Annotated in this window: 57 protein-coding genes (2 of these 57 only partly in view); 36 read left to right on the plus strand and 21 right to left on the minus strand. The window is 37.9% G+C overall.

Annotation, left to right across the window (positions count from 1 at the left end):
* Both RBH95_RS04815 and RBH95_RS04820 read left to right on the plus strand, forming a co-directional pair.
* Positions 1–2, plus strand: a 2-nt sliver of a protein-coding gene (locus RBH95_RS04815; protein WP_307901576.1) for a DUF664 domain-containing protein. The gene continues 553 nt to the left of window position 1, outside the view; just 2 of its 555 coding nucleotides fall inside the window; its start codon lies beyond the left edge, outside the window; the stop codon is cut by the window's left edge — 2 of its three bases fall inside, at positions 1–2.
* A gap of 1 nt (position 3) precedes the next feature.
* Positions 4–729 carry an SDR family oxidoreductase gene (locus RBH95_RS04820; RefSeq protein WP_307901577.1) on the plus strand — a complete coding sequence of 242 codons (726 nt, stop codon included), beginning with the start codon at positions 4–6 and terminating at the stop codon, positions 727–729.
* A gap of 33 nt (positions 730–762) precedes the next feature.
* Here the strand turns inward: RBH95_RS04820 and RBH95_RS16675 are convergent, their stop codons facing one another.
* Positions 763–942 (minus strand): T9SS type A sorting domain-containing protein, encoded by a 180-nt coding sequence (locus tag RBH95_RS16675; RefSeq protein WP_374047824.1) that lies wholly within the window; start codon positions 940–942, stop codon positions 763–765.
* A gap of 79 nt (positions 943–1,021) precedes the next feature.
* Here RBH95_RS16675 and RBH95_RS04825 point away from each other — a divergent pair, with 79 nt between their 5' ends.
* Both RBH95_RS04825 and murC read left to right on the plus strand, forming a co-directional pair.
* Positions 1,022–1,753 (plus strand): lipopolysaccharide assembly protein LapB, encoded by a 732-nt coding sequence (locus RBH95_RS04825; protein WP_307901578.1) that lies wholly within the window; start codon positions 1,022–1,024, stop codon positions 1,751–1,753.
* Positions 1,754–1,840: 87 nt separating this feature from the next.
* Positions 1,841–3,196 (plus strand): UDP-N-acetylmuramate--L-alanine ligase, encoded by a 1,356-nt coding sequence (murC, locus tag RBH95_RS04830; protein WP_307901579.1) that lies wholly within the window; start codon positions 1,841–1,843, stop codon positions 3,194–3,196.
* Here murC and RBH95_RS04835 read toward each other — a convergent pair.
* The 5 genes from RBH95_RS04835 to RBH95_RS04855 all read right to left on the minus strand — a co-directional run bounded on the left by RBH95_RS04835 (position 3,189) and on the right by RBH95_RS04855 (position 8,281).
* Positions 3,189–3,896, minus strand: a complete 708-nt coding sequence (locus tag RBH95_RS04835) for a lycopene cyclase domain-containing protein (RefSeq protein WP_307901580.1) — start codon at positions 3,894–3,896, stop codon at positions 3,189–3,191. The genes murC and RBH95_RS04835 overlap by 8 nt on opposite strands.
* Positions 3,896–4,354 carry a sterol desaturase family protein gene (locus tag RBH95_RS04840; protein WP_053977359.1) on the minus strand — a complete coding sequence of 153 codons (459 nt, stop codon included), beginning with the start codon at positions 4,352–4,354 and terminating at the stop codon, positions 3,896–3,898. The genes RBH95_RS04835 and RBH95_RS04840 overlap by 1 nt, the downstream gene beginning before the upstream one ends.
* A gap of 11 nt (positions 4,355–4,365) precedes the next feature.
* Positions 4,366–5,202 (minus strand): squalene/phytoene synthase family protein, encoded by an 837-nt coding sequence (locus RBH95_RS04845; protein WP_307901581.1) that lies wholly within the window; start codon positions 5,200–5,202, stop codon positions 4,366–4,368.
* Positions 5,199–6,668 (minus strand): NAD(P)/FAD-dependent oxidoreductase, encoded by a 1,470-nt coding sequence (locus RBH95_RS04850; protein WP_307901582.1) that lies wholly within the window; start codon positions 6,666–6,668, stop codon positions 5,199–5,201. Before RBH95_RS04850 ends, RBH95_RS04845 begins: the two co-directional genes overlap by 4 nt.
* Positions 6,669–6,784: 116 nt before the next feature.
* The gene (locus tag RBH95_RS04855; RefSeq protein ID WP_307901583.1) at positions 6,785–8,281 is read right to left on the minus strand and encodes a fasciclin domain-containing protein; all 1,497 of its coding nucleotides are present in this window, start codon (positions 8,279–8,281) and stop codon (positions 6,785–6,787) included.
* Between the two features lie 177 nt (positions 8,282–8,458).
* On the opposite strand from RBH95_RS04855, the gene RBH95_RS04860 reads away from it, so the two are divergent.
* On the plus strand, positions 8,459–9,331 hold the full coding sequence (locus RBH95_RS04860; protein ID WP_307901584.1) for a MerR family transcriptional regulator: 873 nt from the start codon (positions 8,459–8,461) through the stop codon (positions 9,329–9,331).
* 19 nt (positions 9,332–9,350) lie between these two features.
* Here RBH95_RS04860 and RBH95_RS04865 read toward each other — a convergent pair whose 3' ends face one another.
* Positions 9,351–9,791, minus strand: a complete 441-nt coding sequence (locus RBH95_RS04865) for a hypothetical protein (protein ID WP_307901585.1) — start codon at positions 9,789–9,791, stop codon at positions 9,351–9,353.
* Positions 9,792–10,172: 381 nt separating this feature from the next.
* Between RBH95_RS04865 and RBH95_RS04870 the strand changes: the two genes are divergently transcribed.
* Complete coding sequence (locus RBH95_RS04870) at positions 10,173–11,390, plus strand: T9SS type A sorting domain-containing protein (protein ID WP_307901586.1); 1,218 nt, start codon at positions 10,173–10,175, stop codon at positions 11,388–11,390.
* Positions 11,391–11,394: 4 nt separating this feature from the next.
* Here RBH95_RS04870 and hutF read toward each other — a convergent pair whose 3' ends face one another.
* Positions 11,395–12,771 (minus strand): formimidoylglutamate deiminase, encoded by a 1,377-nt coding sequence (hutF, locus tag RBH95_RS04875; RefSeq protein WP_307901587.1) that lies wholly within the window; start codon positions 12,769–12,771, stop codon positions 11,395–11,397.
* On the minus strand, positions 12,771–13,679 hold the full coding sequence (locus RBH95_RS04880; RefSeq protein WP_307901588.1) for an N-formylglutamate amidohydrolase: 909 nt from the start codon (positions 13,677–13,679) through the stop codon (positions 12,771–12,773). The genes hutF and RBH95_RS04880 overlap by 1 nt, the downstream gene beginning before the upstream one ends.
* Here RBH95_RS04880 and era point away from each other — a divergent pair.
* From era to RBH95_RS04895, 3 genes are all read left to right on the plus strand, one after another.
* On the plus strand, positions 13,674–14,555 hold the full coding sequence (era, locus tag RBH95_RS04885; RefSeq protein ID WP_307901589.1) for a GTPase Era: 882 nt from the start codon (positions 13,674–13,676) through the stop codon (positions 14,553–14,555). The genes RBH95_RS04880 and era overlap by 6 nt on opposite strands.
* A 107-nt stretch (positions 14,556–14,662) precedes the next feature.
* Complete coding sequence (gene der, locus RBH95_RS04890; RefSeq protein ID WP_307901590.1) at positions 14,663–15,970, plus strand: ribosome biogenesis GTPase Der; 1,308 nt, start codon at positions 14,663–14,665, stop codon at positions 15,968–15,970.
* Between the two features lie 148 nt (positions 15,971–16,118).
* Positions 16,119–18,878, plus strand: a complete 2,760-nt coding sequence (locus RBH95_RS04895; RefSeq protein WP_307901591.1) for a TonB-dependent receptor — start codon at positions 16,119–16,121, stop codon at positions 18,876–18,878.
* An 86-nt stretch (positions 18,879–18,964) separates the two neighbouring features.
* Here RBH95_RS04895 and RBH95_RS04900 read toward each other — a convergent pair whose 3' ends face one another.
* The 5 genes from RBH95_RS04900 to RBH95_RS04920 are packed head-to-tail and all read right to left on the minus strand — an operon-like array spanning position 18,965 to position 22,192.
* Positions 18,965–19,825: a YgcG family protein gene (locus RBH95_RS04900; RefSeq protein WP_307901592.1), complete on the minus strand. Its 861-nt coding sequence runs from the start codon at positions 19,823–19,825 to the stop codon at positions 18,965–18,967.
* A gap of 9 nt (positions 19,826–19,834) precedes the next feature.
* Positions 19,835–20,284 (minus strand): TPM domain-containing protein, encoded by a 450-nt coding sequence (locus RBH95_RS04905; protein ID WP_307901593.1) that lies wholly within the window; start codon positions 20,282–20,284, stop codon positions 19,835–19,837.
* Position 20,285: 1 nt separating this feature from the next.
* Complete coding sequence (locus tag RBH95_RS04910; protein ID WP_307901594.1) at positions 20,286–20,873, minus strand: LemA family protein; 588 nt, start codon at positions 20,871–20,873, stop codon at positions 20,286–20,288.
* Between the two features lie 11 nt (positions 20,874–20,884).
* Positions 20,885–21,214, minus strand: coding sequence for a MerR family transcriptional regulator (locus RBH95_RS04915; RefSeq protein ID WP_053977374.1), 330 nt, complete (start codon positions 21,212–21,214; stop codon positions 20,885–20,887).
* A gap of 6 nt (positions 21,215–21,220) precedes the next feature.
* Positions 21,221–22,192, minus strand: coding sequence for a M23 family metallopeptidase (locus RBH95_RS04920; protein WP_307901595.1), 972 nt, complete (start codon positions 22,190–22,192; stop codon positions 21,221–21,223).
* Between the two features lie 231 nt (positions 22,193–22,423).
* Between RBH95_RS04920 and alaS the strand changes: the two genes are divergently transcribed.
* Complete coding sequence (alaS, locus tag RBH95_RS04925; RefSeq protein WP_307901596.1) at positions 22,424–25,036, plus strand: alanine--tRNA ligase; 2,613 nt, start codon at positions 22,424–22,426, stop codon at positions 25,034–25,036.
* A gap of 4 nt (positions 25,037–25,040) precedes the next feature.
* The gene (locus tag RBH95_RS04930) at positions 25,041–25,991 is read left to right on the plus strand and encodes a GSCFA domain-containing protein (protein WP_307901597.1); all 951 of its coding nucleotides are present in this window, start codon (positions 25,041–25,043) and stop codon (positions 25,989–25,991) included.
* A gap of 108 nt (positions 25,992–26,099) precedes the next feature.
* Here RBH95_RS04930 and RBH95_RS04935 read toward each other — a convergent pair whose 3' ends face one another.
* The 3 genes from RBH95_RS04935 to RBH95_RS04945 all read right to left on the minus strand — a co-directional run bounded on the left by RBH95_RS04935 (position 26,100) and on the right by RBH95_RS04945 (position 28,302).
* The gene (locus RBH95_RS04935; protein ID WP_307901598.1) at positions 26,100–26,414 is read right to left on the minus strand and encodes a rhodanese-like domain-containing protein; all 315 of its coding nucleotides are present in this window, start codon (positions 26,412–26,414) and stop codon (positions 26,100–26,102) included.
* A 403-nt stretch (positions 26,415–26,817) separates the two neighbouring features.
* Complete coding sequence (coaD, locus tag RBH95_RS04940) at positions 26,818–27,273, minus strand: pantetheine-phosphate adenylyltransferase (protein ID WP_307901599.1); 456 nt, start codon at positions 27,271–27,273, stop codon at positions 26,818–26,820.
* 42 nt (positions 27,274–27,315) lie between these two features.
* On the minus strand, positions 27,316–28,302 hold the full coding sequence (locus RBH95_RS04945; RefSeq protein ID WP_307901600.1) for a D-alanine--D-alanine ligase: 987 nt from the start codon (positions 28,300–28,302) through the stop codon (positions 27,316–27,318).
* 149 nt (positions 28,303–28,451) lie between these two features.
* Here RBH95_RS04945 and RBH95_RS04950 point away from each other — a divergent pair, with 149 nt between their 5' ends.
* The 4 genes from RBH95_RS04950 to yaaA all read left to right on the plus strand — a co-directional run bounded on the left by RBH95_RS04950 (position 28,452) and on the right by yaaA (position 31,358).
* Positions 28,452–29,009, plus strand: coding sequence for a PASTA domain-containing protein (locus RBH95_RS04950; protein WP_307901601.1), 558 nt, complete (start codon positions 28,452–28,454; stop codon positions 29,007–29,009).
* 6 nt (positions 29,010–29,015) lie between these two features.
* Complete coding sequence (locus RBH95_RS04955) at positions 29,016–30,062, plus strand: RluA family pseudouridine synthase (protein WP_307901602.1); 1,047 nt, start codon at positions 29,016–29,018, stop codon at positions 30,060–30,062.
* 66 nt (positions 30,063–30,128) lie between these two features.
* On the plus strand, positions 30,129–30,497 hold the full coding sequence (locus tag RBH95_RS04960) for a VOC family protein (protein WP_253187436.1): 369 nt from the start codon (positions 30,129–30,131) through the stop codon (positions 30,495–30,497).
* Positions 30,498–30,599: 102 nt separating this feature from the next.
* Positions 30,600–31,358, plus strand: a complete 759-nt coding sequence (yaaA, locus tag RBH95_RS04965; protein ID WP_307901603.1) for a peroxide stress protein YaaA — start codon at positions 30,600–30,602, stop codon at positions 31,356–31,358.
* Between the two features lies 1 nt (position 31,359).
* Here yaaA and RBH95_RS04970 read toward each other — a convergent pair whose 3' ends face one another.
* The gene (locus RBH95_RS04970; protein ID WP_307901604.1) at positions 31,360–31,491 is read right to left on the minus strand and encodes a 30S ribosomal protein THX; all 132 of its coding nucleotides are present in this window, start codon (positions 31,489–31,491) and stop codon (positions 31,360–31,362) included.
* Positions 31,492–31,557: 66 nt separating this feature from the next.
* Between RBH95_RS04970 and RBH95_RS04975 the strand changes: the two genes are divergently transcribed.
* The 6 genes from RBH95_RS04975 to RBH95_RS05000 all read left to right on the plus strand — a co-directional run bounded on the left by RBH95_RS04975 (position 31,558) and on the right by RBH95_RS05000 (position 39,646).
* Positions 31,558–32,226 carry a uracil-DNA glycosylase family protein gene (locus RBH95_RS04975; RefSeq protein WP_307901605.1) on the plus strand — a complete coding sequence of 223 codons (669 nt, stop codon included), beginning with the start codon at positions 31,558–31,560 and terminating at the stop codon, positions 32,224–32,226.
* Between the two features lie 118 nt (positions 32,227–32,344).
* Entirely contained in the window at positions 32,345–33,649 is a 1,305-nt protein-coding gene (locus tag RBH95_RS04980) for a DEAD/DEAH box helicase (RefSeq protein WP_307901606.1), read from the plus strand.
* Positions 33,650–33,660: 11 nt separating this feature from the next.
* Entirely contained in the window at positions 33,661–33,882 is a 222-nt protein-coding gene (locus RBH95_RS04985) for a VF530 family protein (RefSeq protein WP_307901607.1), read from the plus strand.
* A gap of 156 nt (positions 33,883–34,038) precedes the next feature.
* Positions 34,039–36,285: a T9SS type A sorting domain-containing protein gene (locus tag RBH95_RS04990; RefSeq protein ID WP_307901608.1), complete on the plus strand. Its 2,247-nt coding sequence runs from the start codon at positions 34,039–34,041 to the stop codon at positions 36,283–36,285.
* Positions 36,286–36,298: 13 nt separating this feature from the next.
* Positions 36,299–38,494: a T9SS type A sorting domain-containing protein gene (locus tag RBH95_RS04995; protein WP_307901609.1), complete on the plus strand. Its 2,196-nt coding sequence runs from the start codon at positions 36,299–36,301 to the stop codon at positions 38,492–38,494.
* Between the two features lie 261 nt (positions 38,495–38,755).
* On the plus strand, positions 38,756–39,646 hold the full coding sequence (locus tag RBH95_RS05000; protein WP_307901610.1) for a DUF6252 family protein: 891 nt from the start codon (positions 38,756–38,758) through the stop codon (positions 39,644–39,646).
* A 59-nt stretch (positions 39,647–39,705) separates the two neighbouring features.
* On the opposite strand, the gene RBH95_RS05005 is transcribed toward RBH95_RS05000, so the two are convergent.
* On the minus strand, positions 39,706–40,404 hold the full coding sequence (locus RBH95_RS05005; RefSeq protein WP_307901611.1) for a bifunctional 2-polyprenyl-6-hydroxyphenol methylase/3-demethylubiquinol 3-O-methyltransferase UbiG: 699 nt from the start codon (positions 40,402–40,404) through the stop codon (positions 39,706–39,708).
* A gap of 63 nt (positions 40,405–40,467) precedes the next feature.
* Here RBH95_RS05005 and RBH95_RS05010 point away from each other — a divergent pair, with 63 nt between their 5' ends.
* The 3 genes from RBH95_RS05010 (at position 40,468) to RBH95_RS05020 (ending at position 42,739) form a co-directional block, all read left to right on the plus strand.
* Positions 40,468–40,962: a YkgJ family cysteine cluster protein gene (locus RBH95_RS05010; protein WP_307901612.1), complete on the plus strand. Its 495-nt coding sequence runs from the start codon at positions 40,468–40,470 to the stop codon at positions 40,960–40,962.
* A gap of 66 nt (positions 40,963–41,028) precedes the next feature.
* Entirely contained in the window at positions 41,029–41,874 is an 846-nt protein-coding gene (locus tag RBH95_RS05015; protein WP_307901613.1) for a sterol desaturase family protein, read from the plus strand.
* Positions 41,861–42,739, plus strand: a complete 879-nt coding sequence (locus tag RBH95_RS05020) for a glycerophosphodiester phosphodiesterase family protein (protein ID WP_307901614.1) — start codon at positions 41,861–41,863, stop codon at positions 42,737–42,739. Before RBH95_RS05015 ends, RBH95_RS05020 begins: the two co-directional genes overlap by 14 nt.
* Positions 42,740–42,742: 3 nt before the next feature.
* On the opposite strand, the gene RBH95_RS05025 is transcribed toward RBH95_RS05020, so the two are convergent.
* Entirely contained in the window at positions 42,743–43,990 is a 1,248-nt protein-coding gene (locus tag RBH95_RS05025) for a DUF1343 domain-containing protein (RefSeq protein ID WP_307901615.1), read from the minus strand.
* A gap of 9 nt (positions 43,991–43,999) precedes the next feature.
* Between RBH95_RS05025 and RBH95_RS05030 the strand changes: the two genes are divergently transcribed.
* Both RBH95_RS05030 and RBH95_RS05035 read left to right on the plus strand, forming a co-directional pair.
* Positions 44,000–45,238: an ABC transporter permease gene (locus tag RBH95_RS05030; protein WP_307901616.1), complete on the plus strand. Its 1,239-nt coding sequence runs from the start codon at positions 44,000–44,002 to the stop codon at positions 45,236–45,238.
* Positions 45,239–45,297: 59 nt separating this feature from the next.
* Positions 45,298–46,278: a PLP-dependent cysteine synthase family protein gene (locus RBH95_RS05035; RefSeq protein WP_307901617.1), complete on the plus strand. Its 981-nt coding sequence runs from the start codon at positions 45,298–45,300 to the stop codon at positions 46,276–46,278.
* Here RBH95_RS05035 and RBH95_RS16680 read toward each other — a convergent pair.
* Entirely contained in the window at positions 46,238–47,374 is a 1,137-nt protein-coding gene (locus tag RBH95_RS16680; RefSeq protein ID WP_374047813.1) for an acyltransferase family protein, read from the minus strand. The genes RBH95_RS05035 and RBH95_RS16680 overlap by 41 nt on opposite strands.
* A gap of 116 nt (positions 47,375–47,490) precedes the next feature.
* Between RBH95_RS16680 and RBH95_RS05040 the strand changes: the two genes are divergently transcribed.
* The 10 genes from RBH95_RS05040 to RBH95_RS05085 all read left to right on the plus strand — a co-directional run.
* Positions 47,491–48,762, plus strand: coding sequence for a DUF2851 family protein (locus tag RBH95_RS05040; RefSeq protein ID WP_307901618.1), 1,272 nt, complete (start codon positions 47,491–47,493; stop codon positions 48,760–48,762).
* Positions 48,763–48,860: 98 nt separating this feature from the next.
* Positions 48,861–50,087 carry a S8 family serine peptidase gene (locus RBH95_RS05045; protein WP_307901619.1) on the plus strand — a complete coding sequence of 409 codons (1,227 nt, stop codon included), beginning with the start codon at positions 48,861–48,863 and terminating at the stop codon, positions 50,085–50,087.
* A gap of 77 nt (positions 50,088–50,164) precedes the next feature.
* Positions 50,165–50,392: a PspC domain-containing protein gene (locus RBH95_RS05050; RefSeq protein ID WP_307901620.1), complete on the plus strand. Its 228-nt coding sequence runs from the start codon at positions 50,165–50,167 to the stop codon at positions 50,390–50,392.
* A gap of 3 nt (positions 50,393–50,395) precedes the next feature.
* Positions 50,396–51,418 carry a TrkA family potassium uptake protein gene (locus RBH95_RS05055; protein WP_307901621.1) on the plus strand — a complete coding sequence of 341 codons (1,023 nt, stop codon included), beginning with the start codon at positions 50,396–50,398 and terminating at the stop codon, positions 51,416–51,418.
* A gap of 105 nt (positions 51,419–51,523) precedes the next feature.
* The gene (locus tag RBH95_RS05060; RefSeq protein ID WP_307901622.1) at positions 51,524–53,146 is read left to right on the plus strand and encodes a sodium:alanine symporter family protein; all 1,623 of its coding nucleotides are present in this window, start codon (positions 51,524–51,526) and stop codon (positions 53,144–53,146) included.
* Between the two features lie 12 nt (positions 53,147–53,158).
* Positions 53,159–54,025, plus strand: a complete 867-nt coding sequence (locus RBH95_RS05065; RefSeq protein WP_307901623.1) for a helix-hairpin-helix domain-containing protein — start codon at positions 53,159–53,161, stop codon at positions 54,023–54,025.
* A gap of 18 nt (positions 54,026–54,043) precedes the next feature.
* Entirely contained in the window at positions 54,044–55,210 is a 1,167-nt protein-coding gene (locus RBH95_RS05070; protein WP_307901624.1) for an acyl-CoA dehydrogenase family protein, read from the plus strand.
* 6 nt (positions 55,211–55,216) lie between these two features.
* Complete coding sequence (locus RBH95_RS05075; RefSeq protein WP_307901625.1) at positions 55,217–56,641, plus strand: carboxypeptidase-like regulatory domain-containing protein; 1,425 nt, start codon at positions 55,217–55,219, stop codon at positions 56,639–56,641.
* An 87-nt stretch (positions 56,642–56,728) separates the two neighbouring features.
* A complete protein-coding gene (gene rpsU / locus RBH95_RS05080) occupies positions 56,729–56,923 on the plus strand; it encodes a 30S ribosomal protein S21 (protein ID WP_053991760.1) in 195 nt (64 codons plus the stop codon).
* Between the two features lie 107 nt (positions 56,924–57,030).
* Positions 57,031–57,671 carry the 5' portion of a tyrosine-type recombinase/integrase gene (locus RBH95_RS05085; protein ID WP_307901626.1) on the plus strand. 256 nt of this gene lie beyond the right edge of the window, so the window shows 641 of its 897 coding nt (coding positions 1–641); it begins with the start codon at positions 57,031–57,033; its stop codon lies off the right edge, out of view.

Raw genomic sequence — 57,671 nt, forward strand, 5'->3', positions numbered from 1 at the left:
AACATGAATGATTTAAACAATAAGGTTGCCTTAATTACTGGAGGTACAAAAGGAATAGGATATGGTATCGCTCAGTCTCTGTTGGCGCAGGGCGTGCACGTAGCGGTTACAAGTAGAAGCAGTGCTAAAGCACATGAAGCTGCAGGTTCATTAAATGCTCATAAAACAACAAAGGCGAAAGCAATTGGAGTAAAAGGAGATGTAAAGGATTTTGAAAGCTTAAAGGAAGCAGTAGCAGATACGGTAAGTGAGTTTGGGCAATTGGACATATTGGTGGCAAATGCAGGGGTAGGACATTTTGGTTCTGTAGAAGATTTAAGCGTAGAAGATTGGCAGGATACCATTGATACTAATCTTACAGGTGTTTTTTTTACCATCAAAGCAGGTGTTGAGGCGCTTAAAAAATCGGAGGGGTATTTTATTACTATTTCCAGTTTGGCAGGAACCAATTTTTTCGCTCAAGGGTCTGCCTACAATGCCAGTAAATTTGGAGTGACAGGATTTACCCAAGCGGCAATGCTCGACTTAAGGAAATACGGTATAAAGGCAAGTACCATCATGCCAGGATCTGTTGCCACATATTTTAATAACCATGTGCCGAACGATAGTGATGCTTGGAAAATACAAAGTGAGGATATTGGTGAACTGGTGGTGGATCTAGTGAAAATGAATCCACGGACACTGCCAAGTAAAATAGAAGTGAGACCATCGATGCCTCCAAGTAAATAGTAAATGAGCCCGCTTTAGCGGGCTTTCTTTTTGTTAATTTTTAATGACTTTTTTTGTTGCAATCAGAATATTATTGGCGTAGAAATTGGCCAAGTAGATACCACTTTCAAGCTGACTGATGTCTAGTTGGGTTGTACCATTATTCAATTGTGAGGAGAAGATTTGTTTTCCGTTTAAATCACTAATTTGTACTGAAAGGTTTTGATTGGTGATTCTCGAATTTCAAAATATACGCATCTTTGTAAAAATAAGAAAGTGTCATTATCTTTAATACTACAAGAACAGTAACTCTATGCGTTGGTTGATTTGCTTATTTTTTTTGCCTTTGATGGGATTTAGTCAATTGGATCAAAAGTTGGTTCAGACTTTAATCGATAAAAAGGAATTTACTCAGGCAGAAACTTTATTGTTGCCTTATGTGAAAGGTTTTGAAGATTTGGAAGCCGTAGAGTTGTTAGGCGATGTTTATGGGCACCAAAAAGAATGGGACAAAGCGATTGCAGAATATGAAAAATTGGTAGAGATACAGCCTAATGTGGCCAATTATCAATACAAATATGGAGGTGCTTTAGCTATGAAAGCTTTAAGTGTCAATAAAATTAGGGCTTTGACTATCATTGGAGAGGTGGAGGAGGCGTTCCTAAACGCTGCAAGTTTAGACCCTTCCCATATCGATGCTAGGTGGGCCTTGGTGGAGTTGTATGTGAAGCTCCCCATAATTTTAGGAGGCGGACTGGAAAATGCAATGCAATATGCTAATCAGCTGGAGGACTTGTCTTTGGTGGATGGTTATTTAGCTAAGGGCTTTGTGCATTTCAATGGGGAGGATTTTAGTTTAGCCGAAACCTATTATAAAAAGGCCGTTGTGGTTGGGGGCTCTTTAACTTGTTATAAAAAGCTTATAGAATTTTATATGTCTCAAAGTGAATTGGAAAAGGCTCTCAAGAATCTAAAAGAAGCTTACGCTAAATATCCAAGTGAAGCTCTTTTGAGTCAAATTACAGAGATTGAACAAAAAATGTAATCTTAAAAGTTGCATGCAAAACTTATGTAAGGAAACTTCGGCCTTACAGCAGCAATCCTTATATTTGAACACTTACAAACCCATGTTATGAACGTACATTTTATAGCTATTGGCGGGGCAGCAATGCATAATTTAGCCATCGCATTACACAATAAAGGATATCAGGTAACCGGAAGTGATGATGAAATTTTTGATCCTTCTAAATCAAGATTGGAGAGCAAAGGCTTGTTGCCAGAAGCCTATGGATGGTTTCCTGAAAAAATTACTGCCGATTTAGATGCTGTAGTATTGGGAATGCACGCCAAAGCTGATAATCCTGAACTTTTAAAAGCTCAGGAATTAGGATTGAAAATCTATAGCTATCCTGAATTTTTGTACGAACAATCCAAGCATAAAACACGTGTTGTTATTGGTGGAAGTCATGGTAAAACCACGATTACATCCATGATTTTACATGTTATGAATTATCATGATATAGATGTAGATTTTATGGTGGGTGCCCAATTGGAGGGTTTTGATGTTATGGTAAAACTTACCGATGACAATGATTTTATTGTTTTGGAAGGTGACGAATATTTAAGCTCTCCGATAGATCGAAGACCGAAGTTTCATTTATATCAACCCAACATCGCCTTGTTGAGTGGGATTGCTTGGGATCATATCAATGTATTTCCAACTTTTGAGAATTATGTGGAGCAGTTCAAAATTTTTGTGGATAGTATTGTTAAGGGTGGAAGTATTTCATATAATGCCGAAGATGAAGCGCTGAAACGCGTTGTAGAAGCCAGTGAAAATACGATTAGAAAGTTGCCTTACTATACACCAGAATATACTGTTGAAGATGGGGAAACCCTATTGGAAACACCAGAGGGGCCACTTCCTATTGAAGTATTTGGGAAGCATAATTTAAACAATCTCGCGGGTGCCAAGTGGATTTGTCAGCATATGGGGGTAGATGAAGATGATTTTTACGAAGCCATTGCAACTTTTAAAGGAGCTAGTAAGCGATTGGAAAAGATAGCGGAAGGTAAGAGTTCGGTTGCTTATAAAGACTTTGCACATTCTCCAAGTAAGGTGTCGGCCACGACAACGGCTATGAAAGAGCAATATCCAGACAAAACTGTAGTGGCTTGTTTGGAGTTGCATACTTATAGTAGTTTGAATGCCGAATTTTTAAAAGAATACAAAGGTGCTCTGGATGCTGCCGATGTGGCTATGGTGTTCTATTCGCCTCATGCGGTAAAGATTAAGCAATTGGAAGAGGTGACGCATCAACAAATAGCGGATGCATTCGAAAGAGACGACCTTATTATCTATACCGATCCAGAAGCGTTTAAAGACTATTTGTTTTCACAGGATTTCACGAATAATGCTTTATTGTTAATGAGTTCTGGGAATTATGGAGGGCTTGATTTCAACGCGGTAAAATCAATTATCAAGTAATTGCATGTTGGGTATTTTGAATGTTCTTGGTTTTGAAATACCTGTAGCATTCAATATTTAAAAATATAAGCAACATGCCATAAACACTATCCTCAATAGGGATGGTGGCAATCCTAATGCCTAGATTTTCACTATTGTTATACCAAACAATGGGAGCATCCAACAAGGAGCCTGTCAGAATGCCGTTACTCGCTATAAAAAACGGTAATATACAGAGGTAAGTGAGGTAATGAAAAGCTAGGTCGACTTTTTTGAGTTTTAGGTAGATTAAATACAGTGAGCAAAGGCCAAAGGCGCTGAGCGTATAGAGTTTTTCAAAATTTAAAACTGCAACAATCGTAAAAACGACAATTAGAATTGTCGTGATTTTTGCCTGAATTGTGTTCAATGGATTCTTTGCAATCAGTGAGTTTAGGGCGAAATAAGTAAACACACAGGCAAAGGGAATACAGATAAAAAATAGAATTTCTTCAATGGGTAAATCGGCAATATTTATTCTTAGTAAATAGTCGCTGTTAAATCCCCAAACTCCAATATTGGTGAAATACCAATCCCAAATTAAAAATAAAAAGGTCACTATTACATTGCCCTTAAAAAAGGCTTTCCAATTTTTATAAAAAGGATATTTGCTGTAGAAACTAGCAATAACAGGAATTAGGATACAGGCAAAATTTACAAGTAGATAGGTGTAGGGCCTCATTATGCTTTGAACTGTTTATGAAACTTTTTAGGAACCCATAGCATTCCGAAGCACTCACCGTCTTCCTTGTCCAAATGTTTGTGATGTACTTTATGGGCTTTTCGTAGCCCAATGAGGTATTTATTCTTAATATTCTTGAACCATTTAAAGCGTTGGTGGATTAAAACATCATGGATTAAGAAGTAAGCAATGCCATAGAAAAAAATGCCCAATCCAATAAAGAACATAAAGTTTAATTTTGGGACAGCTCCAAAATAGAACAGGGCTATGCTGGGGATTGCAAAAATGATGAAAAAGGCATCGTTTTTTTCAAATACATGAGGGTATTTAGGTTGGTGGTGATCTTCATGGAGATACCATAAAAATCCGTGCATGATATATTTATGGGTAAACCACGTAACCAATTCCATAAAGGAGAATGTGAGAACGGTAATTGCTATGTACAATAGAATTTCCATACCAATATGTTTTAGATAAAGTTTAATTTAAAGCGTATGTAAGCCTTTGTTAAGATAAGAATTTTTAAGGGGTTGGAGATTCTAATACGTTCATTTAATATATGTTTAGAATCTAGTCTTTTTAATTTCTTCAATAAATTTAAATAATATTTATAGGCCAAATACACGCCCAATCTACTTTCAAGTGGTAACACCACAATGCCTTTAAAGGCTTCACGAAAATCATTTTCAATATCTTCAATAATGGCTTTTTTGTTGAGTTCAGATAGGGAATTGTTGTTCACGTTAGGAAAGTAGGAGCGCCCTAGTATTTCCATATCGTCTTTAAAATCTCTCAAGAAATTGACCTTTTGAAATGCTGAACCTAAGTATTGTGCAGGTGTTTTTAAAAGCTGGAACATGTCTTCGTCATTATTGGTAAAAACCCTTAGGCACATAAGTCCAACTACATCGGCGGACCCGTAAATATAGTTTTCGTAGGCTTCTTTAGTGGTGTATTCTTTTATTTTTAAATCCATTTCCATTCGCTTCAAAAAATCATCTGCATACGTATGCAGGTTATATTTCCATGCAACTTCTTGAAAGGCGTTTAATATTGGGTTTAAACTAATTTTTCGCTCTATGGCTTTTTTGTATTCTTCCTTAAACTCTTCAAATAAACCCTCCTGATCATACTCGTGAAATGAATCGACAATTTCATCGGCATAGCGTACAAATCCATAGATGGCATATATGGCAGGTCTAATGGAAGGCGCAAAAAGTTTGATACCCATGGAAAAAGAAGTGCTATACTCTTGGGTTACAATTTTGCTGCATTTGAGGCTTGAAGTGTCAAAAAGTGCTTTCATAGTTTGGTGTGTTTTTGAATGAGTTCGCTAACAATTTTTCCGGAGATAAGAGAAGGTGGTACTCCAGGGCCCGGTACGGTAAGTTGTCCGCAGAAATAGAGGTTGTTAACTTTTTTGCTTTTTAATTTAGGGCGTAATACATGGGTTTGCATTAGGGTGTTTGCCAAACCGTAAGCATTCCCTTTGTAAGCATTGTAATCCTCTTTAAAATTGTTGATACAGTAGGATTCCTTAAAAAGAATATGGTCAAAAAGCGGTTGGTCCGTTAGGTGTTCCAAGCGCTCTATAATTTGTTTGAAATAATGATTTCTTATCAGGTCATTATCTTCTAGGTCGGGGGCCAAAGGTATAAGGAAAATACCGGCTTCTGTGCCTTCAGGAGCGGTTGTGGCATCTGTAATACTTGGGAAGCTAGCATAAAAAAGAGGGTTTTCTGGCCATTCTTTGGTATTGTAAATGGTTTTTGCATGAATTTCAAAATCACTGTCAAAGCAAAGCGTATGATGAGATACGTTGCTAAGTTTTTTGTCGAAACCTACATAAAAAAGAAGCGCTGAAGGGGCGAAGGTTCTGTTGTTCCAATAGGTTTCGGAATATTGCCTGAACTGTTTTGGAAGCAAGGTTTCCGTATGATGGTAATCGGCTCCGCTTAATAGGATATCACAAGTATATTCTTTGGAATTTGTTAGGACAGAGCTAACGGAATTCTTTTCAATCTTTATTGATTCAACTGGGCTATTGGTGAGTATGCTCACGCCTAAGCTCTCGGCTAAATCTTTCATAGCTTTAACTACCATATACATGCCGCCTTCAGGATGCCATGTTCCCAATTTAAAGTCGGCATAGTTCATAAAATTGTAAAAAGAGGGTGTGTTGCTGGGCTTCGCTCCGAGAAAAAGCACTGGAAATTCCAATATTTGTTGCAACTTTTCATCTTTTACATATTGAGAAATATCCTTTTTGATACTGGTAGCAAACCTGTTCAGCTTGGTGACTGTTTTTAAGGTGACAATTTCAGTGACAGATTCCCCAGGTTGGTATACCAAATCCTTGATGGCAAGATTGTAGTTGTCCTCAGACTTATTAATGAACTTTTGCAAGGCCGTTCCACTATAGGGTTCTATCCTCTCGAACGTATTTTTAATATTTTCAAAATCAGCAGAAATTGAAACGCTATCTTTGGAACTAAAATAAATTTGATAGGCTGGATCCAGTTTTTTAAGATTGTAAAAATGAGAAGGCGTAGTATTGAAATCGCTAAAAAAGCGTTCAAAAACATCTGGCATCCAATAGAAAGTAGGGCCGATGTCGAAGGTAAAGCCGTCTCGTTTAAGTTGCCTAGCCCTTCCGCCAACGGTGTTGTTTTTTTCCAATATGATAACATCAAACCCGGCTTTAGCCAAGTAGCAGCTTGCAGAGAGGGAAGAGAACCCTGAGCCTATAACGATTATTTTTTTCTTGGCCATTTTACTAAAGTTACTATTTTTTTCTTACATAGAAAACCGGTAACCATTTATAGATTACCGGTTTACAACCAACTAACCAATCAACCTAAAAACGTACATCATGAGTACGCGCAATATTAATTAGGCAGTAATACTTGATCAATGATGTGAATTACACCATTGCTAGCAGTAATATCTGCCGTAGTTACAGAAGCCGCAGCTCCAGTTTCATCTATGATAAATACGCCGCCATCCAAATCAACAGTTAGCATACCGCCTTGGGCAGTTTCAACTGTTTGACCATCGGTTAAATCTGTGGAGTAAACAGCGGCTCCAGATACAACATGGTATGTTAGAACACTTGTTAAAAGTGCTTTTTCTTCTTCTGTATCAAAATCTTCCAAACTGTTGTAATCAGGTCCAAGTGCATCTAATAGATTAGCAAAAGCGTCATTGGTGGGCGCAAAAACTGTAAAAGGGCCATCGGTTTGTAACAGGTCTACCAATCCTGCGTCTGCTTGTACCAATGCTGCTACTAGGAGACTTAAATTTTCCTCTCCCGAGGCTATTTCCACTATATTGGGGGTATTAAGACTGTTTACAAAATCTATTGCTGCTTGAGGTAGTAGAACCTTGTCAATTGTATGTGCCACACCGTTCGATGCTGTAATGTCTACTGCTGTAATATTGGCATTAACATCAGAGGCGTCTCCTATAACATAGGTTCCTCCAGAAGGAATAATATCAAGTGAGTTACCTGTAAATGCTGTTTCAACTGAGGTTTCGGATAAATCCGTAGAAAGCACATTGGCTGCTAAAACATGGTATAAAACAATATTTCTTAAAAGATCTATTTCCTCGTCTGTATCAAAATCATCAAGACTATTGTAATCATCTCCTAGAGCATCCAATAGGGCAACAAAGGCGTCGTTTGTTGGAGCAAACACCGTAAATGGCCCGTCGCTATTTAGAGTTTCTACCAAACCTACTTTCACAACAACATCTTCTAAAATGGAAAGACTATCTGTATTAACAACAATATCTACAAGGGTTCCTTGATTAATGGCATCAATGATAACCTGAGGCAATAAAACTTTATCAATAATATGGATAACTCCATTGGTAGCCTCCACATTGGCAGTTGTAACATTGGCATCTGCGTCAGAAGCGTCGCTTACCGAAACACCTCCTCCAATATTAATGGTAACATCTTCACCTTGCAGTGTCATTATGGATTGCCCATCTGAAAGATCTGAAGACATGGCAGCCGTTCCAGAAATGACATGATATTGTAGGATGGTTCCTAACAAAGCACGCTCTTCATCAGTGTCAAAATCATTCAAAGAATTGAAATTGTCTAACTGTGATAGAAGATTAGAGAAGGCGGCATTGGTCGGAGCGAAAACTGTAAAAGGTCCATCGCCACTTAGAGCGCCTATTAAGTCGGAATTCGCATTTTGATCCGCAACTGTAAGGGCGGACACCAAACTACTTAAATCATCATTAGCGGCTGCGGTTTGGACAATATTTAAGGTAGGTCCCATTGGGATGTCATTAGAATCATCATCATCGCTACAAGAAGTGTTGAAGACCACTAAGAAAATGAGCGTTGCAAACTGGAATAAATTTTTCATGTCTAACATTATTTTAGTTGAACTTGTACAAATATAATGAAAAATAATTTAATTGTCCAACTTTTAAAATGTATAAGTTTTACATTTTGAATTGTGGTTTTGTGTGTTTTATGACCTTTTTTTCGTAATTTTTGATTAAGTTTGTTACATAAATTACTTAAAATGGGGAGCTATTCAATGGCACAAGTTGTGTCAATAACAGGGATTAAATCGCACACTTTACGGAAATGGGAAAGTAGATACAGCTTTCTGACTCCTATGAGAACTGAGACAAATATTCGGTTTTATACCGAAGAGCAGCTTAAGGCACTTTTGAACATTAGTATCCTGACCCGTAATGGTTTTAGGATTTCTCAAATTGACAAAATGTCTCAAGAAGAAATCTACGAAGCAGTTTCAGAAACGATGATGTTGGGGTCTAAGGAAGATGAGATCAACGCCTTGATAGTTGCTATGATCAGTTTTGACGAACAAGAGTTTGACAAAATTTTTAAAACTGAAATTATTAAATCGGGTTTGTTGTCTACCGTTACTCAATTAATTTATCCTTTTTTGAGGCAGGTTGGAGTGTTGTGGGGAAGCAATAAAGTTATGCCTGCTCAGGAGCACTTTATATCAAATTTGATAAAAAGAAAGATTTTCCACGCCATAGAATTGCTGGCTCCAAGTAGTGAAAATGCTCCCAAAGCCGTATTGTTTTTATCGGAAGGAGAATATCACGAAATAGCCCTATTGTTGGCTTATTATATTACGAAGAGTTCTGGATGGAATGTGTGTTATTTAGGGCAGAGTGTGCCTTACGAAAATATAGAGAAAGTAATTAACGCCGTAAATCCAGATTTGTTGCTGACCATTTATACCTCCAATAATCCGGAAAGGGCAGAAAGTAGTATTGAAAAGATTTTGAGTTTTAGTGAGTTGCCATTAGTGGTTTCAGGAGGGCCTGCGCTATCTCAGGAGCAAATAGAAGCATTAGGCCAAAATATTGAATACCTCAATGCGCCTCAGGACCTAATTACTTTTTTAGAGGCGTTTAAGGTTGCAGTTTAACAGGCTATTAAAATATCCGTTAATAAGAGTAGAGAGCCTCATCGCCGGAATTGGCAATGGTAAGCAAAACTTGGTCGCCATCCACTTGAAGGTTGGAGATTTCAAAAGAAATAGTTTTCGATATTACTGCATCGCAAAGCTCTAGATTTTTTAAGGATAACCTTAGGTTTCTTTGGGGAGGATTGGATTCCATGATAACCTCAGAGTCCACGAGCATTGTTTCCCAAGAATTGCCATCGCAACCACTGGCACTAAAACTAATTTGTAGGCAATTATCGTCAATCTCCATACTGTGAATAATTAAGGGGTCGGCTGGTGCCGTCATGAATAGTTCTGAACTAATCATGGTTACTTGATCGCAATTTGTTGATGGAGCAGGGGAATCATCATCACTACAGCAGGCGCTAATGACAAGTAAAAGTACTATGGTGAAACACCACTTAAAGACTCTTTGTTGCATTGTGAATTTTTTAGTAAGATGTGGAAAGTGTTGTAAGGTTGCGTTGCTTTGGTGGATTTTCAAAGAAAATATGTCTTCTTTTATGCAAATCAACTTTTAAGATATCAATCCTAAAACTATTGTGTCGATTTCTGTAATGAATACTTCAATACTTAATTTTAAATTTTTTTCTGTTATTCCAAGTCTCGTTTTTTTATTCTAAAAGTTTATTCTGTTACTGATAAACGGGCCACTACTTGAATTCATGGGGTATAATAAGGTTTTATCGCCAAAATTATAAAGGATGTGAGTAAAGTAGATAGGGGTGGTTTTGGTTAACTAATTGTTTTTCAGTTATTTAAGTTGTTTTAAATCAATATCTTTGAAGGAAAGTGAAATATTATGAGGCTTCAGGAAATTGTTAAAATAATTGTTATTGTATTTGGAATAATGAAAGGATTTGGGCAAACGGGATGCACGGACCCTTTAGCGAATAATTATGATGCTCAAGCCGTGCAAAATGATGGAAGTTGTACTTATGACACAAGCATTGTTAGTCCTGAAAGTAGCATTGTTCTGGATTCGTCTTTGGAGGAGGCTTCTGGACTTATGTATTGGATGAATTCTTTGTGGACTCATAATGATAGTGCCGACAACAATCTGTATGAAATAAATCCAAGCAGTGGGGCGCTTTTGTCTAGTATAGCGCTTGCCTCGGTTGAAAATATTGATTGGGAAGACATTGCCCAGGATGAGAATTACGTTTATCTGGGAGATTTTGGAAACAATGTCAACGGTAATCGCACCGATCTTAAGATTATAAGAATTAGTAAAACCTCATTAGAGGCAGGGAATCCTAACATGGATTTTATAAATTTTTCCTTTTCAGATCAAATAGATTTTACGCCTCAAGGTGTCAATAATACAGATTTTGATTGTGAGGCTATGATTGTTTTTGAAGAGGATATTTTTCTGTTTACTAAAGAATGGATAAGTAACGGTACCAAAGTTTATAAATTGCCCAAAAAGCCTGGTACCTTTGTAGCTCAAATGGAGGGGAGTTATGATGTACAAGGATTGATAACTGGAGCTGAAGCTTATGAAGATACTGGAGTAGTAGTCCTTCTAGGGTATAACGACTTGGTGATGCCTTTTCTTTTCCTGTTGTATGATTTTAATGGAGACGATTTTTTTGGAGGTAATAAGCGAAGGTTGGAGTTAAATTTACTTTTGCATCAAGCGGAGGGCATTGCTACCTCTAACGGATTGGATTATTATATTGTTAATGAGGAGGTGTCTATTTTGGGAGTTGCCCCTCAACTGCACGCTATTGATCTGTCCACTTTTTTGGAGGGAAATGCTTTGGGTTTGGAAGACCTTAACCAGAGTGGTAATTTGGGAATTGTGCCCAACCCTGGAATCTCGAAAGTGGAAATATTGGGCATTAAAAAAAATTACCCCATCACATTCCAAATTATGAATATGATGGGGCAGGTACTTCATAAAGGATTGTTGCAATATCAACAACCTTTTATTGATATTTCTAAATTAAGTGTTGGATTATATATGGTAATGTTTTATTCAACAAATAATCAATCTCAACTATTGGTTAAGGAATAGGTCATCATAATCTCGAGCCAAGTTCCTTCATGGTGTTGACAAATCTAGATGATATGTCTTCTAAATTGTTATGAATGCCTTTTTTTGCAACCCATTTTCCATTGATGATAGTTCCCAAAATGTTGGATACATCGCTAGTGTATACAAAAGTATTGCAGAGGTGTTTTGTAGAAGCAGTTGCCACTAATGGTGACTTAGCATCCATAACTACCGCATCAAAGGATTGTCCTATTTTAAAAAAGTTGTCTAGATGTTCTCCCATGGCTCTTTTGCCAGCTTTCCATGCCATTTCAATAGCATTAAATCCGCTGTCTCCGGCATTGGGTTGGAAATAGGTATTGCGTTTGTGGGTGGTTAGGCGCTGTCCATAATCTAATATGCGAAGTTCTTCATAGGGATTCAATCCTACGTGGCTGTCGGTACCAATACTCCATTGACCGTTCAAATTTTTAAAATCGTTGAATCGGAAAAGACCATCACCCAAATTGCCTTCAGTGGAAGGACAAAGTACTACATTGGCTTTGGTTTGGGCAATGCCGGCAACTTCACGATCGTTTAAATGTGTGGCATGTACCAAATGGAAATTTTCGGTCATTGAGCAATTATCCAATAGCCATTCCACAGGCCGTTTTCCGTGAAATGCAACACAATCCTCAATTTCTTTTAATTGCTCAGACACATGAATGTGAAATGGCAAATCGTTCTTGTAATCCTTGCAAACACTGATGATGTCATTTGGGGCTACAGCTCTTAAGGAATGAATGCCTATTCCCAAGGACGCATTTTTGTATGTTTTGGTTGCTTGTTTGGAGCTTTCTAAAAGTTTGTAATAGTCTTCAATAGTTGGAGAAATAAAGCGCTTTTGTTTGTCTTCGGCAGGTGTTCCAAAGCCACCTTTTTGATAAAACATTGGCACTAAGGTAATGCTAATGCCAGCTCTTTCAGCCGCAGCAATAAGTCGCTCCCCATGTTCTGCCAAATTATAATATGGCACACCATTGATGTCGTGGTGTAGATAATGAAATTCTGCGACGGCGGTATACCCATGACGAACCATTTCGGCATACAACATCGCAGCAATATCTTCTAAATGTTGAGGGGACATGCTTAGGGCCAAATTGTACATAGCCGTCCTCCAGCTCCAAAAGTCGTCAGGGACTCCGGTGCCTTCATGGAGTTCGGCCAAACCCGCCATGGCATATTGAAAGGCGTGGGAGTGGGCGTTTTGAAATCCAGGTAGGGCATAACCGTTCACGTTTTCTCCTTCTGCAGTAGCTTCGGAAGAAATGGATTCAATAATTCCTTGGTCATTAACCGTGACAGCTGCATTTTCAAGCCAACCTTCATTGGTCAATAATCCTTTAAAAATATATGTGGGCATTAGAGTGTATTTATAAGATTTTTAAATAATAGTTTTAAGGTTGCTCTTGTGGCATTGGCACGTTCTTCATGATACTTGGTTTCGCTGTCGTCCATGTAGTTAGTCTTGGCCATTTCCAATTGAAGCGCGTGAATGTTTTTGGCAGGATCTCCAAAGGAGCGCGTAATGTGTCCACCTTTAAATGGGTGGTTGTGCTCCAAATCTTTATTGGCCGTTTTCAAGGCGTTCATGGCAGTTTCTATGATGGTTTTGGAAGCTGAGGTTTCATCGTTGTCTCCTAAAATTAAATCGGGGAAAGCTTCTTTTCTGATGCCTGGAACTACTTTTCTTATGGAATGCGCATCAAACAACAGGGCTTTACCAAATTTTTGCTTAGTGTCTTCCAATAAATCAGCAATTTTTTGGTGATACGGACGGTAGTAGTTTTCGATTCTATAGTTGATGTCTTCCTGGGTAGGTAATTCACCTTGATACAAAGGAGCTCCATTGAAATTCGTAGTGGTCACTAATCCTGTAATCACACGACCGTCATCATAAAGCGGTTTGCTTTCCGGTGTTCTGTTGAGGTCGATGACCCAACGGCTATAGTTGGCCGTGATCATAGTGATGCCCATGGTAGGAGCAAAGTCGTATAATTTGTCAATAAACCAATCGGTATCATCCGGATTATTGGCTTTTTCTGGATATAATTTTGAGGCAATATCTTCTGGGAAAAAAGTCCCTGAATGTGGCGAGCTAATGATAATAGGAACCTGCTGCGCTGTAGGTTCGATAATGTTATAAAGTGTCATAAAAATGAGATCGTTGTCATTTGGAGATACAAAAATACAAGTAATGGTGGAATTTGGCGAAATAAACAGAGGAAGGTCGTAACTTTGCCAAATAATTATTACATTGATAAGATGCATAAAGCAGGTTTTGTAAATATCATAGGAAATCCAAATGTGGGGAAGTCTACCCTCATGAATGCCTTTATTGGAGAGAAATTGTCAATTATCACTTCCAAGGCGCAAACTACAAGACACCGTATTTTGGGGATTGTAAATGGGGAAGATTTTCAGGTGGTGTTGTCGGACACTCCGGGAATCATTAAACCAGCCTATGAGTTGCAGGAATCCATGATGGATTTTGTAAAGTCGGCTTTCGAAGATGCCGATGTGCTTTTATATATGGTGGAAATTGGCGAGCGCGAATTGAAGGATGAAGCGTTTTTCAAAAAAATACAATCCTCAAACATTCCAGTATTGTTATTACTGAACAAAATCGATAAATCCGATCAAGGACAGTTGGAAGAGCAGGTGCAATTATGGGCAGAAAAGGTGCCAAATGCAGAAATCTACCCTATTTCTGCATTGGAAGGTTTTCAGGTGAAAGAGGTTTTTGACCGTATCATTGAATTGTTGCCAGAATCACCACCGTTTTATCCAAAAGATCAGTTGACTGATAAGCCGGAACGTTTCTTTGTGAATGAAACCATTCGTGAGAAAATTTTACTTCACTATAAAAAAGAAGTGCCTTATGCCGTTGAAATTGATACAGAAGAATTCTTCGAAGATGAGGATATCATCAGAATGCGTTCTGTAATCATGGTAGAGCGCGATACCCAAAAGGGAATTATCATTGGTCATAAAGGATCGGCGCTTAAGCGAGTGGGTATAGAGGCTAGAAAGGATTTGGAGAAGTTTTTCGGGAAACAGGTACATCTGGAATTGTATGTAAAAGTGAATAAAAACTGGAGGACTAACCAAAAGCAGCTCAAGCGTTTTGGATATAATCAGAAATAAATAGACAGCACTTTAGGGTGCTGTTTTTTATAGTTTTAAAAACCTACAAAATATCATAGCAAAAACTGTTAATTTAATAGTATCTTTGCAAACTTAAATTTTTACAAATGAGTAATATAGTAGCCATAGTAGGACGTCCAAATGTTGGAAAATCAACGTTTTTTAATCGTCTGATTCAGCGTAGAGAAGCTATTGTTGATGCCGTAAGTGGGGTAACAAGAGATAGGCATTATGGAAAAACGGATTGGAACGGTAGAGAGTTTTCGCTAATCGATACTGGTGGTTACGTTGTAGGGAGTGATGATATTTTTGAGGCTGAAATTGACAGACAGGTAGAGTTAGCCATTGATGAGGCCGATGCCATCATTTTTATGGTTGATGTAGAATCTGGAATTACGGGTATGGATGAAGACGTGGCCAATTTGTTGCGCCGTGTGGACAAGCCTGTGTTTTTAGCTGTTAATAAAGTTGATAATAACAAGCGCGCCGAAGATGCTGTTGAGTTTTATGCCCTAGGTTTAGGCGACTATTTTACCATTGCCAGTATTAATGGTAGTGGAACGGGAGATTTGCTAGATGCCGTTGTGGAAGCCTTACCTGAAAAGGAGGAAGAAGTAGTGGAAGATGAATTGCCGCGTTTTGCTGTAGTTGGAAGACCCAATGCCGGAAAGTCATCCTTTATCAATGCTTTGATAGGTGAGGATCGTTACATCGTAACCGATATTGCGGGAACTACCAGAGATGCGATTGATACCAAATACAACCGTTTTGGATTTGAATTCAATTTGGTGGATACTGCCGGTATTAGAAGAAAATCCAAGGTTAAAGAAGATTTGGAGTTTTATTCGGTGATGCGAAGTATTCGTGCTATTGAGCATTGCGATGTGTGTTTATTGGTGTTGGATGCAACTAGAGGATTTGACGGTCAGGTGCAAAATATTTTTTGGTTGGCAGAGCGTAATCGTAAAGGAATTGTCATCTTGGTGAACAAGTGGGATTTGGTGGAGAAGGATAATAAAACAGCTAAAGAGTTTGAACGAACGATAAGAAGGGAAATAGAACCTTTTACAGATGTGCCAATTGTGTTCATTTCTGTATTGAACAAGCAGCGTATCTTCAAGGCTATTGAAACAGCCGTTGAGGTATATAATAACCGTTCCAAAAAAATTAAGACCAGTAAGTTGAATGAAGTGTTATTGCCTATTATTGAGCAAACACCGCCGCCAGCTTACAAAGGAAAATATGTAAAGATTAAATATATTATGCAGTTGCCTACGCCGCAGCCGCAATTTGCATTTTTCTGTAACTTACCACAATACGTTAAACCACCTTACAAACGCTTTTTGGAAAATCAGTTGCGCGAGCATTTCGATTTTCATGGGGTGCCAGTAACGGTGTATATGCGTAAAAAATAGATTTTTCAGGATTGTTTGAAAATTTTTAGGGCTGTGAGTTGAATATTCATAGCCCTTTTTTTGTTAAAAAAATAAGAAAATACATACGAAATTAAGTCAGTATTCGTTTCTTTAACAAATCAACCAATCATCAATCAAAAAACAATCAATGAAACAATTGCTATGTGTTTTGGCGCTGTTAAGTGCTGTAATTTGCTATTCCCAAAATTCATTCAAAATCTCTGGAACTGTCGTTTCTCAGGATGATAAAAGTCCTTTGGAAGCTGCTACGGTATATTTGGAACGTATTCAAGATTCTACTTTGGTAACCTACACGATTTCGGATAAAAATGGATATTTCGAAATTCAGGAAAAAACGTATGATGATCATCTTAATTTGGTGATTTCTTATGTGGGACTTGAAGAGTACAAAACCAAAATTGACGTTTCCAAATCACCAATTAATTTAGGTGAAATAGCTATGGAATCGGCCAATTCTTTGGAGGAGGTTGTTATTACGTCGCGAGCGCCAATCACCATCAAAAAAGATACTTTGGAGTTTAATGTAAAGTCCTTTAAAACCAAAAAGGATGCTACCGTAGAGGATTTGTTGAAAGAACTTCCGGGAGTGGAAGTAGATGAAAATGGAAAGATCAAGGTAAATGGAAAGGAAGTGAACAAAATTTTGGTAAACGGAAAGCCTTTCTTTGGGGATGATCCTACCATTACCACCCGAAACTTAACCAAAGAAATCATTGAAAAAATCCAAATTGTAGATACCAAAACCAAATCGGAAGCTTTTACGGGAGAGGAAGGTGATAACGAAAATAAAACCATCAATTTAACCATCAAGGAAGAAAACAATAAAGGTGTTTTTGGTCGACTAGCCGCGGGAGGAGGTACTGATAAACGATATGAATTTGCGGGCATTGTAAATGTATTTGATAATGACCAACGTATTAGTGTACTTGCCGGAGGAAACAATATCAATTCACCTGGTTTTAGTTTTGGTGAAATTGAAAAAATGTTTGGAGGGGGCAGTATGTACATCAGGAGCGATGGCTCTTTTGGAAGCAATGGACGTAGTTTTGGTGGAGGAGAAGGAATTACAGTTTCCAACAACGTGGGGGCTAATTTTGCTGACAAATTGGCGAAAGGAATTGATGTGTCTGCCGATTATTTTTTGGCTGCCAGTAATTCAGATAATGAAATTGTTACCAAGCGGGAAAATATTCTTCCAGATAGAAGGTACTTTACGGAGTCCTATGTAAATTCCAATTCCAACACAGACAATCATAGCTCCAACCTAGAATTTGATATTGAAGTTGATTCCACATTTTTAATTAATGTTAGGCCTTCCTTCAGGATACTGAAATCCCAAACCACCTATTCAAGAGATGAATCGTCTTTGGATGAGTTGGGCGCATTGATTAATGCTTCTAATTCGTCCTCTTATGTAGAAACTACAGGTCGAAATTTTAGTAATGATTTTAATGTAACCAAACGTTTTGGGAATAAAGGGACATTTATAAAATTTGATTTGAATACAGGGTTTAATAGTACTGAAACAGATGATTATTCCAATTCGCAAACCATGTTTGAGGATGATACCCAAAACATAGACAGAGATCAGTATTCTGATGGGAAACAAAATTTTGAAAGTCTTTTTGCTAGGATAGCCTATAGGTTGCCTTTAATTGCCAAAACATTGTTTTTGAATTTTGAATACAGCACAAGAAATGATACAAGAGAGAATGTAAGAAGCACCTTTGATTTTGACGATGCCGCTCAAGATTATATAAATTTTAATGAAGACCTTAGTACCAATTTTAATTACAGCAATAAGCGAAATACACCTTCATTGGGACTATCGTACCAAAAAGAAAAGTGGTCTTTGCGTATGGAGGCCGGATATGTGTTTAGGACTTTGGAAAGCCGCGATGAATTAAGACCTGAAATGAGCTTAAAGCAAAACTTTGAAGCCTTAGAATTAAACGGTCGTTTTCACTATAGGTTCAGTCCTAAATCCTCTATATATTCTGGATACTATTTAAGTAACCAACCACCACAAATTACGCAAATGTCACCATTTCAAGATGTGTCAGACCCTCTAAATATCGTGACTGGAAATCCAAGCTTGGAGCCGGCTAACAGGCATTCTTTTTATGGTGGTTTTAATAGTTTTGACTTTCAAAAGAAAACTGGTTTCTGGGGGTATGCAAGCGTAAATGTTACCGAAAATCAAGTGGTTTCACGGTCTGTAATCGATGAAGATTTGGTTCGGTATACTACCTATGAAAATGTGGATGGAAATTACCGTGTCTATGCAGATGCCAGCTACGCTAAGTCCATTAAGATGGATAGTTTAAAAACATTGAGACTGAGGGTGGGAACCAATACGAATATTTCGCGAGCGGTTAACTTTAACAATGATCAGCAATACGCTGCAAAAAATAGAGCGATTGGTCCCAATGCAAGAATTACATTTACATGGAAGGATATTATGGAGCTGGAGCCTAACTATAGAGTAACCTTTAACAAAAGCACTTATAATCTTGAGAACTTCGATGATCAAGAGTTTATCAGGCATGATTTGGGGATTAGAACCGCCACCTTTTTGCCGAAAAAATTTGAATGGCGCAATGATATAAAATACAGCTATAATCCCAATGTGTCTAGCGGATTTCAAAAAAGTGCTTGGTTTTGGAATTCCACTTTGGCCTATTCGGTATTGAAGGATCAAGGAACAGTCACCTTGAAAGTATATGATCTATTAAATCAAAATACGAATGCCCAACGCACCGCAACCGAGAATTATATTCAAGATAGGCAGAGTAGTGTATTGCAACAGTACTTTATGTTAAGTTTTAGTTGGAAATTTAACAGCCTCGGTAAAAAAGGGGAGATAGATGACTTTGGGGGATTTTAATAAGAAGCGAGCTTTTATAACAAACAAGCAGCCAAAAGGCTGCTTGTTTGTTATAGAGTAATAAATTCATTTTTCTAATCTGTGAGCTACCAGCCGCCGGATGCTCCACCTCCTCCTCCCATGCCGCCACCGAAACCACCTCCGAAACCGCCACCGAAACTTCCTCCTCCAAAACCACCTCCGAAGCTTCCTCCAGAGCGACCACCATAACTGCCTCGTCCCATTTGACTTAAAATAATGGCATCCCAAATATCAAAACCATCACGGTTGCCAGGACCTCGTCCCGAACCACCACCGCCACGCCTGTTTTTTGAAATGGCAATTAGGAAAATAATAAAGATGATTATCATGAAAAGGATGAATCCTACAGGTAGTTCTGAGCCCATAGAATCACCTTGCCTAGATCCTCTATATTCCCCTTCAAGAACTTTAAAAATGGCATCAGTTCCTCTGTTTAAACCGTTGTAAAAATTATTTGATTTAAATTCAGGTATAAATTCTGTTTCAATTATTCTTCGGGACATAGCGTCAGTTAGTAAATGCTCAACTCCATAGCCTGTATTGATGTCTATTTTTCTGTCATCTCTAGCTAATGTAATTAAAACTCCATTGTCCTTATTGGCATCTCCAATTCCCCATTTTTCCAGCCACCTAGCGCCTAAATATCTGATATTTTCACCTTCGGTAGATTTGATAATTACTACTACGATTTGAGTAGAAGTAGTGTCAGAATATTTTATGAGTTTTTGTTCGAGGGTGTTTTTTTCAGATGGAGAAAGAAGGTTTATGTAATCGTAAACGCTTGTTTGTTTTTGTGGTGTATCAGGTATTTCAAACTGGGCAAAACTCCATTGGCAACTGAGTAATAATAGGAATATACATATAAGATATTTAATGTGATTTTGAGAAAACACTTTAAATGTTCTTGGGATATTCGTTTTATACATGGTTGCAGATTATTTTAGTTCTCCTTTTGAAATGTCGTCGGGAAGTTCATTGGTATTGGACTGATCCCAAGGGAAAAATGTTTCCAGTTTTTTACCAGCTTTTAGTACTCCTTCAATTAGTCCTTGTTTGAAATCACCATTTTTAAAATGATGCTGCATTACATTTTTTGTGCTATCCCAAAAATCGTCTTCAACAACATTGTTTATTCCTTGATCTCCGTATATAACAAATTTATGGTCATCTACGGCAACGTAAATGAGTACACCGTTTTGTTGCTTGGTATTGTCCATTTTTAAATAATGGAATATTTCCATAGCTCTTTTGAATAAATCATCAACGGGACAAGAGCGTTCAATGTGGATTCGAATTTCTCCTGAGGTATTTTTTTCAGCTTCTTGAATAGCGCTTATAATTTCGTGCTCCTCTTCTAGTGTTAGAAAATCTTCTACCTTAGACATTTTATTTAAAATCAAATTCTACATCTGGTGCTTTTTCACTACCCTCATCGGCTTTATAGTAAGCCATTTCATGAAATCCAATGAGACTTGTTATAAGTTTTCTAGGCATTTTTCTTACATATTGGTTATAAGGCTCTACAGTTTCATTGAACCGATCTCTTGCAACGTTAATCCGATTTTCAGTCCCCTCCAATTGCGATTGAAGTTCTAAAAAGTTTTGATTAGCTTTAAGTTCAGGGTATTTTTCTACTGTAACCAATAACCGTGAAAGCGCACTGCTTAAACCATTTTGAGCTTGTTGGAAGGCTTCCAAGCTTTCGGGAGTAATATTAGAAGGGTCTATAGTGGTGGAAGTTGCCTTAGCACGGGCTTCAATAACGTCTGTTAAGGTTCCACGCTCAAAATCGGCAGCGCCCTGAACGGTTTTTACCAAATTGCCAATAAGGTCATTCCGACGTTGGTAGGCGCTTTCAACGTCTCCCCAAGTTTTTCTTGTTGATTCCTGTAAATCTACTGCAGTATTATTAATATTAAATCCCCATAATGCTACTAGAACGATAATAATTACCGGAATAAGCCACTTTTTCATAATAGTGTGTTTTAAAGTTGATTCTTGATTTTTATTAGTTGGGCTTTGATGCCCTCTAATTTACTAATTATTTCAAAGGTACTCAGGGATTTTTGGCGTTCTTCTTTCAAATGGGTCTTTGCGCCTTCCAAGGTAAAGCCACGTTCTTTTACCAAATGGTAGATAAACTTGAGGTTATTGATGTCTTCTGGGGTGAATTTTCGGTTGCCCTTGGCATTCTTTTTAGGCTTAATAACGTCAAATTCTTTTTCCCAAAATCTAATTAAAGAGGCGTTTACATTGAAAGCTTTGGCGACTTCTCCTATACTGTAGTAGCGCTTTTCAGGAAGATTGATATGCATAATATATTAATCTAAAGATTGGTTTTCCAAAGAGGCTTTCTCCAGAAGTTTGTTGTATTCTTCTGCAGACAAGTTGCCATAATAGAAGTTGATAGGATTGATGCGGTCATCATCCTTAAACACTTCATAATGTAAGTGGGGCGCTTCAGACCTTCCGGTACTACCTACAAATCCAATCAAGTCGCCGCGTTTTACCTTTTGGTTTCTGCGAACGTTGTATTTGTAAAGGTGGGCGTAAAGGCTCACATAGCCATAGCCGTGGTCTATTCTAATATGGTTTCCATAACCGGTTGATCGGTTGTCGGCTCGAATCACCTTTCCATCTCCTGCAGCGTAAACAGGTGTCCCCCTTGGAGCGGTAAAGTCCATGCCAAAGTGAAACTTCCGCACTTTGGTAAAGGGATCGGTACGGTAACCATAACCAGAGGCCATACGGGTTAAATCCGAATTATTAATTGGCTGGATGGCAGGTATGGAGGCCAAAAGCTTTTCTTTATCCGCGGCCAATTCCGCAATTTCATCCAAAGATTTGGATTGTACTACAATTTGTTTTTGTAGCATATCCATTCGCTTGCTGGTTTCGATTATCAATTTTGAATTATCAAATCCTTCAAGGCCTTTATATCGGTTAATCCCACCAAAACCAGCTCTCCGTTGTTCGTCTGGAATTGGGTTAGCTTCAAAATATAAGCGGTAAATGGTATTGTCCCGCTCCTCAACATTGGCAAGTACCTCTTGGGCTTCGTCCATTTTTTTGTTCAAAAGTTGAAATTGCAATTCCATATTTTGCAATTCGCGGGTAAGCTCACGTTCCTTTGGTGATTGAAAAAACTGGGATGCAATAAAGTTGGAGATGAATCCAAAAAGACCTGCAGCCAAAAGAAACACAAGGGCATACTTGAAGGTGGTGCGTTTTTTGCGCTCTATCTTACGGTACGAAAGGGTTTCTGGATCGTAATAATATTTTACCTTACTCATGTCGCAATTTATAGTATTTTTGCAGTTGAAAATGCCCCTTGAGGGTACATTTTTATTAAGGAACGAACAAACCTACAAAAATATTTCCATTGTAAAATTATAAAAACAAATGCGAATATTTTCAGACGGTGAGCCTCAGGGCCTTAATTTAACAATATATTTGCAAGTAGCGTCAAGGCCGTTTTTGAAGTCTTGATCAAGTTTAAGAATTTAGATTAGCAATTTACATACATGAAATCTCAAGATATCCGTTCGAAGTTTTTAAGTTTTTTCGAAAATAAACAACATGCCATCGTGCCGTCGGCACCCATGGTTTTAAAGGATGACCCTACCTTGATGTTTGTCAATGCCGGAATGGTGCCATTTAAAGAATACTTTTTGGGAAATGCCAAAGTGAAGGAATCCCGTATAGCCGATTCTCAAAAATGTTTACGTGTATCCGGTAAACACAACGATTTGGAAGAGGTAGGATATGATACGTACCACCACACCTTATTTGAAATGTTGGGGAACTGGAGTTTTGGAGATTATTTCAAGAAGGAAGCCATCGCTTGGGCTTGGGAACTGCTTACCGAAGAATTTGGGATTGATAAGGATATCTTGTACGTAACCGTTTTTGAAGGAAGCGAGGACGACAATTTGCCGATGGATCAGGAAGCCTACGATTTCTGGAAAGCCATTGTTCCTGAAGACCGCATTTTAATGGGGAATAAAAAGGATAATTTCTGGGAAATGGGAGATCAAGGGCCTTGTGGACCTTGTAGTGAAATCCATGTGGATATTCGTTCCGCAGAAGAAAAAGCAAAAGTTTCCGGAAAAGATTTGGTGAATATGGACCACCCACAAGTTGTGGAAATTTGGAATCTCGTATTTATGCAGTACAACCGTAAGGCCAACGGAAGTTTGGAAAACTTGCCGAACAAGCACATCGATACCGGAATGGGCTTTGAGCGCTTGTGTATGGTCTTGCAAAATGTACAGTCCAATTACGATACTGATGTGTTCACTCCAATAATTAGAGAGATTGAAACGGTTACAGATAAAGCTTATGGTAAAGATGAAAAGATAGATGTCGCTATTCGAGTGATTGCCGATCACGTGAGAGCCGTGGCGTTTTCCATTGCCGATGGACAGTTGCCAAGCAATACAGGGGCAGGGTATGTAATTAGAAGAATTTTACGTCGTGCTATCCGTTACGGATTCACCTTCTTGGAGCAAAAGGAACCGTTCATTTATAAATTGGCTGAAACCTTGAGCCATCAAATGGGAGAGGCTTTCCCTGAAATTAAGTCTCAAAAGCAACTGGTTTACAACGTGATTCGGGAGGAAGAACAATCTTTCTTAAGAACTTTGGAACAAGGATTATTGTTGTTGGATAAAGTTGTAGAAGAAACAAAGGGAGATGTGGTGTCAGGTGCCAAAACTTTTGAATTGTATGATACTTTTGGATTTCCATTGGATTTAACCCAATTGATTGCCCGTGAAAAAGGATATAGCATTGATGAGGCTGGGTTTGCCACCGAAATGGAAAAACAAAAAAGTCGTTCTAGAGCGGCTTCAGCGGTGGAAGCTTCAGACTGGGTGATTCTGTTGGAAGACGAAGCTGAAGAGTTTATAGGATATGATACGCTCAGCGCTGATGTAAGATTAACCCGTTATAGAAAGGTTACCACCAAAAAGGATGGTGAGCAATACCAATTGGTATTTAATATGACGCCTTTTTATCCGGAAGGAGGAGGTCAAGTTGGAGACCAAGGTTACATAGAAGTACCTAATGGAGATGTGGTCTATGTAATCGATACTAAAAGGGAAAACAATTTGATTATTCACTACACGAAAACACTTCCAAAGCATTTGGATGCCACTTTTAAAGCGGTAGTGAATGAAGAATTGAGACAGCTATCGGCTTCCAACCATACGGCGACACACTTGTTGCACCAAGCATTGCGCACGGTGTTGGGAACTCATGTAGAACAAAAAGGATCTTTGGTAAGCCCAAAATATTTACGATTCGACTTTTCGCATTTTGCAAAGGTAGACAGAGAGCAGTTGAATGCTATTGAAGAATTTGTAAACGCACGTATTCAAGAGAACCTTAAACTAGAAGAGAAACGAAACATTCCAATGCAACAAGCAATCGATGAAGGTGCCATTGCCTTATTTGGTGAAAAGTATGGAGATGCTGTACGTGCCATTCGTTTTGGGAAATCTATGGAGCTTTGTGGTGGTACACACGTATCGCAAACGGGTGATATATGGTATTTCAAAATTAATTCGGAAAGTGCGGTAGCGGCGGGTGTACGTCGTATTGAGGCGATTACCAATGTCGCAGTGAAAAACTATTTTGTGGATGTGGATAAGGATTTTGACGCCTTAAAGCAAACACTTAAAAATCCGAAATCAACGGTGAAAGCTGTGGAAGGTTTGTTGGAAGAAAATACAGCGCTTAAAAAACAGATTGAGCAATTATTAAAAGATAAGGCCAAGAACCTAAAAGGCGACTTGATGAATGAGCTTAAAGAGGTGAATGGTATTCAGTTTCTGGCTAAGGAAGTAGATTTGGATGCTGCCGGAATTAAGGATGTGTCTTTTGAATTAGGTGGGCAATTTGATAATCTGTTCCTATTGTTTGCAACAAAACAGGAGGGTAAAGCCTTATTGTCTTGCTATATTTCCAAGGAAATCGTAGCCGATAAAGGTTTAAATGCTGGTCAAATAGTAAGAGAACTTGGAAAGCATATCCAAGGAGGTGGCGGTGGTCAACCGTTCTTTGCCACAGCGGGAGGTAAGAATCCAGAAGGTATTGCAGCAGCCTTGGAAGCTGCCGTAGGGTACCTGAACTAGATATATGAAACTACAAACAGAAATACCTTTAAAACCCCAACAGCACAACCTGATAGATTACAATTCTAGATTGATTCTGTTGGGGTCTTGTTTTGTTGAAAATATTGGGGAGAAGTTAGGGTATTATAAATTCCAGAATACTTTAAATCCTTTTGGAATTCTGTTCCATCCTTTGGCAATTGAAAGTTTGCTGCTCAACGCTATTAATGACAAAGAATACACAAAAGAAGATGTGTTTTTTCATAATGAGCAATGGCATTGTTATGCGGCGCATTCCAAATTAAGTGCCGCTTCAAAAGAAGAACTGTTGCAAAATTTAAACCTTGCTATTCAACAAACCAAACAAGCACTTGAAGCATCCTCTCATATTGTGATTACGCTGGGAACCGCCTGGATATACCGCTTGATAGAAAGTGATGATGTGGTAGCCAATTGTCATAAGGTACCTCAAAAGAAATTTAGTAAAGAATTATTGTCGGTAGATGCTATTGCTGAATCGTTGCTAGCGATGGTGGCTTTGATCAAAAGTGTGAATTCAAAAGTGTCTGTCATTTTTACGGTGTCCCCCGTAAGACATTTAAAAGATGGTTTTGTAGAAAACACCCAAAGCAAGGCGCATTTAATAAGTGCAGTTCACGAAGTAGTAGAGCCAAGGCAGCAAACCCACTATTTTCCTTCGTATGAAATTGTCATGGATGAATTGCGCGATTACCGTTTTTATGCTGAAGATATGGTACATCCTAATTCTACGGCTATTAATTATGTGTGGGAGCGGTTTAAGAAGGTGTGGTTAAATGTTAGTACAGAACCTACAATGAAGATTGTGGATACGGTTCAAAAAGGGATCTTGCATAGACCTTTCAATCCAAATTCCGAAGCACATCAAGCGTTTTTAAAGTCTCTTACAGAAAAACAGGAACAGCTTGTAGCTCAATATCCGTTTATGGAATTTTAGATAATTGTGCCATCAAGAAATAAAACAAAAAGCCCGAGTCAATCATCCCTCGGGCTTTTCCATCTTTCAAAATCATGAACAAACTATGTAATCAATCAAGTTTTCTGTTTATACAAGTTCCAATTTTCTGCTCAAGTTCAACCAGCCTCCACCGTTGACAACTTCAATGCCATGGCTTTTTAGAACGCTTGCCGCAGAACCTGAACGCATACCGCTGGCGCAACAGGTAATAATTGGTTTGTTGAATTTTTTGATGTCTTTAATTTTGGTCGCTATTTGGGGTAATGGAATATTTTTAGAGCCGGGAATGGCACCTCCATTGTACTCTCCAACGCTTCTTACATCAATAATTATAGCTCCATTGTCATAAAGAGCCTTTAATTCATCAGATTTATTTCCGAATAACATATCTAAAATTCCCATATTCATTTTTATTTTGAGCAAAGTAACGCATTGTTTTTTATCGAGAACGTGACTAAGGTTACATTAGCTGCTTGAAAATGAAATTATTACAAGATGAGTTTTGATGTGTAATATTCTATTATTGAGAGAATTGTATGGCTTTTAAAATGCGTTTATTGGGAGAATTAACCAATTTTATCGGTGAACTGCAATATTCGATTTGTAGGATTACGCTTAATCTTTTTTAATTGCTTCTCGTCGAAAAAACTTAAGGTTGAGGGGATTATGTTATATATTAGTCTTGCTATTAATCAATTTTTTAAAAAGGCGTCAGTTATATTTTTTGCGTGGCAAGAATGATCTGATGCTTTTTTTTGTTCCAAATCCAAAACCAACCAGCTAAGTTTTTCGTATTCAATTTTGGTTACTTCAGCTTAACGCTATCGGGGACCAAAACGGTGTAATCCCCATGGTTTCTTATCACATCTCTCACAATGGATGAAGAAATGAAGGAGGTTCTTGCAGAGGTAAGTAAAAACACAGTTTCTATTCTCGAAAGTTTTCTGTTGGTATGAGCAATGGCTTTTTCAAACTCAAAATCGGCAGGGTTACGTAAGCCTCTCAAAATAAATTGGGCATCTATCTCTTTCGAAAAATCACTGGTGAGCCCTTCATATGTAACCACTTTTACTTTAGGCTCGTCCTTGAAGGCATCCTCGATAAACTGTTTACGTTCTTCCAATGAAAACATATAGGACTTGTCAGAATTGATGCCAATGGCTACCACTACTTCGTCAAAAAGTTTTACACCTCTTAGGATAATATCATAGTGCCCTAGAGTAATAGGGTCAAAGGAACCAGGGAAAATTGCGCGTCTCATTATAGTTGTTAAGCGGTTACAGCATCAAAGATACTTAATAATTTAAGAGTGTTGGGTTTTAAGGCTTTCCTCGATGGCATTTTCAAACAGTTCGCCTAAGCTTATTCCTGCTGCTGCCGCCTGTTGCGGGAGGATACTCGCTTTTGTAAGCCCAGGTACTGTATTTATTTCCAATAAATGGGGTTCATCATCTTTAAAGATATATTCACTTCGGCTAAACCCTTTCATTTTTAAAATCTCATAGACTTTTTTGGCAATGGCTTTTACTTTGTCAGCCTGTTCTTTAGATATGCGGGCAGGTGTAATTTCCTGTGATTCTCCAAGGTATTTAGCCTTATAGTCAAAAAAGTCGTTGTTGCTGACGATTTCGGTAATAGGAAGTACAGTAACGTCTCCTTTATAGGTTATCACACCAACGGATACTTCGGTGCCGTCCAAAAACGATTCTATGATAATTTCGTCATCTTCCTTAAAGGCCACCTCGAGTGCATTTTGGATTTCCTCTTTCTTATAAACTTTAGTAATGCCAAAACTACTGCCGGCCTTGTTGGCCTTAACAAAACAAGGTAGGCCTACTTTATCTATGATTTCATCTTCATTAACAGCATCTCCTTCATTGAGATAGTAGGAATTGGCTGTTTTTATACCGTAAGGCTTTAAGGTACTTAGGCAGTCACGTTTGTTAAAGGTCAATGCAGCTTGGTACATGCCGCAGCTGGTATGTGGTATTTTCAAAAGCTCTAAATACCCTTGCATGTAACCATCTTCTCCCGGCGTACCGTGGATGGCATTAAAAACACAATCAAACTGGATTTTATTCCCTTCAACCATCACGCTAAAGTCATTTTTGTCTACAGGGACTTCGTTGTTTTGTTCGTCTACAAATACCCATTTATCCTTAAAAATGTGGATGCGATAAGCAATGTAAAGTTCTGGGTTCAGGGTTTCATAAACCACCTGACCACTCTTTAGGGATATTTCATATTCGCTAGAATATCCGCCCATTATAATGGCAATATGTTTCTTCATGATAAAGTCCCCGAAGGGAGTGAAATTCTTGATAAATAATCTTTAAACGCTCCTAGAACGTATGTAATATTAGTAAAGCTAAATTAGCATATTAAAGGAAAAGAAAAAACCTTTGAGTTTTATATATTTGCCTAACTTAAAATGATTGCATGAGTCTTGTAAAGTTTCTTACCAGTAAAGTTTTTTTAAAACAATTAGCCCTAGCCTTAGCCGTAATATTAGTGTTGTGTTTTTTAATCCTGCAATGGCTAAAAAGTACTACCAATCATGGTGAATTTGTGGAAGTTCCAGAATTAAAAGGAAAAACTCTTGAAACGGTAGAAATTCAATTAAGCGATCGAACTTTACGTATGGAAATTCAGGACTCTGCCAATTACAATCCAGATTATCCAAAATATTCGGTAATTGAGCAATACCCATTGGCAGGAACCCAAGTAAAGGAAAACCGTAAGATTTATGTAATATTGAACCCATCTGGCTATCGTAAGGTAGCAGTGCCAGATATCGTTAGACGTACATTCCGTCAAGCCAAACCTACTTTGGAAGCCTTAGGTTTTGAAGTTGGAAAAATTAGGTATGAAGACGATTTGGGTAAAGATGAAGTAATAGATGTAGAATTTGAAGGCCAACCTATAAAAGCAGGAGAAATGTTGCCATTGACTTCTAAGATTGATTTGGTATTGGGTAACGGAAACAGGGCAGAATAAAAGATTATGACAGACCAACATACGCCTATAGAAGAGAATGATGATGAGTTGTATGAGCACCATGCATTTACTGTAAAAACTGGCCAACAACCGCTTCGTATCGATAAATATTTGATGAATTTTATCGAGAATGCTACGCGCAACAAAATTCAAGCGGCCGCCAAAAACGGTAATATTTATGTAAATGACGTTCCGGTAAAGGCCAACTATAAGGTGAAGCCTTTTGATAATATTCGTGTATTATTTGAGTATCCGCCTTACGAAGAGCTTTTGACGCCGGAAAACATTCCTTTGGATATTGTTTATGAAGACGACCAACTGCTGGTGGTTAACAAACCTGCGGGTTTGGTGGTACATCCTGGGCACGGCAATTACTCCGGAACCTTAATCAATGCCCTTATTTATCATTTTGAAAACTTGCCTAACAATTCCAGTAACCGCCCTGGTTTGGTACACCGTATTGATAAAGACACTAGTGGTTTGTTGGTAGTGGCCAAGACAGAAGAGGCTATGGCACATTTAACCAAGCAATTTTTTGATAAAACCAGTGAGCGTGAATACGTAGCTTTGGTTTGGGGAAATGTGGAAGAAGATGAAGGCACTGTTGAGGGCAATATTGGTAGACATCCTAAAAACCGTTTGCAAAATACTGTTTTTGAAGAAGAGGATGAAGATAAAGGAAAACCTGCTGTAACCCATTATAAAGTGCTGGAGCGCTTTGGGTATGTAACGATGATTTCCTGCAAGTTGGAAACAGGCCGTACACACCAAATTCGTGTCCACATGAAGCACATTGGGCACACCCTTTTTAATGACGAACGCTATGGTGGCGAACGTATTTTGAAAGGAACTACATTCACTAAATACAAACAGTTTGTAGAAAATTGTTTTAAGGTGCTTCCTAGGCAGGCATTGCATGCTAAAACGTTGGGGTTTAGCCATCCAACGACCGGAGAGTTCATGCATTTTAATGCTGAAATTCCGGAAGATATGCTTCAATGTATTGAAAAATGGAGGGTTTACGCCAAACACCAAAATTTGGATATTGAATAGGTTCCTTCGGTAAATTAATAGATCTTTTTTAGTAAATTCATAGGGTAATTCAAACCAATTATCCGTATGAAATTGTATAACCTTGTGCCAATGCTGTATACTGAAGATGTGGAAGCCACCATTCAGTTTTATACAAGTCAGTTGGGGTTTGTTTGTGATGCTTTTGATGAAGTCACTAAATGGGCCTCCATACACCGAGACGGTGTAGAATTGATTCTTACCAAACCAAATGATATGGTGCCCTTCAATAAAGCTGAGTTTACGGGCTCTTTCTACATAAGGACAGTGAACGTTGATACGCTTTGGCAAACGGTTAAAGACAATGTAGAGGTGTGTTATCCCATTGATAATTTCCAGTGCAGTATGCGGGAATTTGCCATTTACGACAACAATGGTTATGTATTGCAGTTTGGGGAGGAATTGACCCTAAATTAATTCTTATAATTATTTTTGCTTATACTGCCATAGAAAATATAGAATCCCAAAATTGAAAAATAGATACGGTAATTGTAATTTTGGGACAACAAAAAACTAAGCATGAAATTAGTATTATCACCTGCAAAATCATTAGACCTCGAAAGTCAACTACCTACGCAACAATTCACAGAAGCCTGTTTCCTGAAACAAGCCGAACGGTTGAACAAGTTATTGAAGAAGAAATCGGCCAAAAGCTTATCTCAACTTATGAAGATTTCCGATAATTTGGGACAGTTGAATTACGAGCGCAACCAAGAATGGCAATTGCCTTTTACGGCAGAGAACGCAAGGCCATCGGTGTATGCTTTTAGCGGTGATGTATACAGAGGATTGGATGCCTATACCATTCCTCAGGATAACATAGAAAAACTTCAAAATACGGTTCGCATTCTTTCGGGATTGTACGGAATTTTAAAGCCATTGGATTTAATGCAGCCTTATCGTTTGGAGATGGGCACAAAATTTCCCGTAGGAAAGAACAAAAACCTCTATGAATTTTGGAAGAAGGAAATTACCAATGCCCTAAATGATGAATTGGAAGAGGGGGAATTGTTTGTAAATCTTGCCAGCAACGAATATTTTAAGGCTATTGATACCAAAGCTCTAAAAGTGCCTGTAATTACTTGTACATTCAAGGATTTCAAAAATGGCGAATACAAGATGATCATGACCTTTGCAAAATTGGCCAGAGGGTACATGACGCGATATATTATTGATACCGATGCCAAGACCTTGGATGATTTAAAAGGTTTCAATTATGAAGGCTATGGATATAGCGAAACTATGTCTTCTGAAACCGAATTGGTATTTACCAGATAGGCTAAACTTTAGATTTTTTGTTCACGTTGATTTTGTCTTCAGTTTTTTGACGTTTCTTTATTTTAGGACGCAGGACACCGTGGGTGCCTCGATGGATTTTGCCACGTTTGGTTTTCATATCGCCTTTTCCCATAATATTTAGATTTTAAGGTTAATGGATTTTCTTTTATATTACAATAAAAACCTATGAAAAGCAAATTTGTTTCTGCACCAACATCCATACCCGCCTTTTATTTTTGAAGATACTACCAAACTCATTGTGGGTACGTTGCCGCCGCCACGTTTTTCAATGGGTGAGTTGTTGGAAAAGGATGTTGACTTTTGTTATGGAAGTTATTACAACTCTTTGTGGTTGTATATAGATGTCATTCATAATCTGAATCTTCGTTATGACAATTCCCGCGCAGCTGTGGAAGAGCGTAAGCAGTTCTTGCGTCAACATAAAATAGGGGTTTGTGATATTGTGGAAAGTGCCCAACGGGAAAAACTCGATGCTTCCGATTTGGGCATGACCAATATCAAATTGAGGGATGTAATTGGCTATTTAAAGAAATACCCCAATATCAACACATTATTGTTTACAGGAGGGAATAGCAAGAACGGCCCAGAATATTTCTTCAGAAGGCATTGCAAGGAATATGATATTAAACTACAGTCTGTAGAAACCGAAGTGCCACGCATCCATTCATTTCAATTAAAAGATAAAAATGAAGAAGTTCGGGTGATTAAGACGGTTTCCTTGACTTCAGCTTCTGGTTCAGCCAACAGAGCTATTGGGAGTATGCCTCTTTATCAACAACTCAAAGCTAAAAATCCAGACTTTACCACTTTCGATTTTAGGGTGCTACAGTATCGTGAGTTTTTTTAGGATTTATATTCTTTACCAAATTCTTGTAGAGGAATAGCATAATAAAAATTACCGTACCTTTGCCGCTTGATAAAAAGAATGACGCTACACTATAGATTGTCATTTCCAAACAATTTATATGTCATTTAAAGCACTCGGGCTAACAGAAGCCATCTTAAAAGCGGTAGATAAAAAAGGATATACCGAACCGTCTCCAATTCAACAAAAAGCAATTCCATCTATTTTGGAAGGGAAAGATGTCTTGGCATCGGCGCAAACCGGTACCGGAAAAACCGCAGGGTTTACTTTGCCAATGTTGCACTTGTTGTCTCAAGAGACTCCTTTAAGAAATCGCCCAATTCGTGCCTTGGTGTTGACGCCTACGCGGGAATTGGCGGCTCAAGTACATGATAACGTTAAAGAGTATAGCACGTTTCTGGATATTAAATCTGCCGTTATTTTTGGAGGGGTTAACCAAAATCCACAAGTGGCAACCTTAAGAAGAGGTGTTGACGTATTGATTGCTACTCCAGGGAGATTGATGGACTTGCACAATCAAAAGCTATTGTCTTTGGCCAAAGTGGAATTCTTCGTGTTGGATGAAGCTGACCGCATGTTGGACATGGGTTTTTTACGCGACATTGAAAAAATCATGAAAATGATTCCTGCCAAGCGTCAAAACTTATTGTTTTCGGCTACCTTTTCGAAGGATATCAAAAAATTGGCCCATAGTATTTTGAACCACCCTGTTCAAGTGGAGGCAACTCCGGAAAATTCAACAGCCGAAGCGATTAATCAAAAAGTCTATCGCGTTGCCAAAGGCAAAAAAACAGGCTTGATTATAAAGTTGATCAAAGATGGAAATTGGCAACAGGTTTTGGTCTTTACCCGTACCAAACATGGCGCTAACAAACTTGCCAAAAAGATGATTTCTAGCGGTATTACGGCAGCGGCTATCCATGGTAATAAAAGTCAAGGAGCTCGCACCAAGGCTTTGGCAGGCTTTAAGGATGGGAGCATCAATGTGTTGGTGGCAACGGATATTGCAGCCCGAGGATTAGACATTCCGTTATTGCCTCATGTGGTAAACTTTGAACTGCCAAATATTTCTGAAGATTACGTCCATCGTATAGGAAGAACTGGTAGAGCTGGTGCTAGTGGTGAGGCCATTTCTTTGGTAAGCGCTGATGAAACCTCCTATTTGAAGGACATAGAAAAGTTGGTAGGAGAGAAGATTCCTGTGGAAATATTGGAAGGCTTTGAACCTGATCCTAATGCGTCTACAGAGCCTATTAAACCTGGGCAAGGGAACAGAAATCAGAAATCACGCCGACCAAAAACTGGCCAAGGGAATTCTAAAAGTGAAGGGGCAAAGAAGGCCACATCCAAAAATAAAAAGCCAAAACGTTATAGAGGAAGACGATCCAACGAATCCCGTAACTAATTTTTGAAATCATGGAGCAGCCCAATAACCCATTACACGGTATCACTTTAAAACAAATGGTGACTGAACTTCAGGAACATTATGGTTGGGAGTACATGGGGTATATGGTCAATATTCGCTGCTTTACACATAATCCTTCCATTAAATCAAGTTTGACATTTCTTAGACGAACACCTTGGGCAAGGGCCAAAGTAGAAGAATTGTATCTGGAAATGTCGCAGAATAGGAGATAGGTTTTTCAGAATTGTAAAAAAAATCTAATCCAAAAAGTGCATAATTTGGTTTCATAGGTTGTTGTAAAGAAGGAATTTAGAGTTTTGTTAAACTTCCGGTCTTTAAAGTTTTATGGTATTCAAATATTTTCTATTTTGTAGGAAAATTAACCATCCATGAAGCAAGTCTACCTTTTTTTTGTTTGTTGTCTTTTTTGGGCAACGGCAAACGCTCAATTTGTATATGTACCCGACCAAAACTTAAGGAATATTTTGATAAACACCAACTGCGTTGATAGTAATGGAGATGGCACCTATAATACCGATGTGGACACTAATAATAATGGATTTATTGAAGTTTCCGAAGCATTGGCGGTAACTAAATTAAAGTTGGAATCTTTAGGGACTAATGAAGTTGAGATTGATGAGATGAGTATTGTAGATCCTACAGGGTTAGCAGCACTTACAAACCTTACTTACTTTGATGTTAATGATCAACCCAATTTGAATACGCTTCCTTTAAATTATGAATCTTTAGAGTATTTAATATTGGGAAATGTGGGAATTGAGAGTTTGGATACCAGTAGTTTAGGAGATTTGATTATGTTAGGTATCAATAATACTGATATTGTCAATCTATATTTTAACTCGGAAATTACTATTCAATATGTAATGATTTATTTTAATGAACTCCTAGAAACCATTGATTTGGGAGAGGACTTTACTGCCGAAGGATTTTTTTGTCATTCCAATCCAATTCTTTCTGAATTGGATATGGGGGGGTACAACAAACCTGACAGTTATGAATATAATCAAATTCAAATTGCCTCAAATGAAAACCTAGCGTATTTAAATTTTAAAAACGGAACCAATAATCAGTTTTTATGGGAAATTCCACCTTTTGCAGATCCAGATACTCATATGGAAGTCTTTGATTTGCCAAACCTAGAATTGGTTTGTGTGGACAATCTTAATTCAGGTGTTGCTATAGGAATTACAGAGTCTTTGGACAATTTTGTAAACTTTACCGAGTACTGCAATTTTATACCGGGAGGTTCAAAGTTCACAGTGAGTGGACAAAATTATATCGATTATAATGGGGATGGGTGTGATGAGGCAGATACTCCCTATTATAATTTACCAATGCACATTTCAAATGGTACGGTAGAGGATGTCTCTTATAATTATGGGAATAGTTTGGGTGCCAATTATAGCATTCCTTTACCAGAAGGAAGTTATGTCATCACGCCTCAATTGGAAAATGATGCCTATTTTACAGTGGAACCAGAAAGTTTGACAGTAGATTTTATTACTGATCCAATAGATGTGGTTCAGGATTTTTGTATCACGCCCATTGGTGACTTTAATGATTTGGAGGTTTCTTTAATTCCTTTGAACCAAGCAAGACCAGGTTTTGAAGCTGATTACAAAGTCATCTGCAAGAATAAGGGAACAACTGCTTTATCTGGTGATGTCACTTTGAGTTTTGATGCCAATGTCATGTCCGTAGTGGAAACTACGCCGGTATCATTCAATGAAAATGAAGGCGAGCTGTTATGGGGTTTTATGGATCTTGTCCCTTTCCAAACCGAACAGTTTTATATCACCATGCTTCTCAATACACCAACCGATACTGATTTCCCTTTATTGGGAGGAGAGGTTTTGGAGTTTACGGCTGTATTGGAATTTGAGGGAACGGATGAAACTCCTGAAGACAATACAGCTAACTTATTTCAAACTGTTGTCAATTCTTTCGATCCTAATGACAAGACCTGCCTTGAGGGGGCAAGCATTACCGAATCACAAGTTGGGGATTATGTTACTTATGTGGTACGTTTTGAAAATACAGGAACCGCCAGCGCCATCAATGTGGTGGTGAAGGATTATATAGATACCGATAAGTATGACGTGTCATCGTTAATGCCTTTGGATGCTAGTCATGAGTTTTACACACGTATCACAGAAGGCAATAAATTGGAGTTTATTTTTGAGGATATCAACCTTCCTTTTGAAGATGCCACCAACGATGGTTTTGTGGCTTTCAAACTAAAGACCTTGTCCACTTTGCAGCCTGGGGATGAGTTTAGCAATGAAGCCGAAATTTATTTTGATTACAATGCCGCTATCCATACCAATAATGCTACTACGGTTGTGGAAGATGCCCTATCGATTGAGGAGATTTCAAAAGAAGGAATTGTATCAGTGTATCCCAACCCTGTGTCAAATGTGCTGAATTTTAGAACTAGTGAATCCCTTCTGTCATTAGCCATCTATGACCTTCAGGGAAGGTTGGTGAAACAAAAAGACATAACCCAAGGAGTAGGGAATTTTAAATGTGATGTATCCAACCTGTCCAAAGGGATGTATACCGTGCAAGCAAAGACTGCAAAAGGAGAGCAGTTTTTGAAAGTCATTAAAAATTAAAAAATATCCGACCATGAAGCAAATCTACTTAGTGCTTATTTCTTTTTTATGTATGATGTCGGCAAACGCTCAAATCGTAGATATTCCAGATACCAATTTTAAAACTTATTTAACCACTTCAAATTGTGTTGACCTTGATGAGGATGGGGTTGGAGATGTTGATGCAGATACAAATGATAATGGCGAAATAGAAGTTGAAGAAGCCTTAGGTGTAACGTCTTTAAAACTTGGGGATTATTGGGATGAAACCACTAATGTTTCAGATTTAACTGGTATAGAGACTTTTGTGAATCTAAAATATTTGTGGGTACAGAATTTTCAAAATGTATCTTCTATTAATTTAGAGGGGCTAACTGTTTTGGAAATACTTCATTTTTATAACGTGCCATTAGACGCAATTGACCTAGAAGGCTTGGTAAGTTTGGAAAATTTATCATTGAATGGGGCTGAGATAACCAATTTTGACATTTCATCCAATCAGGCACTTACTGATCTCTATCTAACAAATAATCCAAATTTAGAGGAAGTAGATGTGAGTAATAATAACTCCATTACACATTTTTATTGTGATGAGAACCCTGGAATTTATGAATTAAACCTTAGTAACTTGCATGATTTGTATATGGTGTCAATACAGGACAACGAAAATTTGAACTATATCAATTTAAAAAATGGGAATACATATGCCTTATTTCCAGACTATCCTGTGCCGGGCTTAATGATACAAAACCTTCCTAATTTGGAATACATGTGCGTGAATGAAGCGGTTTCAAATTTTTCCAATCAAATTGAACTTGAGTTAGAGCATCCTGTCACTTTTACAGAGTATTGTTCATTCACACCTGGAAGTACGTTTTTTACTTTAGAAGGAGAAGTTTTAGTTGATATGAATCTTGATGGATGTGATGAAGGAGATGTGAAATTTCCAAATTTGAAGCTTGATGTAGTTTACGGAAACAATACAAATATGGTCTATAGTAATACTATGGGGGTGTATGAAACACATATGCCAGAGGGCAGCTATGTCATCACACCTCAATTGGAAAATGAGGCCTATTTTTCGGTGGAGCCAGAAAGTTTTACAGTTGATTTTATCACTGATCCAACCGATGTTGTTCAGGATTTTTGTATCACTCCCAATGGTGATTTTAATGATTTGGAGGTTTCTGTAATTCCTTTGAATCAAGCAAGACCAGGTTTTGAGGCGGATTATAAAGTCATCTGCAAGAATAAGGGAACAACTACTTTGTCGGGTGAGGTCACTTTTAACTTTGATGCCAATGTCATGTCCGAAATGGAAACTACGCCAGTATCAACCAATGAAAATGAAGGCGAGCTGTTATGGGATTTTGTGGATCTTGCCCCTTTCCAAACCGAACAGTTTTATATCACCATGCTTCTCAATACGCCAACCGATACTAATTTCCCTTTAATGGGAGGAGAGGTTTTGGAGTTTACGGCTGCATTGGAATTTGAGGGGACGGATGAAACTCCTGAAGACAATACAGCCAGTTTGTTTCAGACCGTTGTCAATTCTTTCGATCCTAATGACAAGACCTGCCTTGAGGGCGCAAGCATTACCGAATCCCAAGTTGGGGATTATGTTACTTATGTGGTACGTTTTGAAAATACAGGAACCGCCAGCGCCATCAATGTAGTGGTGAAGGATTATATAGATACCGATAAATATGACGTGTCTTCGTTAATGCCTTTGGACGCGAGTCATGAGTTTTACACATGTATCACAGATGGCAATAAGGTGGAGTTTATTTTTGAGGATATCAACCTTCCTTTTGAAGATGCCACTAATGATGGTTTTGTGGCTTTCAAACTAAAGACCTTGTCCACTTTGCAGCCAGGGGATGAATTTAGCAATGAGGCTGAGATTTACTTTGATTACAATGCCGCTATACATACCAATAATGCTACTACGGTTGTGGAAGATGCCCTATCGATTGAGGAGATTTCAAAAGAGGGAATTGTGTCGGTGTATCCCAACCCTGTATCAAATGTGCTGCATTTTGAAACTAATGAATCCCTTTTGTTAATAGCCATCTATGACCTTCAGGGAAGGGTGGTAATGCAACAGGCCTTTACCCAAGGGGCGGGGGATTTTCAATGTGATGTATCCAACCTGTCAAAAGGGATGTATACCGTGCAGGTAAAGACTGCTAAAGGAGAGCGGTTTTTGAAAGTCATTAAAAATTAGTTATGGAAGATATTTGATGTAGAATTTACTATGGCTTTTGGATACAATTTTGATAATTAAACATCTTTGCGTATTTCATTTTCAATCAAGGAAATATAAAACTTTAGTGTGTTGATTAAAGATTTGAAGATCATAGGCTTGTAAATTATTGAAGTGAGATTATTTCGTTTGTTTTGTAAGATAATTGAATTATTTGTAAGTTTTTATTGTATTTTATATCATAATTGTCTTTTTTTGGTTAAAAATTTTAACCAACTTATTATGAAAAAAACATTAAAAGCAGTTTTCTTATTAGCAATTGTCACAATATTTTCATGCGATAGTGGAAGTGATGGTGATAGTAATTCAAATTCTTTCTCCGTAAAAATTGATGGAGAAAACTATAATGCAGAAGTTACTTCGGCAATTATTTACAATGGCACGCTAGCGATTCAAGCTTCAGATGAAAATTTGGATAATTTTTTCAATCTTTCAGTGCTTACCGCAGAAGAAGGTATTTATGAAATAACAGGAAATGCAGCGGATCATTTAACTACACCGGCAATGGTGTATAGACCGCAAGAGAGTAGCCAATATTTGAGTTACATCGGGAATCCTAATGTGCCAGGTAGTGGGACTTTAACTATTACAGAAATAGATACAGAAAATCAGACAGTATCGGGAACTTTTAGTTTTACAGGAACAGTCTCATACACGGGAGAGACTATGGAGTTTGAAAATGGAGTTTTCAATAATATTCCTTATTCAACAGATCTTCCTTCAGACTTTTCAGGAGGGACAGCCAATTTAGATTTGGACGGGGAAGCATATGATCCTACAAATGTGAGTGTGAATAGAAGTTCTATACTGACTACAGAATTAATCACAATAAATCTAAACAAATCAGGGAAGCCAGGCATTGGTCTGTCGTTTTCTCCAGATACTGAAGTTGGGACTTTTGACTTTAGTTCTTTTGGTGATTATAGAATCATAATGAACCATTCAAACACCTCTGTTTCTTATGTTGAAAGTGGAAGTATTACAATTTTAACCCATGATGTTGAAAACAGAAGCATGACAGGTACGTTTGAAGCTGTTTTAATTGATTCCAATAGTTATGAGCAGATAGGAGTTATAACAAATGGAGAATTTGATATAGTATATGAGGAATAATAAATAATAGTTTTACCTTCTTAAAAAAAGCGGCCATTTTCTATAGAATGGCCGCTTTTTTATTTCGAGAGTCTCGCCAAATAATCAAAGTGGTCTCCTTCCTTTACGAGTTCACATTTTAGTCCAACGGAAGTACAGGCGGTGTAGAGCCTATTGAAGTCAAGGTACAGCCATTTCATGGGAAGTTCCTTTTCACCTTTGTAGCTTAAAAAGTAATCCAGTTCACCATAATAATTGGCATTGGTGTCAATCCACAAACCACCATCTTCGTCTTCATACATATATTTGATGTCTGAAGAGTCGATTAAAATTTGCCCATTTGGATTCATTAGGGATTTTAAATGGTTTAGGTAGGTAGCTACTTGGGAAAGTTCTTGGAAAATTCCCGTGCCGTTCATCAACAGCAAAATAGTGTCAAAGGTTTCGGTTTCTTTCAGAACAGGAAGAACTTCAGCATTTGTAACACCTCTATCTTTGGCAACGGTAACGGCTCCTTCAGAAATATCGATGGCTTTAACTTTTAGTCCTTTTTCCTGTAAATACAAACTGTGACCACCTGCGCCGCAACCTACATCCAAGACGTTTCCTTTGGCAAGATGCAGGGCTTTTTGCTCCAATTTGGGCATGTCTTTATAACTTCTGAAGAGATAAGGAAGCGGCAGTTCATCTTCCTCCGAAATGTTGGTAGAGGTAATCAAATCTTCGGTGTAATTACCTTGGTGGTAATCCAAAAGGGCTTGTCCAAATAAATCTTTCATAGCAGTACTGTTAATAGTTGGGTGCTTGGTGATGGTATCTTAGGAGTTTCTTATTTTTGCAGCATGGAAGACATCATCAAAAATCTACCAAAACAGGCCAAAGATAAACATAAGGAAAACAAAACCTTCTTTGCCAAACTTAAAAAAAAGCCACCTAAGCAATTGGACTATATCATGCAGGAGTTGCACGAGGAAGAGTTTGAACGCACCAATTGTTTGGAATGTGCCAATTGCTGCAAAACCACGGGACCTTTATTTACGGACAAGGATGTGGACAGGATTGCAAAGCATTTCCGTATGAAACCATCCAAATTTATCGATGAATTTTTAAGGGTAGACGAAGATAATGACTACGTGTTGCAAAGTGTACCTTGTACGTTTTTGGGAGCAGACAATTATTGTTCCATTTATGAAGTAAGGCCCAAAGCCTGCAGGGAGTATCCCCATACCGATAGAAAAAAGTTCCAACAAATCTCCAATCTCACGTTAAAGAATGTAGCCATTTGCCCTGCCGCTTTCAATATTGTGGAGGAAATGAAAAAGCGTATTAAGCTTTAGGGGATTCTCGATAAAAGGAAGTTTAGGAGAAAGCATTTTTAGTATCTTTATTCAAAACTTTTCTCCTTGGAATCTATTATTGATTACTTCGAAACCATCCCTTCGCTCCACCGAAGTATTATTTTGGTTGGAGGGATTGCCTTCTTTTGGATGTTGGAAGGCGCTGTGCCTTTATTTCAATTCAAGTACCACAAATGGCGGCATGCCATCCCCAATTTGTTTTTTACGGCAACTACCGCGTTGGTCAATTTGCTTTTGGCTTTTTTGTTGTTCAAAACAGCCAATTGGGTCCAAGAGCATAACTTCGGGATTTTGAATTGGCTGCCAGAGATGCCGCTTTGGTTGTATGCGCTTTTGGGCGTGTTGTTGCTGGATTTCTTTGGCGCCTATTTGGCACATTATGTAGAGCACAAAGTAAAACCCTTGTGGATGGTGCATCTCGTTCATCATACCGATCATAATGTAGATACCACTACGGCCAATCGTCACCACCCCATAGAAAGTGTCATTCGGTTTGTGTTTACCCTGTTTGGGGTAGTGGTTATTGGCACTCCCATTGCTTTGGTGTTTATTTACCAATCGCTTTCGGTTGTGTTTACCCAATGGACACATGCTAATATTAAAATGCCTAAACGTTTGGATACATTCTTAAGTTATTTTTTTGTGTCCCCAGATATGCATAAGGTGCATCACCATTATATGTTGCCTTATACGGATTCCAATTATGGAAATATTTTTTCCATTTGGGACCGTTTATTGGGAACGTATATGGAATTGGATAGAGATAAATTGGTGTATGGCGTGGATGTATTTCCAAATGAAGAAGAGAATGGCAATTTGGGGAATTTGTTGACACAACCTTTTCAGAAATACAAAAAGCCCACAATTTTACCAATCAATGAAGATTTATAAAGTAGCCTGTCATTTCTTACTTTTCGCAATTATGATCAATTGTAGTGCTAAACAATCCATCGGGGTACAGGGCCACAGAGGCTGCCGGGGAGTGCTCCCAGAAAATTCACTTCCGGCATTTAAAAGAGCCGTTGAGCTTGGTGTACAAACTTTGGAAATGGATGTGGTGGTGTCCAAAGACCGAAAGGTCGTGGTGTCGCACGAGCCTTTTATCAGTCGGTTTTATTGTTTGGATCCCTTCAGTAATGAAATTCCATTGGTTGATGATATGGCTTATAACCTGTATGAGATGACCTATGATTCCATAAGGCAATTCGATTGTGGGAGTAAACAGCATCCAAGATTTCCGGAACAACAAAATATGCGAACTTTTAAGCCACTAATGACTGAAGTGTTTGATTTGGCTGATAGTTTAAATAGGCATATTGCCTATAATATTGAGTTGAAGGCAAGACCTGATTATGATGTGCTATACACACCCTATCCAGCAGATTTTGTACAATTGGTGCTTAAGGATATTGAAGAAAAACAAGTGTTTCAACGCTGCAACTTACAGTCCTTTGATGTGAGAATTCTAGAAGAAGTTAAAAAACAAGCGCCAGAAATGTCCGTAGCGCTTTTGGTAGATGAAACAGAATCCATTGAAGAGAAACTCAAGGAACTCAGCTTTCAACCAGAAATTATCAGCCCATATTTTGAACTTCTTTCAAAAGAAGTGGTAGCCAAATATCAAGCTTCGGGTTATAGAATCATTCCTTGGACAGTTAATGAAACTGCCCACATCCAAAGAATGATTGATTATAAGGTCAACAGTATTATCACCGATTACCCGTTACGTGCACTTCAGCTTTTAAGCAAGGAATAGTCATTACTTATAAATTAGATAAGCTTGACGCATTTGGTTATAGGCCTTCAAGCCACGCACCCAAGTTTTTTTGATCTCGTCTGCCGTGTGACGTTCTTCAATTTGCTTTTGCAAGGTTTTGGTTCCCGCCAATTTGGTAAAAAAGTCATTGAAAAAAATCGGTTTGTCAATGGTGTTTTGATAGGCGTTGATGAGGTAATTCAAATCCAAACGCGCTAAGTTTGGAGAGTCACTTAGGTTTTCGCCGTAACATAACATCCCTTTATGTTTAGGGTGCTTGGAGCCAGCATTGGGTTGTGGTAAAAACTTAAATGTGTACATGCCTTTATCTAAATATGGACTTCCGTAGATTTCAAATGGTTTAGGGGTGCCACGGCCAGCACTTACATTGGTGCCCTCAAAAAAGCAAAGGCTAGGGTATAGGTTAATTGCTTTATCGGTAGGTAAGTTTGGAGACGGCGCAATGGGAAGACTATAGCTTCTTTGATGTGTATAATTCTGAACCGGAATTACCGCCAAATCACACGTAACTCCATTGTCCAGCCAATGTTCGCCATTGATCATTTTGGCATATTCCCCAATGGTCATTCCGTGTACCACTGGTACAGGATGCATGCCTACAAAACTTTTGTATTCTTTTTCTAAAATTGGGCCGTCTATATAATGTCCGTTAGGGTTAGGGCGATCCAAAATCAGCACAGGGATATTCTGTTCGGCACAAGCTTCCATGACATAATGTAAGGTAGAGATGTAGGTGTAAAAGCGAGCCCCCACATCTTGGATGTCGAAAACTACTAAATCTAAACCTTCCAATTGAGTTGCTGATGGCTTTTTGTTGCTTCCATAAAGAGAAAAGATTGGTAATTTGGTTTTGGAATCGATGCCGTCTTTTACATGTTCTCCGGCATCGGCAGTGCCTCTAAAGCCATGCTCTGGAGCAAATACTTTTACGACATTTGTTTTTAAGGCAACTAAAGAATCCACCAAATGGGTGTAGCCCTTTTTATGGAAGATTACAGAGGTTTGATTGGCCACAATCCCAATTTTTTTTCCTTGTAATAAAGGTAAGTAGGCTTCGGTTTGGTTGGCCCCAACTGCAATGGGAGCATCAAGGTCAACTTCCTTGGAGGTATAACTAAAGTCTGAAAAATTGGAAGCGTTGGCGCCAGCTTCGGAAGTGGCGATGTTTCCACAGGAAAACGCTATTAAAACAAATAATAAAACTGTATTTTTGAAAACGGTTAATCGCATAAAAGTATTTTGAATTACGAATTTTTCTTAGCTAAACGCATTATTGGCAGTAAAGCGTATAAAAGTAGTGTTTCGGCCCCAATTATAAAAATTGGCATTACCGCCATAGCCATAGGAATTATCGTTATGCTCATTGCCGTGGCCACTGGGTTGGGACTTCAAAAAAAGATACGCGATAAAGTTGTGGCTTTTAATGGGCACGTCACCATTTCCAACTATGATACCAATGTCTCTGATGAGTCAGAAATACCAGTATCTTTAAATCAAGAGTTTTATCCGGAATTTAAGGGAATAGAGGGCATTTCGCATGTGCAAGGCGTGGCCAAGAAGTTTGGTGTCATCCGTACCGAAACCGATTTTGAAGGGGTGGTGTTGAAAGGTGTAGGGCAGGACTACAATTGGAAATATATCCAGGATTTTTTGGTTGAAGGACGTTTGCCAGAATTTGGTGAGCAGATGGGGAATGAGGTGTTGATATCTCAATACATTGCCAATAGGTTAAAGTTTGAAGTGGGAGATTCTTTTCAGATGGTGTTTGGAAAGGAGGATGCCAATCAAATCCCTAATATCAGAAAGTTTACGGTGGTAGGAATTTATAATTCCGGGTTTCAGGATTTTGACAAGACCTTTATTATTGGCGACCTGAAGCAAGTACAAAGGCTTAACAAATGGCAGGCAGATCAAGTTGGGAATTTTGAGGTGTTTATTGATGATTTTGATCAAATTGAAGAAAAGGGACTAGAGATTTATGAGGCAACACCATCCAATCTTAATGCGGAAACGATTACCGAGAAATACATTTCAATTTTTGAATGGATCAATATTTTCGATAATAATACCTATGGGGTTATTGGAATCATGATTATCGTGGCGGGTATCAATATGATTACGGCGCTTTTGGTATTGATTTTGGAACGTACCCAAATGATTGGGATTTTAAAAGCCTTAGGAAGTTCCAATTGGAGCATTCGAAAAGTGTTTCTATACAATGCCACTTATTTGGTAGGTTTAGGGTTGTTTTGGGGAAATTTAATTGGGCTGTCACTTTTGGCTATCCAATATTATTTTGGTGTTTTGCAATTCCCAAACCCTGAACAATACTATATGACGACTATTCCAGTTTACGTGAGTCTTAAAAATATATTGTTGCTTAATATAGGCTGTTTTTTAGCCTGTATGCTCATGTTGTTGGTGCCTTCATATATTGTTACTAGAATTTCTCCAGTCAAAGCCATCAGGTTTGAATAATGCTTAGAAATAGAAATCTTTAACTTTTGCCATTTGTTTATTTATGGTAATTTTAAAGCATGGACTACGCAGAAAATATCTTAGGAACCATTGGGAACACCCCTTTGGTAAAACTCAATAAACTTACCGCAGAATTGCCTTGTTTGGTATTGGCAAAATACGAAACATTTAACCCCGGAAATTCCGTAAAGGACCGAATGGCCTTAACGATGATAGAAGATGCCGAAGCAGATGGAAGACTGCAACCTGGAGGCACTATTATTGAAGGAACTTCCGGAAATACTGGAATGGGATTGGCACTAGCAGCCATTGTAAAAGGTTACAAATGTATTTTTGTGATCAACGACAAGCAGTCCAAGGAAAAAATGGATGTACTTAGGGCGATGGGAGCAGAAGTAGTAGTGTGCCCAACAGCTGTGGCTCCTGACGATCCCCAAAGTTATTATTCAGTAGCGAAACGATTGGCAAAAGAAATTCCAAATTCTTGGTATGTCAATCAATATGATAACCCTAGTAATACCAAAGCACATTACGAAAGTACAGGACCTGAAATCTGGAAACAGACGGATGGTAAAGTAACGCATTTTGTTGTGGGAGTCGGTACTGGAGGCACTATCTCAGGTGTAGGGAGTTATTTAAAGGAACAAAATCCCAATATTAAGGTCTGGGGAATTGATACCTATGGCAGTGTTTTTAAAAAATATCATGAAACGTGCATTTTTGATGAGAAGGAAATCTATCCTTATGTCACAGAAGGAATAGGGGAAGATATTCTGCCAAAAAATGTAGACTTTAGTATTATTGATGGATTTACCAAAGTGACCGATAAGGATGCTGCTATTTATACCCAATTATTAGCTCGTGAAGAAGGGATGTTTCTTGGGAATTCTGCTGGAGCAGCCGTAAAAGGACTGCTGCAATTGAAGGAGCATTTTACCAAAGACGATGTGGTAGTGGTACTGTTTCACGACCATGGCAGTCGATATGTTGGGAAGATGTTCAATAATGACTGGATGAGGAAAATGGGGTTTTTGGAATAATTTGTTGGTAATTGAAGTACTTTTTTAATCTTAAAAATGGCTGTTCTATTACGATATAAGATAAATAGGATACAATTAACGTAATCGAGAAATAAGAAGCTATCATAATTACGTATTGAAAGGAGAAATGCAATTTTTTTGGCATTATATAATTTTCGTTGAATAAAAATGGTCCAAAAATTTCAGGTACAAAATGATGAAAAATGTAAATACCATAACTTATTTTGCCTATCCAAATTAATGAAGAATTGTTAAAAATGATCTTGAATCGTAGGTTTTCGGGTTTTTCCTTGTTAAGGATTAAGTAGGTGATTATAGAAAAGGTGATTATAGATGTTGTTGTTCTTGTTGGAAATTTGGACCAATTTAAAATTCTAAAGGGATCCAAGTGGTAAATAAGAAACAAAATGAATACTACAATGCTTACGTATAATGAAGTCTTAAATATTAGAGGTAGTTTCTGTGGATAGTAAATAAAAAAGTATGCTAAAAGTCCTCCTAAACCAAAGGCATCAAAACAGGTAAAAGTCAAAATAGGAGTAAAGTTGTTCTGTTCTAGAATAAGGAACTGAGTCAAAATGCCAATTAAAATAAACAAACCTATTACATAAGGTAAGATTCTTTTATTGAAAAAGATTAAAATCCACGGCCAGATGAGGTAGAATTGTTCCTCTACAGCTATTGACCAAAAATGGGAGAATAATCCTCCCCAACTTTGGCTTATGTAATAGAAGAAATTTACAGAAAAAGAAAGCAGGTATGGTGTAAGCGTCTCTAAATCGGTGTAATAGTTTATTTTGTTTTTAAATATAAGAGCGAATAGGATAGCCATATAGTAAATAGGGAAAATCCTCAGCATTCTTCTAAAATAAAAATTTCTAAAAAGATTTTTTATTGGGGTATTATTTTTTTTAGATTTTTCCTTGACGGTTAACAAAATGGTTGAAATTAAAAAACCACTAAGGACAAAGAACATGTCGACCCCAATAGCTCCAATGGAAAATCTATTGAGGTTAATTTCTGGCTTCCAATGGTGGACGATTACGAAGAGTACAGCAATGCCTCTAAGGCTATCTAGTTGGTTTATGTATTTCATAATAAAATGAATATTCTAAAATAATACAAAAAAATATACTAATGATTTTTGATTAATCTATAACAGGTAAAGAGGGTTCCCAGTTATTTCATTTAAATATTTCTTATTTTTAAGAGATGCAAGAAGATTTTCTACACTATCTATGGAAATATAAAATCCGCAAGGCACAGAACCTGAAAACCACCTCAGGGGAAACTGTGGCCCCCTTGCATGTAGGGCAGTACAATACAGATTCCGGCCCCGATTTTTTTAACGCACAGATTAAAATTGGGGAGCAGCTATGGGCTGGTAATGTTGAGGTGCATGTAAAATCTTCCGATTGGTATGTGCATGGACACGAGCAGGACAAGGCTTATGACAATGTGATTTTGCATGTGGTCTGGGAACATGATACCGAAATTTTTAGAAAGGACAATTCTGAAATCCCAACATTACAATTGAAGGATACTGTAGATACAACTTTGTTTAATACTTATGTTAAACTGTATTCCAAAGGAAATAAATGGATTTATTGTGAAGACGATCTGTCCAAAACCGATGGGTTTGTTTTAAACAATTGGTTGGAGCGTTTGTATGTTGAACGGTTGGCACAGAAATGTGAAACTATTGATTCGCTGCTTTTAAATTCTAAAAATGATTGGGAAGCAGTATTGTTCAAAATGTTGGCTAAAAATTTTGGATTAAAGGTCAATGGTGAGGCATTTTTCAGTTTGGCACAATCTGTAGATTTTTCTGTGGTACGAAAATTACAGAGCAATCAATTTGGTTTGGAAGCACTTTTCTTTGGGCAGTGTGGTTGGTTGGACAGTGAATTTGAAGACGCTTATTATTTAAGGCTGAAGAACGAGTATAGTTTTATAAAGCAAAAATTCCAGCTTTCCAATGCGCCGGTTGTCGATCCACAATTTTTTAGATTACGACCTCCTAATTTTCCAACCGTAAGATTGTCACAATTGGCTAATCTCTATTCTCGAGAAAAACAGCTGTTTTCAAAATTAATGGAGCTTACCTCTCTTGACGATTATTATAAGGTCTTAGACTGTAAAACCTCTTCATATTGGGAAACTCATTATACTTTTTGCAAAACGTCCAAAACATCCAAAAAACGATTAACCAAAACCTTTGTTGATTTATTGCTTATCAATACCATTATCCCCTTAAAATTTGCATACTCCAAAACCAAAGGAAAAGAGGTTGATAGTCTTGTTCAGCTAGCTCAACAAATCCATACTGAACACAATAGTTTGCTGTCTGCTTTTGCCAATTTAGGGGTGAAAACTAAAAATGCATTACAATCACAGGCTTTAATTCAATTAAAAAGCAATTACTGCGACAAGCAAAAGTGTTTGGATTGTGCCATTGGGGCCAATATACTGCAGTTGGTCTAAAAACCTTCTTTTTAAAGAATTTATTTTATTGGTTTTTATGATTAAAATTTTAAATTGTTAAATATTTTAACATTTAAACTGGGTAAATATTAAATATTATGGAGCTAAAATCAATTTTCAGGTATTCGTTGATTGGGACTTTGGGTTTGACACTTTTCAATTGTCAACCGGATTCTCCCGAGCAAAATGAAGAGGTGCAAACCGTCTCTTATATGGAGTCAAAAGTGATTCCAGGAAGTTATATTGTTGTTTATAACAATGCCAACCAAAGAATGGCTGCTTTGCCAAAGGTAAAAACACTACAGGGCTATATTGCGCAAATGGATGTTTTAAAACATTCGTTTTTAAATGAGTTCAAAACAATCGGGTTGGAAGGTTCTAATATAAAGGAAACTTTTGGACATGCCGTAAAGGGCTTTAGCGCAAATTTAACCGAATTACAGTTGGAGCAACTAAGAAATGATCCTAGAGTGTTGAGAATTGAGCAAGATTATACCATAAGTATTTCACCGTATAAAGGTAAGCCTGGAGGAGGTGGTTCAGGGACTACAGAGTCTCAAAAGGTACCTTATGGAACGATAAGAGTGGGTGGTGGTGCTACCGCTTCAACGCATACTGCTTGGGTAATTGATTCAGGGATTGATTTAGATCACCCAGATTTGAATGTTGATGTAGATAGAAGCCAATCTTTCCTTTCTGGAGGAGGCGGTGCCAATAGTCCTGATGATCAAAATGGTCATGGGACCCATGTAGCGGGTACTATAGCAGCGATAGACAATAATATTGGTTCTGTTGGAGTGGCACCAGGGACTACTGTTGTAGCGGTACGTGTGTTGGATCGTAGAGGTAGTGGATCCTTGTCGGGAGTTATTGCGGGCGTAGACTATGTTAAGGCAGCAGGCGAAGTAGGGGATGTTGCTAATATGAGCTTAGGAGGCGGAATATCATTGACTTTAGATAATGCTGTAATGACAGCTGCAGCCGAATCTGGGGTGAAGTTTGTACTAGCGGCAGGAAATGAATCCAACAATGCCAACAGTCATTCTCCAGCAAGAGTCAATGGTGATAATATCTACACAATTTCAGCTATGGATTCTGATGATAATTGGGCTTATTTTTCAAACTATGGAAACCCTCCAGTAGATTATTGTGCTCCAGGCGTGGGTGTCTATTCTACTTGGAAAAATGGTGGATATAATAGTATTAGCGGAACTTCCATGGCGGCACCACATGCAGCAGGTGTCCTGTTGCTGGGAACTCCGTCCACAGATGGTACGGTAATTGGTGACCCAGATGGAAATGATGATGCTATTATTCATTTGTAAAATTATATGAAGTTTTAAAAAGCCACTTTTTTGAAAGTGGCTTTTTTTTATGAGTTAAAATCATCAAATTTGTTTTAATGAATATATTCTACAAGATATTACTGCATTTTCAGAAACATGGCTATTATGTTTGTCAGCGTATTGCAGATCGTTTGGGTATTCGAGCTAAAGTGGTGAGAACATCATTTATCTACCTTACTTTCGTTACCTTGGGCTTTGGTTTTGCGTTGTATTTGTTTCTTTCCTTTCTGATGCGTGTTAAGGACTTAGTATACACTAAGCGCTCTTCGGTTTTTGATCTATAATTTATGAACAGTGCTTTACTTCGCCTTGCTAAATCTAAAATAACCATAGCGGTAATGCTATTGGCTGTCTTGGTTTTTGCTGGTATGTTTGGTTTTCGTGTTATTTCTGGTTACAACTGGATAGATGCTCTTTACATGACCGTTATTACCATTACTACGGTAGGTTTTGGAGAGGTTAGGCCTTTGGACGATCAATCTAAGGTGTTTACAGTATTTTTGATTTTGACAAGTATTGTAATTGTAGGATATGTAATTAGTGTATTGACCGAGTATTTGTTGAGCCAAAATAGTTTTGAAGAATTAAAACAAAAGAATATGCAAAAGCGAATTGACCAACTTCAGGGCCATATCATTATTTGTGGTTATGGCCGTAATGGTACACAAGCAGCCAAAAAGTTGATAGCCTACAAAAAGCCATTTGTGGTCGTTGAGCAGAATAAGGAACTTATTGATAAGTTTGAAAGTGACTTGGTAAATTTCATTCACGGTAATGCAAATGAGGATGAAGTACTCCATAGGGCAGGAATCAACAGGGCAAGTACGTTGATTTCGGCATTGCCAAATGACGCCGATAATTTGTTTGTGGTGCTTTCCGCGAGACAAATCAATAAGGACTTGAGAATCATTAGTAGGGCTTCGCAGGAGACAACCTATAATAAATTGAAATTGGCAGGGGCAGATAATGTAATCCTTCCCGATAAAATTGGAGGAGACCACATGGCCTCGTTGGTTGTGGTTCCAGATTTGATTGAGTTTATCGACAATCTTTCCATAGTTGGAAAATCCAATGTTAACATAGAAGAGATAGAAGTATCCAGGTTGTGCAGTGATGCTGATGAAAAGACGATTAGGGATTTGGATTTAAGAAACAAGACAGGGTGTAACATTATTGGGTTTAAAACAGGGGAAGGAGAGTATATTGTAAACCCAGAGGCCGAAATGAAATTGGGAGCGCACTCTAAAATCATTGTTTTAGGTAGACCAGAGCAAATTCAAAAGCTAAATTCGGTGTACAATATCAGGTAGTTAATTTTCATTTTAACGACGATAGCTTTATTAGTTCGATTTTTTTTAGCATATTGGCAAACCTAACAATAATTGATTAAGAAATAACTAAATTTAAACATTCATATGAAGAAATATCTTCTATCATTACTTTCAGTTTTATTACCTATCTTAACCTTTTCTCAACAAACAACATCCGAAAAAATTGATGCTATATTCAAAGAATATACAGGGTGGTTTGTAGAAGGAATTTTTTATGAAATTCCATTCTCTGAAACCTTCAGCATTCCTTGGGTACTTATTGTATTGGTGGGGGGAGCGCTATACTTCACCGTTTATTTCAAATTTATAAATATTAGGGGGTTCCGTACAGCAATAAGAGTAGTACAAGGAAAGTATGAGGATATCGAAAAGCATGGTGCCGATACATTATATGGGGATTCTACTCCTAATGAACACGAAAATATTATTGAAACTTTAAGGGACGACAGTGCTGACGGCGAGGTAACTCACTTTCAGGCATTAACTGCCGCTTTGTCTGCTACTGTAGGTCTAGGAAACATTGCAGGTGTGGCTGTAGCCTTATCAATAGGTGGTCCAGGGGCAACGTTTTGGATGATAGTGGCAGGTCTTTTAGGGATGGCTTCCAAATTTGCAGAATGTACTTTGGGGGTGAAATATAGAGATGTAGCCAAAGATGGAACCGTTTATGGGGGACCAATGTACTATTTAACCAAAGGACTTAAGGAAAAAGGAATGGCTGGTTTTGGTAAAATCTTGGCTATCCTATTTGCTGTGTTTGTTATTGGTGGATCTTTTGGAGGCGGTAATATGTTCCAAGCTAACCAAGCAGCGGCTCAGTTTACCAAGTTATTTGATTTGCAAAGCGACGATGCGGGAATGTACTTTGGGTTTGTAATGGCGGGGCTTGTAGCTATCGTTATTATTGGAGGTATTAAAAGAATTGCTTCGGTAACAGAAAAAATTGTGCCATTTATGGCTGGAATTTATGTGTTGGCGGCTTTGATTATTTTAGGAGCTAACTTTACATTGATTGATGACGCTTTTGGATTGATTTACGACGGTGCGTTTACTGGCTTAGGAATTGCTGGTGGTCTTGTTGGAGTGATGATTCAAGGAATTCGTCGTGGAGCCTTTTCGAATGAGGCTGGTGTAGGATCGGCTGCCATTGCTCACTCGGCAGTAAGAACAAAGTATCCGGCTTCCGAAGGGATTGTGGCTCTTTTGGAGCCTTTTGTAGATACCGTAGTTATTTGTACGATGACCGCTTTGGTAATTGTAATTACCAATTTCAATGGCCAGTTCATGGAATATGGAGTGCCAATTAAAGAGGGAGTAGAATTAACAGCTATGGCCTTTGATACCGTAATTCCTCATTTCTCAATAGTTTTAACATTGGCTGTTATTCTTTTTGCCTTTTCAACCATGATTTCTTGGTCTTATTACGGAATGCAAGGATGGGTATTTTTGTTTGGGAAAGGTAAAACTTCAGATTTGGTTTATAAGATTCTGTTTTTGGTTTTTGTTGTAGTTGGATCGTCGATAAGTTTAGGTGCAGTAATTGACTTTTCCGATGCTATGATTTTTGCCATGGTAGTGCCCAACATAATTGGGGTAGTAATCTTGGCGCCAATTATTCGTAGAGAGCTTAATAAATATAATGATGCAATAGAGGTGAAACATGAAGCCTTGGAGGAAGGTGCTGAAGATTTAACCGAGCATATGTAAAAGTAACTCATTATGAAAAATATAAAATCCCATTTCGTGTTCACTAAACAACAACGGAATGGGATTTTGTCATTATTGATCTTAATTGTAGTACTTCAACTAGTTTATTTTTTTGTTGATTTTTCATACAATGATATAGAGTTTGATTCAGAAAGTATAGAAAGGTTTCAAAAGGAAATAGAGTCGCTTAAAGTTGTTGAAATTGAAAACAGAAAACCTAAACTATATCCATTCAATCCAAACTTCATTACAGATTATAAAGGATATGTCTTGGGGATGAGTAATGAGGAGATTGATAGGTTGCTAGATTATAGAAGTAAGGATGAATGGGTGAATTCCAAAGAGGAATTCCAACAGGTCACAATGGTTTCAGATTCATTGTTGAATACTATGGCACCTTATTTCAAATTCCCGGATTGGGTGACGAGTGCTTCTGAAGCAAAACCGGAATTCAAAAAAGTAAATTCTCCAATAAGAAAAGTGGATTTGAACAAAGCAAGTCAAGAGGATTTAAGGAAAGTGAACGGAATTGGAGAAGTGCTTTCCAAACGAATCATGGATTATAGAAAGACCTTGCCTTCGGGCTTTATATCGATGGTGCAGTTGCAGGAGGTATATGGCCTGTCGCCTGAGGTCATCGAGCGCATGTCCGAACGGTTTTTTGTGAAGGAACCGGAGAATTTAAGTAAGGTGAAATTGAACACAGCGTCACGTGATGAGCTAGTGACCATTAAGTATATTGACTATGAAATTGCCCATCGAATCATTGAAGAACGGACGCTTCGGGAAGGGTTTAAATCACTGGAGGAATTAACAAAAGTAAAAGACTTTCCTATCCATAGGTTTGAGATAATTAAGCTATATTTGACGCTTAATTAACTCAAGAATACAATATTTATGAATAGCATGTACTTCACTGAAGAACATCAGCTTTTTCGCGAAAGCCTTAAGGAATTTTTAAAAAAAGAAGTCGTACCACATATAGATAAATGGGAAAAAACCGGTACAGTAGAGCGGTTTATTTGGGAGAAGTTTGGAGAAATGGGATACCTTGGATTGGCTTACCCAGAGGCCTACGGAGGACTTGATTTGGATTTGTTCTACACAGTGATACTTTTGGAAGAATTACAGAAAGTAAATTCGGGAGGATTTGCTGCAGCCATTTGGGCACATGCCTATTTGGCCATGACGCATTTGAATAAAGAAGGCAACCACGATATTAAAAAGAGATATTTGGAACCTAGTATTGCAGGAACCAAAATAGGAGCACTATGCGTAACCGAACCGTTTGGAGGGAGTGATGTGGCAGGAATGCGTACAACAGCGGTTAAGCAGGGGGATACTTATGTAATTAATGGATCAAAAACCTTTATTACCAACGGTTACTATTGCGACTATATGGTGGTGGCGGCCAAAACTAATCCAGAATTGGGGAATAAAGGTATTAGCATGTTTGTGATTGATAAGGAAACAGCTGGAATATCTGCTACCAAATTGGATAAATTGGGATGGAGAGCTTCTGATACCGCCGAAATAGCCTTTGACAATGTGGTGGTGTCAGCTTCTAATTTAATGGGAGAGGAAGGTAAAGGATTCCCTTATATCATGCAGCACTTTGCTTTGGAAAGACTGATTATGGGTGTGAACGCTCACGCTAGAGCAGAGTATGCTTTGGAGTATGCCCTTCAATATATGTCTGAAAGAAAAACTTTCGGTAAATCCATAGATCAATACCAAGCCTTAAGACACAAGTATGCCGATATGTACAGTTCTATGGAATTGTGTAGGGAGTATAATTACTCGGTTGCTCACCGATTGAACAAGGGGGAATATGTGGTTAAGGAAGCCACCATTTCCAAACTGCAATCTACCAAAATGGCCGATGAGGTTATTTACGGTTGCTTGCAGTTTTTGGGAGGTTACGGCTATATGGAAGATTACCCAATGGCACGTTTGTTAAGAGATAGTAGGTTAGGGCCAATTGGAGGGGGAACTTCGGAAATTCTTCGAGAAATCATTTCCAAAATGGTAATCGACAAAAAAGATTATAAACCAGCAACCTAATAATTTATGAGAAGTCCCCATTTTAAGGTTTTGTATGCCTTGGCTATTGGCTTGTTTGCCATGTCTGCTTTTGCCCAAACAGAACTCAAAAATAAAATTGTGGATTTTGCAACATTGATGCCTGTTGAAAGTGCCAGTATCTATGTTCAAAATACTACTATTGGTACGGTGAGTAACGCCGATGGAAAGTTTGTCCTTTTAGTGCCAAATGAGTTTGCCAAAGACACTTTGGTGATTTCTTCCATTGGGTATAAGAGCTACAAAGTGCCGGTAGGAGAATTTGATAACAGTATGGAAATTTATCTTGAGGAAGATATTGCTTCTTTGGATGAAATTTTATTGGTGGCAGAAACAAGACCGGAAACGGGAAATGAAATCGTAGAGCGGGCTTTGGAGAAATTAGAAGATAATTTTCCCGAGCAACCTTATATTCAAAAAGGCTTTTTAAGGCATAAGGAGCGTAACAAAAAGGAATTCAAGTGGCTTATTGAAAGTGCGATTACCTTGTACGATTCCAGTTTTACTTCCGAAGCAGAGGAAAATTTAAAGATTAATGTAGATGAAATGCGCAAGAGTTATGATTTGCGCGATGTGGATAGTTTGCTAGCCTACACGGCCTATTTGAAGCAGGAAAAGAAACTCAGAAACCTAAAGGCTAAAAATTTAAAACGCGATACCATTGCAACGGCCTCTTTGGTGAAGGCTATTAAGTGGAATGATAGAAGAACCAATGGCTTGGAAAATTTGTTTCAGGGTAAATTGAATATGTTAAGGAACAGTAATTCCAATAAAGCGCTTTTTGGGGAGCACATGTTGGAATCCCATCAATTTAAATTGGATACTGTGTTGGTGGATAACGATAGAAAGATTTACAAAATAAAAATTGATGCAAGTACAGATTTTGTAAACTTAGAAACTCCGGGAATCTATAACGACGGTTATGTGGCCAATGGTTGGATTTATATTTATTGGGACAATTATGCTGTTAAGAAAATCGAGTATGAATTGGTGGCGTCTTCTCCTCAGCAAAAAAGTAGAAGTAAAACATTGTTTGGGACCCAGGTTAACCACAAATTGGTAATGAGCTATATGGAGTATGATGAGAAAATGTACCCAAGCTATATTTATTATGAAACACCCAAATTGGTTAATGTAGGACAAAAAGTTGGTTCAAAACAAGTGTCAGAGGAAGAGGCTTATGATCCTAATGAACGCTATTACTATTCAGTCCAAGAATTATTGTTTACAGAAATTATTGTGGACCCTGAAGTAGTTGCTTTGGAAGCGCAAAAGGAATGGGATCCAGATATATTTTCTGTAAAACCCTATAACAAGGAGTTTTGGAAGAACTATAACACATTGTTGGAGAGTGAAGAGGACGAACAATTGATTCAGGACTTAACTCAAAGGTCTTCATTATATAAGGATTGAAAAATTTTTAAAATTTAGTTGCGATTAATAGATTACTTATTATATTTGCGCTCCGAAAAATTCTAAAAGAGAGGAGGTTAAGATACTATGTTAATTATACCAATTAAAGAAGGAGAAAATATAGATAGAGCGCTAAAGCGTTACAAGCGTAAATTTGATAAAACTGGTACGAAACGTGCATTGCAAACTAGAAAGCAGTTTACTAAGCCATCAGTAGAGCGTAGAGCTCAAATTCAAAAAGCTCAATATGTCCAGACTCTTAGAGATCTAGAAAACATCTAAGAATAAATATATTCTTAATTAAAATCCTGCAGTCGCAGGATTTTTTTTTGCCGTTACTGAAGTAAATAATACTTTGTACTTTTAATAAAATTGACGCTAATAAGAACATGTCCATAATAGCTTTTACAGATTACCTGCTTCACGAGAAGAAATATGCCTTACTAACCATAAGAGCATATTCAAAAGATTTAGAGGATTTCCGTGAGTTTATGGCTGCGGAGCACGATACCCAATCACTTGAAACTTTAGAATATCGGCAAATAAGAACTTGGATAGTGTATATGGTAGAGCAGGGGATGAGTAATCGTAGTATTAATAGAAAAGTATCTTCTCTTAATTCTTATTATAAGTTTATGATTAAAATTGGGGAAGTTGAAATGAATCCCTTGGCTAAGCATAAGGCTCTTAAGGTTTCGAAGAAAGTGCAGGTGCCATTTTCTGAAGACGAAATGGATCAGGTATTAATGGATTTGAAATCTGAGACAGATTTTGAAGGTGTTCGGGATCGTTTGATTATAGAATTATTTTATGCAACCGGGATTAGGAGAATAGAGTTGGTGCAGCTAAAAGTATCCGATTTGGATTTAGCTAATAAAACGTTAAAAGTTCTGGGCAAGAGAAATAAGGAACGTATTCTGCCGTTAATAGAAACAGTGAGCCAAACCGCAAAGGCGTACCTTGAGGTGAGAAGTTCTTTGGAAGATATTCAGGATGGATCGTTTTTATTTTTAACAAAAAAAGGTGTGAA

Origin of the sequence: Mangrovimonas sp. YM274, from assembly GCF_030908385.1 — a bacterium.
GTDB lineage: Bacteria > Bacteroidota > Bacteroidia > Flavobacteriales > Flavobacteriaceae > Mangrovimonas_A.

Coding starts and splice junctions, on each gene's coding strand:
- RBH95_RS04820 (WP_307901577.1), top strand. CDS start 4: ATGAATGATTTAAACAATAAGGTTGCCTTAATTACTGGAGGTACAAAA.
- RBH95_RS04825 (WP_307901578.1), top strand. CDS start 1,022: ATGCGTTGGTTGATTTGCTTATTTTTTTTGCCTTTGATGGGATTTAGT.
- murC (WP_307901579.1), top strand. CDS start 1,841: ATGAACGTACATTTTATAGCTATTGGCGGGGCAGCAATGCATAATTTA.
- RBH95_RS04835 (WP_307901580.1), bottom strand. CDS start 3,896: ATGAGGCCCTACACCTATCTACTTGTAAATTTTGCCTGTATCCTAATT.
- RBH95_RS04840 (WP_053977359.1), bottom strand. CDS start 4,354: ATGGAAATTCTATTGTACATAGCAATTACCGTTCTCACATTCTCCTTT.
- RBH95_RS04845 (WP_307901581.1), bottom strand. CDS start 5,202: ATGAAAGCACTTTTTGACACTTCAAGCCTCAAATGCAGCAAAATTGTA.
- RBH95_RS04850 (WP_307901582.1), bottom strand. CDS start 6,668: ATGGCCAAGAAAAAAATAATCGTTATAGGCTCAGGGTTCTCTTCCCTC.
- RBH95_RS04855 (WP_307901583.1), bottom strand. CDS start 8,281: ATGAAAAATTTATTCCAGTTTGCAACGCTCATTTTCTTAGTGGTCTTC.
- RBH95_RS04860 (WP_307901584.1), top strand. CDS start 8,459: ATGGCACAAGTTGTGTCAATAACAGGGATTAAATCGCACACTTTACGG.
- RBH95_RS04865 (WP_307901585.1), bottom strand. CDS start 9,791: ATGCAACAAAGAGTCTTTAAGTGGTGTTTCACCATAGTACTTTTACTT.
- RBH95_RS04870 (WP_307901586.1), top strand. CDS start 10,173: ATGAGGCTTCAGGAAATTGTTAAAATAATTGTTATTGTATTTGGAATA.
- hutF (WP_307901587.1), bottom strand. CDS start 12,771: ATGCCCACATATATTTTTAAAGGATTATTGACCAATGAAGGTTGGCTT.
- era (WP_307901589.1), top strand. CDS start 13,674: ATGCATAAAGCAGGTTTTGTAAATATCATAGGAAATCCAAATGTGGGG.
- RBH95_RS04880 (WP_307901588.1), bottom strand. CDS start 13,679: ATGCATCTTATCAATGTAATAATTATTTGGCAAAGTTACGACCTTCCT.
- der (WP_307901590.1), top strand. CDS start 14,663: ATGAGTAATATAGTAGCCATAGTAGGACGTCCAAATGTTGGAAAATCA.
- RBH95_RS04895 (WP_307901591.1), top strand. CDS start 16,119: ATGAAACAATTGCTATGTGTTTTGGCGCTGTTAAGTGCTGTAATTTGC.
- RBH95_RS04900 (WP_307901592.1), bottom strand. CDS start 19,825: ATGTATAAAACGAATATCCCAAGAACATTTAAAGTGTTTTCTCAAAAT.
- RBH95_RS04905 (WP_307901593.1), bottom strand. CDS start 20,284: ATGTCTAAGGTAGAAGATTTTCTAACACTAGAAGAGGAGCACGAAATT.
- RBH95_RS04910 (WP_307901594.1), bottom strand. CDS start 20,873: ATGAAAAAGTGGCTTATTCCGGTAATTATTATCGTTCTAGTAGCATTA.
- RBH95_RS04915 (WP_053977374.1), bottom strand. CDS start 21,214: ATGCATATCAATCTTCCTGAAAAGCGCTACTACAGTATAGGAGAAGTC.
- RBH95_RS04920 (WP_307901595.1), bottom strand. CDS start 22,192: ATGAGTAAGGTAAAATATTATTACGATCCAGAAACCCTTTCGTACCGT.
- alaS (WP_307901596.1), top strand. CDS start 22,424: ATGAAATCTCAAGATATCCGTTCGAAGTTTTTAAGTTTTTTCGAAAAT.
- RBH95_RS04930 (WP_307901597.1), top strand. CDS start 25,041: ATGAAACTACAAACAGAAATACCTTTAAAACCCCAACAGCACAACCTG.
- RBH95_RS04935 (WP_307901598.1), bottom strand. CDS start 26,414: ATGGGAATTTTAGATATGTTATTCGGAAATAAATCTGATGAATTAAAG.
- coaD (WP_307901599.1), bottom strand. CDS start 27,273: ATGAGACGCGCAATTTTCCCTGGTTCCTTTGACCCTATTACTCTAGGG.
- RBH95_RS04945 (WP_307901600.1), bottom strand. CDS start 28,302: ATGAAGAAACATATTGCCATTATAATGGGCGGATATTCTAGCGAATAT.
- RBH95_RS04950 (WP_307901601.1), top strand. CDS start 28,452: ATGAGTCTTGTAAAGTTTCTTACCAGTAAAGTTTTTTTAAAACAATTA.
- RBH95_RS04955 (WP_307901602.1), top strand. CDS start 29,016: ATGACAGACCAACATACGCCTATAGAAGAGAATGATGATGAGTTGTAT.
- RBH95_RS04960 (WP_253187436.1), top strand. CDS start 30,129: ATGAAATTGTATAACCTTGTGCCAATGCTGTATACTGAAGATGTGGAA.
- yaaA (WP_307901603.1), top strand. CDS start 30,600: ATGAAATTAGTATTATCACCTGCAAAATCATTAGACCTCGAAAGTCAA.
- RBH95_RS04970 (WP_307901604.1), bottom strand. CDS start 31,491: ATGGGAAAAGGCGATATGAAAACCAAACGTGGCAAAATCCATCGAGGC.
- RBH95_RS04980 (WP_307901606.1), top strand. CDS start 32,345: ATGTCATTTAAAGCACTCGGGCTAACAGAAGCCATCTTAAAAGCGGTA.
- RBH95_RS04985 (WP_307901607.1), top strand. CDS start 33,661: ATGGAGCAGCCCAATAACCCATTACACGGTATCACTTTAAAACAAATG.
- RBH95_RS04990 (WP_307901608.1), top strand. CDS start 34,039: ATGAAGCAAGTCTACCTTTTTTTTGTTTGTTGTCTTTTTTGGGCAACG.
- RBH95_RS04995 (WP_307901609.1), top strand. CDS start 36,299: ATGAAGCAAATCTACTTAGTGCTTATTTCTTTTTTATGTATGATGTCG.
- RBH95_RS05000 (WP_307901610.1), top strand. CDS start 38,756: ATGAAAAAAACATTAAAAGCAGTTTTCTTATTAGCAATTGTCACAATA.
- RBH95_RS05005 (WP_307901611.1), bottom strand. CDS start 40,404: ATGAAAGATTTATTTGGACAAGCCCTTTTGGATTACCACCAAGGTAAT.
- RBH95_RS05010 (WP_307901612.1), top strand. CDS start 40,468: ATGGAAGACATCATCAAAAATCTACCAAAACAGGCCAAAGATAAACAT.
- RBH95_RS05020 (WP_307901614.1), top strand. CDS start 41,861: ATGAAGATTTATAAAGTAGCCTGTCATTTCTTACTTTTCGCAATTATG.
- RBH95_RS05025 (WP_307901615.1), bottom strand. CDS start 43,990: ATGCGATTAACCGTTTTCAAAAATACAGTTTTATTATTTGTTTTAATA.
- RBH95_RS05035 (WP_307901617.1), top strand. CDS start 45,298: ATGGACTACGCAGAAAATATCTTAGGAACCATTGGGAACACCCCTTTG.
- RBH95_RS16680 (WP_374047813.1), bottom strand. CDS start 47,374: ATGAAATACATAAACCAACTAGATAGCCTTAGAGGCATTGCTGTACTC.
- RBH95_RS05040 (WP_307901618.1), top strand. CDS start 47,491: ATGCAAGAAGATTTTCTACACTATCTATGGAAATATAAAATCCGCAAG.
- RBH95_RS05045 (WP_307901619.1), top strand. CDS start 48,861: ATGGAGCTAAAATCAATTTTCAGGTATTCGTTGATTGGGACTTTGGGT.
- RBH95_RS05050 (WP_307901620.1), top strand. CDS start 50,165: ATGAATATATTCTACAAGATATTACTGCATTTTCAGAAACATGGCTAT.
- RBH95_RS05055 (WP_307901621.1), top strand. CDS start 50,396: ATGAACAGTGCTTTACTTCGCCTTGCTAAATCTAAAATAACCATAGCG.
- RBH95_RS05060 (WP_307901622.1), top strand. CDS start 51,524: ATGAAGAAATATCTTCTATCATTACTTTCAGTTTTATTACCTATCTTA.
- RBH95_RS05065 (WP_307901623.1), top strand. CDS start 53,159: ATGAAAAATATAAAATCCCATTTCGTGTTCACTAAACAACAACGGAAT.
- RBH95_RS05070 (WP_307901624.1), top strand. CDS start 54,044: ATGAATAGCATGTACTTCACTGAAGAACATCAGCTTTTTCGCGAAAGC.
- RBH95_RS05075 (WP_307901625.1), top strand. CDS start 55,217: ATGAGAAGTCCCCATTTTAAGGTTTTGTATGCCTTGGCTATTGGCTTG.
- rpsU (WP_053991760.1), top strand. CDS start 56,729: ATGTTAATTATACCAATTAAAGAAGGAGAAAATATAGATAGAGCGCTA.